The organism is Clostridium sp. MCC344 (assembly GCF_018785365.1).
Taxonomy (GTDB): Bacteria; Bacillota; Clostridia; order Lachnospirales; family Lachnospiraceae; genus Pilosibacter.
Window position 1 is genome coordinate 262 of the sequence record NZ_WQPQ01000086.1, and the last position, 57671, is coordinate 57932.

Genomic DNA, 57671 nt, shown 5'->3' on the forward strand with positions numbered 1-57671 from the left:
ACGAACGTCCCCCGGACGTTCTGCGACGTCTCGTGCTCTCAATAAGATGTGAAAAAGAGGAGATATCCGATGGATACCTCCTCTTTTTTTCGCATGTTCGAGCCCTGCTGGGGTCGAACGGTTCGAAGTCTACGCTCCGCTGCGGTCGTCGTAACAATTTCAAATACTTGTAAAACATAAGATTGCATGGTATGATAAAACATGTTCGGAAATGCTGGTTGATGGCATAAATCCAATTCTGTTAATGACACGCAGGAAGGTTGGATCATTGCTTACGAGCTGATTAAAGGAAAAACAGACATGAAGAATATATTTGAGACGGATCCGGAAAGTCACTATCGATTTTCATGGGATTTCAAGGTGAGTGTCAATGTCTCCTGGCGGCAGTTTGCACAGGAAAAGTTCGTGCAGGATGTGTGTGATATTCTGGAGGAAGAATATTTTTCTGCCTCCAATCTGATCCTGGAATTGACGGAGCATTGTCAGGCGTTGGATGAACAGATCCTGAAATGGCATATTGCGGAATTTCACAAATATGGAGTTGGGATTTCGGCAGATGATTTTGGAAGCGGATATTCTTCTTTCAATCTGATGAAAACTCTGGATTTTGACTGCATCAAGATCGATCAAAGCTTTATCCGAAATATTCTGGTGCAGCCTGCCGATCAGATCATGGTTCAGTCGATCATTAATTGTGCAAAGGCACTTGGCGTATCGGTTTGTGTAGAGGGAATCGAAAGCGAAGAAATTTTTCGGTTTATCCGTGAGGCGGATCCGGGGATGTATCAGGGATATCTGTTTGCGCAGCCGCTGACGATCACAGAACTGGAGAAGTTAAAAAAAAAGAAGCTTTTAATATGAATCATGAGAAAGGGGCATAGCTGTTTTAAGGCAGTTGTAAGCGTATGGGAAAACATAGGGATGGCTTTAAGAGCCGGACAGGATTTGTGCTGGCCTGCATTGGGTCGGCAGTCGGTATGGGGAATATCTGGAGGTTCCCATATATGGTATCGGATTGGGGTGGAATGACATTTTTACTTCCATATGTTCTATTTGTAGTTCTAATTGCGTCTACCGGCGTGATCGAGGAAATGGCGCTTGGCCGCGCGGCAAAGAGCGGACCAATCAGGGCATTTGGCAAATGTACGGAGATCCGCACCGGAAATAAGCGGACGGGTGAGGTGATCGGTGTGATTCCGGTTCTTGGCTCTCTGGCGTTGGCGATCGGATATACGGTGGTCGTAGGATGGATCTTTAAATACGCGTTTCTTGCGATCACTGGCGGGCTGTTCCGGATGGGACAGGATATGGACGCAATCGGCGGACTCTTCGATGGAACGGCATCGTCCTTCGGAAATAACCTTTGGCAGGTGATCGCTATGATCGTGACGGGCGTGATCATGGCTTATGGAATCGCAGGCGGAATCGAAAAAGCGAATAAGGTCATGATGCCCCTACTGTTTGTATTGTTTCTGGGACTTGGCGCCTACATTTTCACACTGCCGGGTTCCGGACATGGATACCGGTATATTTTTACATTGAATCCACAGGGGCTGTTGAATCCGAGATTGTGGATCTATGCTTTCGGACAGGCATTTTTCTCCCTGTCCATCGCCGGAAACGGAACCGTTATCTACGGCTCCTATCTGAGTGACGAGGAAAATGTAGTGAGTTCCGCGAGAAATGTGGCAGTTTTCGATACCCTGGCGGCGCTGCTTGCGGCTCTCGTGATCATTCCGGGAATGGCAGCCGGCGGGGCAGAGCTTTCTTCCGGCGGACCGGGTCTCATGTTTATCTATCTTTTAAATGTATTTAACGGGATGCCGGGCGGACGCATCGTGGAGCTGGTATTTTATATCTGCGTCCTGTTTGCCGGTTTAAGCTCTCTGGTAAACCTCTATGAGGCACCGGTGGAGATGATGCAGGAGCGTTTTGGATTGAACAGAAGAAGTGCCGTGATCGTGATCGCCGTGTTCGGAGGCGCGATCGCGCTCATGATCCAGGGAATCGTTTCCGGCTGGATGGATGCAGTGTCGATCTATATTTGCCCGCTCGGTGCCATGCTGGCGGCGATCATGTTCTTCTGGGTTGCCGGAGAGGACTTTGCGCTTACCGCGGTCAATAAAGGAACCAATAAACCGATCGGCGGCTGGTTTATCCCGTTGGGGAGATTTGTACTGGTGCCGGCGGCTTTTATCGCTCTTGTGGCGGGGGCACTGCTTGGGGGAATTGGCTGATAAGAGATACTTCCGTGTTTCGTCAGGAGAAATCTGAGGACGATACGTGGAAATTTAATTGAGGAGGTAATTTACAAATATGAGCAGATTAAACGAATTGCTCCAACAGGCGGGCAATATTGGGCGGAATGAAGACGGTTCGATCACACGGCTGGGATTTTCAGAAAAATATTTCCAAGTGCTTGAGTTTTTAAAAGGACGCATGCAGGAGCTGGGAATGCAGGTGGAGACTGACCCGGTGGAAAATCTTCATGGCGTATTGCAGGGGAGTGACCCGGAAGCAAAATCCATCGTACTCGGTTCCCACATGGATACAGTTATGCAGGGCGGTGTTTATGATGGAATGCTGGGTGTGACCGGTGCCCTGGAAGTTGCGGCCCGCTTAAAGGAAGAAGGACGTACCCTGCGCCATCCATTGGAGATCTGGGGCTTTAACATGGAAGAATCCAGTATTCTTGGCGGCACATTTGGAAGCAGATGTGTGACAGGGATGCTCGATCCGGACATTCCCGGATATGCGGAAAAATTAGCAAAGTTTGGCTGCAGTCCGGAAAAAGCAAAAGCAGCCAAGAGAGATATCAGCAAGTATGAGTGTTATCTGGAATATCATATCGAACAGGGCGATAAACTCGATCATACGGGAATCGATGTGGGAGTTGTCAGCGGAATCGTCAGCATCATCGACTATAAGGTAACGGCAAAAGGCATGAGCAACCATGCGGGCACAACGATGATGGCTAACAGAAAAGATGCGCTTGTCGGAATGGCAAAGCTGATCGTAGCAGCAGAAGAGCGGGCAAGAGAACTGAACGACACGCTTGTATTTACGGTCGGAAAGATCTCTGTATCACCCGGACAGGAAAATGTAATTCCGGGACAGGCTGTGGCGAACTTTGAGATGCGTCATATGGACAAAGCTGTAACAGATCAGTTCTATGCAGATATTCAGGCACTCGCAAAAGAGATTCCGAACTGTGAGTTTGAATTTGTAAATACCGGTGCCAAATATTCCACACCGTGTGATCCGAGATTGATCAAACTGATCGACGATGTCTGCACGGAAAAGGGAATCAGCCATATCATCATGCCCAGCGGTGCAGGCCATGACGCAAATTCGATGGCCCACGAAGGAGTTCCGATCGGTATGATCTTTGTCCCGAGTGTCAAGGGTATCAGCCATCAGGGTGACGAATATACAAAACCGGAACATATCGATATGGGGGCGGATGTTCTGTATCAGACTGTGTTAAAACTGGATGAAAATGGATTTTAATTTTATAGATGATTGAATGAATGGACAAATTTGGAAAACTATATAAATGAATGCGCTCACAGCTGCAAAAAATAAGCTGGAAGAGGGCGAGAAGATCGTACAGATCATGCAGATTACAGTTTATGTAAACTCTGAGCCGGATTTTACAAAGCAGCCGAAGATCGCGGATTTCGCGTCTGAGTATTTCTGCGAGGAGCTTGGTGAATCTGGTGTTGGAAGCCGTGCGGCTGTCGGTGTTGCGGTTCTTCCGGGAGAAGCGCCGGTGGAGATTGCGGTCATTGCGGGGGTAGGAAGTATAAAATATTAGATTAAGAAGGAAAAGCTGCTGCCAGAAAGTTGTGCAGCAGCTTTTTAACAGAAAATTTATCTCACAATAAATATAGAAAAACACTGTTTACAGGGAACTTCTTGGGAAAGGAAAACTTTCGATCACATTAGCGACACACTGGACAGACCGCATTATTTCGATGTTGGAGAACAGGGAGACAGACATCGGAATTACCCCGCGTGTCTTTTATTCGAAGGTGGTGGAGGCAGTAGCGATCTTTAAGGAACCGTTATTTCTGCTTAGCTCAAAAAGTGTTTCTGATTACCCTGAGGTTGTGCAAGCACAGCAGTTAAAGCGTTTCAATGAAATCTATTTTGATTGGGGAACGGGGTTTGTGGAGTGGCATGAGAAGCAGATGAACCCGTTAGACCTGCCGCTTATGGTGACGGATACAACGGAGCTGATACCGGAACTTTTACGGATTCCTAATTCTTTCAGTATTATTCCTGCATGCATTTTTAAAGAAAAAGGAACTGATTGAGCAGTTTGAAAAGGAATGTAAAGAATATATACGGACGGTTGAGGACGTTATAAGTATTTAGCTGGAAAACATCTCTGCCGCCAGCTTCGTAAATTCTTCCATAGCCTTTGATACATATCTCTTTTTCTTCCACATAACAGCGATGTCACGGCTTACATCATCGGAGTCCAGTTTGTAAAAAACGACGGGTTCATCGTGGTCAGACATGCGGACAACGGTGTCAGACAGGAGTGTGACACCGAGACCGGCACCGCAGGAGCGGTAGGCGGTGGCGAGCTGATCTAACTGCAGGCGGATATTTGGGGCAAAGCCATTTTGGGAACAGAGCTTCACGGCGCGCTCGTAGGCAATGGTCTCCGGGCGTAGCAGCAGGAACGGAGCCTTTGCGAAGGAAGAGAGGGAGACGGAAGGCGCAGCCGGATCTAAATGAATACCGCGGCGGATCTCGTCGGCGGTGAATGCCGCAGGAAGAAAGTCTTTTTTTATTCCCATAGAGGCAAAGAAATTTGGAGCACTTGGGACAGCGAGGAGAAAGTGATCCTCGAAGAGGATGACGGAGTCGAAGGTGTCACCCTGCTGGTCCACCGGATCCACAAGGATATCGAGCGCCTCATTCGCGAGACGCTTTTGTAATTCAAGAGATGGCGCTTCCTGAACGTCCAGAGAGATTCCGGGATAGCGGCGGCTGTATTCGGCAACGACCGGGAGAACGATGCTGGAGAGAAAAAAACTGGAGGCACCGATCCTCAGAGCCCCTGTTTTGAGGTTTGAGAGGTCGTTGCAGTAGACCTTCAGATCCTCTTCAATGCGGTGGAGCTTTTCCACGGCATCGATGTAGGCGCGGCCTGCGTCAGTTAAAAGAAGATGGGAGGAAGAACGCTCAAAGATGGGCTGGCCTAACTCCTGTTCTTCTTTTTTTACTGCGATGCTGATAGCGGGCTGGGTGATGTAGAGGTTTTTGGCCGCGGCGGAGAAGCTGCCGCAGCGGTAGATCTCGTAGATGTAGTCTTTTGACTGGAACATTTTGTTCTCCTTATATAAATATAATTAATGAAAAATATCAATATTATAAATTTGATTATATATGAGATCCATGATATATTCAAGATGATCCTGGGAGAGAATAAAAGGATTTATGTGCCGGGAAGAGAGGTTTTGACGGATCAAAATAACAGCAAATACGAACAGCAGCACAGCGGAGACAGTTTCCCGGAGATGATGAAAGAACGCGGGCTGTGCAAAAAGGGAGAAGGAAATGAGTTACTTAAAAACATTGCTTATCATCTGCCCGATCTTCTTCATTTCGGGTATCATTGATTCCATCGGCGGAGGCGGCGGATTGATTGCACTGCCGACATACTTAATGATCGGATTGCCGGTTCGTTCGGCTTACGGCTGCAATAAGCTGCAGGCGGGTCTCGGAAACCTGGTCTCAGCGATCAAGTATTTTAAAAACAACATGGTCGATCTGAGGATTGCACTGGTCTCAGCCATCACGGCGATGACGGGGGCATGGATCGGAACAAAGATCATCTTTCTCCTTCCGGAGGAGAGCATTCAGAAGGCCATCACGGTGGCACTTCCGGTGATTGCCCTCATTATGGTTCTCAGAAAGACAGACGCGAGAAACGTGATCATGAGAAGCGAGATCTCAAAAAAAACAGTTGTTCAGGCCCTAATCGTCGGCGTGATCATGGGATTTTACAACAGTCTTTTCGGACCGGGGATCGGTACCGTAGCGATCATCGCATTTACGATGATCATGCACTATGATGCGAGATGCGCGTCCGGTAACGGTAAGGTCCTCATTGTACTTACGAACGCCATCGCTCTTGTAAGCTATGTGAAAACGGGAAATGTCGCTTACGAGATCGCGTGTCCGGCAGCACTCTGTGCCATTGCAGGAAACCTCGTCGGTGTCAATCTGGCGATCAGGAAGGGCGAGAAGATCATCAAACCGGTGATGTTAGTCGTAGTAATCCTCACTGTGATCAAATTTGCCTGGCAGAATCATCTGTGGGGTTAAAGGCATAAAATTCAATAAGGTTTACCTGTTTTTGTTTACCCATATAAAAGGGCTGGTCTTACTGTGGACCGGCTCTTTTTATGTAACAGGAAATTCCGGGGAATTCCCTGTTACACAAAAGGCACGAACGTGCCAAGGATGCGCACAGGGTAAGACTGCCGGTATATTTGCAGGGGCCGGATTCCTCAGGGCTTGTTTTTAAGGCAGGAATGAGATAAGATAGTGTTAGAAGAATTCAGGAAAGAAGTGGAAAAACTATGTATGATGAGTTAACAAAAAATGATATAAAGAAGATGGAAGAGGAGATCGAATACCGGAAACTTGTGGTCCGGAAAGAGGCGATCGAGGCGGTAAAAGAGGCGAGAGCCCAGGGCGACTTAAGTGAAAATTTTGAATATTATGCAGCGAAGAAGGACAAGAACAAGAATGAGAGCCGGATCCGGTATCTGGAGAGAATGATCCGGACGGCGAAGGTGGTCTCTGATGAGTCAAAAGACGATGAGGTCGGTCTCTACAACACGGTGGACGTGTATTTTGAGGATGACGATGAGACGGAGACCTATAAGATCGTTACGACGATCCGCGGAAATTCCTTAAAGGGACTGATCAGTTCCGAGTCCCCGCTTGGAAGGGCACTTCTGGGGCATAAGGTCGGCGACCGGGTACATGTGCAGGTAAATGACAGAGCGGGATATGATGTGATCATCAAGCGTCTGGAGAAGACCGTGGATGATGGAAGCGACGCGATCCGGAGCTTTTAAAAAAGACATTTTTAAAGAAGACAGAGAGAGGTTGAGTATGAAGGATTTTAAAGTGGCGGGGTTTCCGCTGCCATTGTATGTCCTCATTCTGGCACTGACGGCGGCATGCATGTTTACGGGCTGTGTCCCGAAGAGTCTGGTCCCGGCGTTTTTAGTGTTGATGGTATTTGGTGAGGGCTTAAATGCGATTGGAAATAACGTGCCGGTGGTGAAGACGTATCTCGGAGGATCTGTGATCTGTATTCTCGGTTCTGCGATCCTCACGGCAGGCGGACTGATTCCCGAGCAGACGATTGAGACGCTCGATTATTTTGTCAATGACAGTGGCTTCCTGATCTTTTATATCGCGGCGCTGATCTGCGGCAGTCTCTTTAATATCGACCGGAATCTTCTGCTCAGGGCTACCGTGAAGCTTCTGCCGGTGGCGGTGATCTCTCTTTCTATGGGAATTCTGCTTTCAGGAATTATGGGGATCATCCTTGGGGAAGGTTTCTGGGGCGGGATCCTCTATATCGGAGTGCCTATGACCAGCGGCGGAATGACAGCGGGTACAGTTCCTCTTTCGGCCATGTACTCCCAGGCGCTCGGAGTGGAAGCGGCGGATGTGCTGACAAAGATGGCACCGGCCACGGTACTTGGAAACTGTGTGGCGATCATTTTTGGCGGCCTTTTGAACAACTTCGGGAAAAAACACCCGGAGATGACCGGAAACGGTGTATTGGTGAATGATGGAAAAACGGTGAAAAAAACACCGCCATTGAAGCCGACATTTGCGTCTTTATGCACCGGGATGATCATTGCGTTTGCCTTTTATCAGCTTGGCGCGATCTTGCACAGGTTTGTTCCTGTGATCCCGACGTATGCGTGGATGATCATTGCGGTCGTGCTTGTGAAGGGAACCGGCATCATGTCCGAAGAGCTGGAGGATGCGGCAAGAGAGTGGGGGCAGTTTGCCATCAAGAGCTGGACGGCGGCGGCACTTGCGGGGATCGGTTTTACTCTGATCGATCTGAATACAATTTTAAAGACTCTGACACCGTTATATCTGATCACGGTGGTACTCATCGTGGGGATCATCACGTTTACGGCGTCAGTTCTTGGAAAGCTGGTTGGCTTTTTCCCACTGGAATCTGCCATCGCAGCGGGGATGTGTACAACAAATATGGGCGGTTCCGGCAATGTAGCTGTTTTGAGCAGTGCGCATAGAATGGAGCTTTTGCCATTTGCGCAGATCGTTACAAGATCCTGCGGAGCGCTGATGCTGACGATTGGAGGAATATTAGTGCAGATGGTGGGGTAGGATCTGGATTCTGTATTGTGAGCAGCAGGCTTTTGCACCTGCTGTGCTTGTTTTAGTAAAGTATGGGATTTTTGCCCGTAACTGTGAGGCACTGAACAGTTACATTATGCATTACAAACGGGGGAGTGACAAAGATGGAAATATATCAGCTTCGATATTTTGTATATGCGGCGAAATATGAAAATATCACGATGGCGGCGCAGGAATTGAATGTATCCCAGCCTTCCATCAGTAAAGCGATCCAATCACTGGAGCGCGAATTAAAAACAGAGTTACTTCGGAAAAACGGAAGATCCTGTGTGCTTACCCATGATGGATATTTATTGCAGGAAAGGGTAGTTCCTTTGCTTGAGGAAATAGAACAGCTTCCGTTGGAATTCCACAATAGACAGAAGAAGAAACTGATCCGTTTGAATGTTTTGACCGGAGGACTGCTTGTTCCGGAACTGATTCGCGAATTCCGGGAGGAAAATCCGGATGTTTTTTTTCAGGTGTTAGATCGCAGAGAGGCAACCAAATGGGATGTCTGCATTCGAAGTACACTGCCGCAGTATGTGTTCAGCAATGCGGTAAAATTGATGGAAGAGCCATTGTGTCTCGCGTTTCATAAAGATTCGTGGTTGAGAAATGTGGAAAAAGTCAGGTTGTCGGATATCAGAAATGAAAAATTTGTTATGTTGAGAAGTGGAGGAAGTATCCGGACGATTTCAGACGCAATATTCGAAAAAGAAGGGATTATTCCGGATATTGCATTTGAATGTGATACTGTTAATATTTTGAGGCGCATGGTGCAGGAGGGGTTAGGAATCGCCATCTGGCCAAGGTATTCCTGGAGAGATCACCTGAGAAGCGAGACAGATTTTGAAAATGTCTGTTACCGGCCGATCGATAACAACGAATTCAAACGATCTCTGTATCTGATCCTGCAGAAAGATCTGAAAATGACAGAAGAATTGGTGAAATTCTGCGAATATACAGAAAAATACTTTAATAATATTAAAGAAGAATGAAAAAATATACCAAATTAATTCGAAATGAGAATGTGAGTTATTCATGAATAATATTTGAACAATAAATATAATTAATATATAATGAACCTATAAAAGAAAGCGCATCTTTTTAAGAATCAGCCATATGAAGCTATGGTGAAGGCCTGAAAGACCTTCTTAAAAAGGAGCGCTTTTGTCGTGTTTATATCATTTTTGTTACCAGTAGTTGTTGATCACAAAAGGAGGATGAAGCATGTATCAGGTATCAGAGCGGGTAAAAAAACAGTTTGAATATACAATGAGTATTCCGTGTGTAAAGGAAGCTATGAAATTTATACAGGAAGATGAGAGGAATACGATTGAAGAGCAGAAAGAACTGGTTCTCATAGAGGCTCCGACTGGGGAGGAAGAAAAACGCGCAGCGGTCATGATGGAAAAATTTAAAGCCCTCGGTCTTGAAAATGTTCACATTGACCGCGGTGGAAATGTTGTTGGCCTTCGAAGAGGAAGCGGCAAAGGACCGAAGGTATTGATCGAGGGTCATCTGGATACAGTCTTTCCATTTGGAACGGTACATGGTGTAGAGGAGAGAGGCGGATTCCTCTACGCACCGGGAATCGGTGATGATACGAGAGCACTGGCAATGCTGCTGGGACTTTTAAGAGCATTGAATCAGAACGAGATCAAGACATTCGGAGACATTGTATTTGTGGCAACTACCCGCGAGGAAGGTATGGGCGGCCTCGGCGGAATGAAAGATTTCCTGAATGATAATGATGACATTGATATTTCACTCACAATTGATAACAATGACATGAGTGTATTGATCTTCGAGGCGACAAGCGGAGAGACCTACGAGGTCAACTTTTATGGTATCGGCGGTCATGCGTTTGGAGCGTTTGGCGAGATGGCACAGCCGATCCATGCAGCAGCCAGAGCAGTTGCGAAGATCGCTGATTTTACAGTTCCATCAGATCCGAAGACAAGCTTCTGTGTCTCAAATTTCCACGGTGGAACTGCGACCGGAGTGCATGCGATCGCATCGCAGGCAACCATCAAATTTAATTTCAGATCAAATTCACCGGAGGAGCTTACAAAGCTTCGCACAAAAATCTTTAACGCGATCGAAGAAGCATGCCGGGAAGAAACAGAAAAATGGGGAAAAGATGAGATCACATGGGATAAAAAACTGATCAGTCAGGTTCCGGGCGGAGTTCAGGATTCCCATACACCACTGGTAGAATCCGCGTGGCTTGGTTTGAAGTCTCTGGATATTGAACCGGTATTCCATAAAGGCGGCTGCACAAATGCGAACGTAGCGGTTTCGAAAGGAATTCCATCGATCTGTCTTGGACGCGCGTTTGCACCGGATGAAAATAGAAAGAATATAATGAATCATAGTGTTCATGAAAAGTTTCCGATCACCGACTCATATAAGGCAGTTCAGCAGGCATTTATGGTATTGATGATGGCAGCAGGAATCGACGGAGAGACTAATTCTGTTGTGGAGGAAAAATAGATTATGAAGAAAATGACACTGATCGCTACAGGAGATGCGTTTATCACAAGAAGATTTCCGGAAGGCGGTTATGAAGGATTTGAGCAGGTCAGAGACGTGATCAGTCAGTATGATGTGAAATTTTCGAATCTGGAGATGACATTCCACAATGAGGAAGGATATCCGGCAGCATTTTCCGGAGGAACCTGGGCAATGGCAGATCCAAGAACCCTTGATGATATGAAATCGTTTGGTTTTAATCTGTTTAATACGGCAAATAATCATTCCTGCGACTACAGTCATGGAGGAGTTCTTGCGACTATCCGGAATCTCAAAGAGAGAGACATGATCTTTGCCGGAACAGGAAAAAATCTTTCCGAGGCATCAAAACCATGCTATCTGGAGACGAAAAACGGACGTGTCGCAATGATTGCGGTCTCTTCAAGCTTCCATGAGTCAGGAATGGCTGGTGGACAGAGCGCGGAATTGATCGGAAGACCTGGATTAAATCCGCTTCGTTATGAAACGATTTACCATGTCACGGAAGAAAACTATAAGAAAGCAGAAGAACTGGCGGTGCTTACAAAGATCAACTCAACGATGGAGCGGTCTGTAAAAAACGGATATAAGAATCCGCCGGCTTCCGGAACACTGCCCTTTGGAACATACAAATTTGTTCTGGATGAAAAAGACTGGATCGAGAGCGTTCCGTTCCCGGCTGATATGGAACGTGTCGAGAAGGAGATCATTGAGGCAAAAAAACAGGCAGATATCGTTCTTGTAAGCTTTCATGGTCATGAGACGGATGGGGAAGACACAACGGTTCCATCCATGTTCCTTGAGACATTTTCAAGAAGATGTGTGGATGCGGGAGCTGATGCGGTAATCGGACACGGACCGCATGAACTTCGTGGAATTGAGATCTATCACGGAGCGCCTATCTTCTACAGTCTGGGAAATTTCCTCTTTGAGACAGAAACTGTGGAAAAGCAGCCTTACGATGCATACATAAATAAAAAAATGCCGCTGGATACCAAGGTTGGTGCTTATATGGATGCCCGTAGTAAAAATGGCACGGCCGGATACGGAGTGCTTCCGGAGATCTGGTTATCCGTGATGGCAGGCTGGACCATGGAAGATGGACATTTAACAGAAATCAAACTGTATCCGATTTCTCTTGGAATGACAGAAAAAAGGCCGCAAAAAGGAGTTCCGGTGTTGACCGGTGATGAGAACGTACTGTCATACCTGGCAGAGCTTTCAAAACCTTATGGAACTGAGATGGAAATTAAAGATGGCGTAGGAACGATCAGACTTTAAAGAAGATAGAGGGTGAGCGGATATGGAAGAGAGAAAGAGTAAAATTCTGAGCGAAATTGACCGGGACAGGGAAGAACTTGAAGAAAACGATCGGAATCGATATAATCAATATAAAGACAGCGCACCTGTGTAAGAATCGGCTCATCATCAGGTGCGCACAGAAAAAAGGAGGGGAGTACCCATGAACAAAATCACAAATGCGTCAAGATTTCTTTTTGAGGAACTTGTATCCAGGATACAGGAACGTTCCAACGCAGTGGGAATCGCGGTTGCGATCGTTGACCGAAATGGAAATACACAGTATGAAAAGTTTTTTGGATACCGGGATCAGGAGAGAAAATTGCCGATCGATGAGGATACGATCTTCGGATTAGCGTCTGTCACGAAATCCTTTGTGGCTTTATCGATCATGCAGTTAGTCGAAGCCGGAAAAGTAGATCTGGATGATCCGGTGAGCAAATATATTCCGGAATTTACAAACCGTAATCAGAAACCGGTAAAGGTATGGCACTTTTTATGTCACACAGCGGGCTTTTATCCGATGCACCGCACAATCATCAATGAGATTGCGCAGAAGGCAGGACTGGATGAGAATGAGACAGGGGATTTTGCGTTCTGTGAGAAGATCGCATTGGAAGGAACAAAGGCAGTCGCTGAGCTGCTGGATGCCCAGACAAAGGAAAACGGCGGTCTGATCGGAGATCCGGGAAACTACATGAGCTATTGCAATGATGGCTTTGGACTTTTGTCAGAGATTGTGCGCCGTGTCGGCGGGGAGAACAGCTTTGCGGAATATGTGAAAAAACATATTCTTGAGCCTCTTCACATGGAGCGGAGCAGCGGAGAGTATGTAAGACCGGCAGCGGATGCGAATGCGGCAATTCTCTACAAAATGAAAAAAGGTGTCATGACCTCCGGCAGAGATTACCATGACAATGCATTTTCCCTTGGCGGAGCCGGTTCCCTGAAATCTACGCTTGCAGACATGAAAAAATACATCTGCATGTATCTGAATTACGGAAAGGGAATCGATGGAACAAGGATCCTCTCCCAGGAGGGTGTACGGACGATGTGCCGCCCAAGAATCGATTATCGCCCGGAGAGCCATTATTGCTTTGGTCTTTCGCAGAAGAAGCTGGATGACCTGACGGTTATGGAGCATGGCGGAAGCCTGCCGGGAGTTTCGTCGAATTTATCCTGGTCGTATGATGCCGGAGTGGGCGTTATGGTACTGTGCAACACGTCGGGCGTGCCGGTTAGCACGATCGCGGATGCAGCAATGCGGATGTATCATGGAAGAAATCCGATCGAGGACCGATTTGTTTATCAGGAGACGGAGTGGGATGCGGAAAAGAGAAAGGCGATGTGCGGTACCTTCCGTTCAGATGAAGATAACAATATCACGATCTTTGAAAAAGATGGAAATCTGGCAGTCAAAGAGGGAGAGACGCTTCTTCGATTTGTGCCGGTGCAGGAATTTTTAGGGATTGTGCGCAACCCGGATAAGGATGGTTACGTGAGATTTTTTGAAAATGAGAATGGTGAGATCTTTGCAATCGGATACGGTGGAAGAATGCTGCCGAGAGTGAAAGACTGATTGGATCAAAGTCTGAGTATGAAAAAATGCCAGGTGATCGGGAAGACCGATCATCCGGCATTTAGTGATTCTGATAGGAATATGTCAGCTTCACTGACCAGAATCACGTGCAAAGTCTCACGGAAGTTTCGACTTGAATTTGACTGCCATGCTGGATCCATACAGTGTGTTTTATATGACGATCAATTAGTGGATAAAGCCTTCTGCCCATTTCTTAAAGTTTGCGAAGTCCTCTTCGTTCGGATGGGAGAGGCCTTCATTGTATGTGTCGCGAAGAAGCTTTGCCTTTGCGTCCTCCGGGTCCTTTTCGAGCATTGCGGCAAATTTATCGGCGACTGCCGGCTGCATTTTCCCCTGGCAGACGAAGCCTGTCAGAACGGTGTTGTTTACGGGAATATTTGCCTCTGCCTGCTTTAAGATCGAGTGGATGTAATCAGGAGCGGCATATCCGGCTGTGCCGAAAAGAGCGATCTTTGTATTCTGAAGGTTTTTTAAGAAGATCCGTGTCCTGTCATCACAGCTTCCTTTATCGGTCCAGAAGCCGGCGAAGATAAGGTCCGCGCCAAGCTCCGGGGAGTAATGGGACGTATCACCGAAATAAACACAGTGCTCATGCGGAAGGATATCATGGAGACGATCTGCGAGTGCTGCAGTATTTCCGGTTTTACTGGAATAAACGATTGCATATTTCATTGGCATTTCCTCCATTTACTGTAATGATGCGGCAATTGCGTCTGCAAGTGCGTCAAGCTCAGCTTCCTGATCATTTTTCAGAGCTGATTTAATGGTTACATCTGCCTCAAGCACATGGATATTTTTCATTGTACCGAGGATTTCACCCATCTGCTTTGAGGTGGTTGCCGCCCAGGTTCCATTCTGGATCAGGGCCGCGGTACGGTTTGTAAGACCGTGGGCTGCAAGCTGGTGGAGAAGTGTGTCCATATTGCAGAAGATACCGCCATTGTAGGTGATAGATGCAAAGACCATCGCGGAGGTACGGAACGCGTCTGCAATGATGTAGGACGGGTGGGTCTTGGAAACGTCAAAGACGGAAATATGGCGGATGCCGCGGTCGGCAAGCTTTCCGGCAAGGATATCGGCAGCCTTTTCCGTATGACCGTAAACAGAGCCGTAGGCGATCGTTACAGATTTCTCTTCCGGCGTATAGGAGCTCCATTTGAGGTATTTATCGATGAGCCATGGGAGATCTTCTCTCCAGATCACGCTGTGGAGCGGGCAGATCATCCGGATCTCGAGCCCGGCAGCCTTCTTTAAGAGACCCTGTACGGACATGCCGAATTTTCCGACGATATTTGTATAATAACGTCTCGCCTCAGAGAGCCAGGCACCCTTATCGTCGATCTCATCAGCAAAGATATTTCCGTCGACAGCGCCGAAGGAACCGAAGGCATCGGCGGAGAACAGGATCTTTTCTGTCTTTTCGTATGTAACCATAACCTCCGGCCAGTGTACCATCGGTGCCATCACGAAGGTAAGCTCGTGGGAGCCGAGAGAGACGGTATCGCCCTCTTTTACCGGAATCGCGCGGCTGTCCACATCAAAATCAAAGAACTGTTTCATCATTCCCACAGCCTTTGCGGTGCATACGATCTTTGCCTCCGGGTAAGCGGCGATCACATCGGCGATGGATGCGCAGTGATCCGGCTCCATGTGGTTTACGATGAGATAGTCCAGAGTGCGGCCCTTTAAGGCAGCGGTCACATTTTCGAGAAAATCATGGGTGAAGGACGCGTCCACGGTATCGAAGAGGGCTGTCTTCTCGTCCAGAAGAACGTAAGAGTTATAGGACATTCCTGTAGGAACCGGATAAACATTTTCAAAGAGAGCAATGCGGCGGTCATTGACGCCGACCCAGAAGAGAGAATCTGTAAGCTTTCTTATGTTATTCATGTTAGAAACCTCCTGATAATAATATTGCTGTGGCGCTTTCGAAATCTGCCAGAACGAGAACGGTAAAATACCGGAAAGGTACTGGCTTTTAAAAGAGTCACAAAAGGTCGAAAAATAAAATTATCTGGCCTTATACATCTTAATTGTTGGCGAATTTTGAAGATATAAAAAATAAATTCAGACAAGACAGAAATATGGGCGCAGATATACTATCATTCTAAATGGAAAGCCTTTGGAAAGCAAGTAAAACCATCCTGTAAAATCTTAAAAAATTATTAAATACCAGTTGACAAGCGGGATATGAAGTCATATAATTCACTTGAAATTGATATTCGTTATCAATACAACTGTTCCCATAAATGGTTTGGTGAGAGGTGATGGAAATGCTTACAGATGTAATTGTTTTGTTGCTGGTTGCCATGGCCGTGATCGGTGTGATAAAGAGTATCCGGAAACAGAAGAAGAGCGGTTCCTGCGGGGGCTGCTGCGGTTCCTGTTCCGGGTGCAGCGGATGCGGCAGTGTCCATTATGATACAGCTCCGAAAGCCCACAAAGCCTGAGCGGATGGGAGTGTAAATAGGAGGAAACATGATGCCAATGACATTTTTACGTGCCGGTGAGACCGGCATGATTCAGCGTGTCGGCGGAGCGGAGGACACAAAGAGATTTCTTGCGAATCTTGGCTTCGTGGATGGCGCAGCAGTGACAGTGATCTCTGAACTCAACGGAAATCTGATCGTAAACATCAAGGATTCCAGAGTTGCGATCAACAAAGAGATGGCAAAGCACGTTATGGTGCAGTAGCTGTGAAAAAAGATGGTAACTGTTCAGCAGTTTGCATTATCCCGCAGAGAAGTGCAGACTGAGAAGAATGGGCAGTTATGGATGATGAAAGTTCAAGTGGGAGTTTTCCCACTTTGCTTTTTCCCCATAGGTTAGCATGCACTAATTAGCAACAACTAATCGGAAACTTTTGGAAAAATTTCACAAAAGGCAGGGGGAATGGATCCGGACCGCAGGAGTGGTTCACAAGGATAGAAAGGAGAAGACATGACATTACGTGAAGTTCCGGTACATACAACGGTTAAAGTTGTAAAGATCAACGGAGAGGGCGCATTCCGCCGCAGAATCATGGACATGGGCATTACCAAAAACAGCGAGATCTACGTTCGTAAAGTAGCGCCGCTCGGTGATCCGGTCGAGATCACGGTCCGTGGATATGAACTGTCTTTGAGAAGAGACGATGCGGAAAGTGTCGAAGTCGTTACAGTCTGATGACGGGATAAATGTTTTACCTGATGTGTATGCAAAACATTGGCAAAACACGGTTGCTGTCCCCGCGGAGTGTGGACAGTGACAACACAAGTGCAGGAAAATAGGAGGATGAAAAATGGCTATTAAAATCGCATTAGCCGGCAACCCGAACTGTGGTAAGACGACCATGTTCAATGCCCTCACAGGCGCGAACCAGTACGTCGGAAACTGGCCGGGTGTAACAGTAGAGAAAAAAGAAGGTAAATTAAAATCTTCAAAGAGCGGTGAAGAGATCATCATCACAGACCTTCCGGGTGTTTACTCCCTTTCCCCGTACACACTGGAGGAAGTCGTAAGCCGTGATTACCTCGTTCACGAGAAACCGCAGGCGATCATCAATCTGGTAGACGCAACAAACATTGAGAGAAACTTATATCTGACGACCCAGATCCTCGAAATCGGTATTCCGGTCGTGATCGCGTTAAACATGGCTGACCTGCTTGCAAAGAGCGGGGATAAGATCGATGTGAAGAAGCTTTCCGAGATCTTCGGCTGTGAAGTTGTTGAGACTTCCGCGTTAAAGGGCACAGGCCTTAAGGAAGTTGTCGAGAAGGCGATCGAGGCAGCGAAGAAGAACGAGTGGAAGAACCCGGCTGGCATCTTCTCCGGAAGCGTAGAAAACGCGATTGAGAAGGTTGAGGAGGCTGTCGGTGACGCTGTGGACGCAGACCAGAAGAGATGGTTCGCGATCAAGCTTCTTGAGAAGGACAGCAAGGTCATCGAGCAGTTACATCTTCCGGCATCCGCTATGGCAGCGGTCAACACGGAGGTTACCCGTCTTGAGAAAGAGACTGATGACGATACAGAGAGCATCATCACAGACGAGCGTTATACATACATCGGAAGCGTGATCGACAAGGCCGTTAAGAAATCCGGCAAGAAGCTCTCCACCTCCGATAAGATCGATAAGATCGTTACAAATCGTATCTTAGGTATCCCGATCTTCGCAGCAGTAATGTGGTTCGTTTACTACATCTGCGTCAGCACACTTGGTACCATGGGTACAGACTGGGCAAATGATACATTCGGCGGCGGCATTCAGGAATGGGCAGGCGCAGCACTCGCGGCAGCAGGCGCAAGCGACTTCATCCAGAGTCTTGTAGTAGACGGTATCCTCGGCGGACTCTTCGCCGTATTCGGATTCCTGCCGCAGATGGCACTCTTATTCTTAATGCTTTCCATCCTTGAGGACTGCGGATACATGGTACGTATCGCATTCGTCATGGACCGTGTGTTCCGTCACTTCGGACTTTCCGGTAAGAGCTTCATTCCGCTCCTTATCGCATCCGGCTGCGGTATCCCGGGTATCATGGCTTCCAAGACCATCGAAAATGATAACGACAGACGTCTTACCATTATGACAGCCACATTTATTCCGTGCGGTGCGAAGCTTCCGGTTATCGCTCTTTTAGGCGGCATCATGGTCGGCTGGACATCCGGAGATTACTCCGATGCGGGAAATACAGCATTCTTAATGTATGCGTTAGGTATCGTCTGCGTTCTTGTAGCAGCGATCATGTTAAAGAAGACAAAACCGTTCTCCGGCGAGGCAGCTCCGTTCGTTATGGAGTTACCGGCATACCACATCCCGTCTGCTAAGACCGTTCTTATGCACACCTGGGAGCGTCTGTGGGGCTTCATTAAGAAAGCCGGAACAATCCTGTTCCTTGCCTGCGTGATCATGTGGATCCTCTCCACATTTGGTTTCGAGAATGGTTCGTTCGGTATGGTAGAAGATACAGAAAACTGCTTGATGGCGATCCTCGGAAGCGCTCTTGCATGGATCTTCACTCCTCTCGGATGGGGCAAATGGCAGTGCGTTGCAGCGGCGATCTCCGGATTCTCCGCAAAAGAGGGTATCGTTTCCACAATGGGTGTCCTTGCAAATGTCAGCGAGGATCTCTCCGAGGAGACAGACGTTGTCGCAGCCGCGATCAGAGACTGGTTCCCGACAATGGCAGCAGCCTTCTCCTTCCTTGTATTCAACCTGTTAAACTCCCCGTGTCTGGCGGCTATTTCCACAATGGCCCAGCAGATGCAGTCCAGAAAGTGGTTCTGGTTTGCAATCATCTTCCAGAACGTATTCGCTTACTGTGTAGCACTGATGTTCTACCAGTTCGGACTTCTTATGGAAGGCGGTTCCTTCGGAATCGGCACAGCAGCAGCTGTTGTTGTTCTTCTCGGATTCCTCTATATGCTGTTCCGTCCGGATCCATATAAGAACCAGAAGAAGGCATCCCGCCGCTCTGTAGCAGCATAATTTTGGCAGTATTACTTCATTATTCTATAGAAACTCTATAAAAGATCCAGGTCAGAGGCGGACGTCGCTTCGTGGCCTGGATCTTTTCAGTTGGAAACCGCATAGCTTATAGAAGGAAGATTGCGAGAGCCGCGCCGGGGTCCGGACGGCCTTCGCGGATCAAAGGAGACAAAAACGATGGAAAATATCGGAAATATTATTCTTGGGATCATGATCCCGTTTGCGGGGACGACACTTGGAGCTGCGTGCGTATATTTTATGAAGAAGGGAATCCGTCAGAATGTGGAAAAAGGTCTTCTGGGCTTTGCGGCCGGTGTCATGGTGGCGGCATCCGTGTGGTCACTTCTGATCCCGTCCATGAATCTTTCCGCGGATCTGGGACGTCTGGCGTTTCTGCCTGCGGTGACCGGATTCTTCTGCGGCATCCTGTTCCTGCTGTTCCTTGACGGGCATGTGCCTCATCTTCACATCGGGTGCGATGAACCGGAAGGTCCGTCCTGCACGTTAAAAAAAAATACGATGCTTGTCCTTGCGGTGACCCTTCATAATATTCCGGAAGGAATGGCGGTTGGTGTCATGTTCGCGGGACTTCTTACGGCAAACAGCGGGATCACCTTAGCCGGTGCGTTTGCCCTGTCCGTCGGGATCGCGATCCAGAACTTCCCGGAGGGCGCGATCATTTCCCTGCCGCTCAAGGGTGAGGGAATGAGCAGCAACCGGGCATTTCTATATGGGACACTTTCAGGCGTGGTAGAGCCAGTGGCGGCAATCCTCACCGTTTTGATGTACAGGGTCCTAGCTCCGGTCCTGCCGTATCTTCTCGCCTTCGCTGCAGGTGCCATGATGTACGTGGTCGTGGAGGAGCTGATCCCGGAGACTGCGGAGGGAGAGCACTCGAATATCGGAACCATCGGGTTTGCGGTCGGGTTTGCATTGATGATGATGCTTGACGTGGCACTTGGATGATACAATAGGGACGATTGAGTGTTATCTGTCTGCCCGCTGTCCGGTGGAAAAAAGACAGAAAAACAAAAAGAAAAGTGGATATCCAGAGTCCATGATGTGACTCTGGGATATCCACTTTTTATTTCCGGCAATCAGATTTTTCAACACGGATCAATCAAATTGTCCAAATTGCATCTGTTATCGGGAATGTTTGCTTAATTAGAATCTCTTCCAGGTACCACGATAGAAAAGCAGCAGCAGCGGGAAGAGCTCCAGACGTCCGGCAAGCATATCAAAGGTCAGAACCAGCTTGGAGAAGTTGGAGAAGAGCCCGAAGTTCTGGGCCGGGCCTACAAGTTCCAATCCCGGTCCGATGTTGTTTAAGGTAGCCGCGACAGCGGTAAAGTTTGTCACAAGATCGTAGTTGTCGATGCCGATGAGCAGCACGGAGATCGCGAAGATCAGGATGTATGCCGCAATGAAGACATTTACGGAGCGGAGAACCACATGCTCCACCGCGCGTCCCTCAAAATGGATCTTGCGGACCTGATTCGGATGGAGACTCTGGGAGAGCTCCTTTGTCAGGGAGCGGAATAACAGCACGATACGGGACACCTTAATGCCGCCGCCGGTACTTCCCGCGCAGGCACCGATAAACATTAAGAGCACCAGGATCGTTTTCGGGATCGTTGGCCAGAGGTTAAAATCCACGGTGGCGAAGCCGGTGGTCGTGATGATGGAAGCAACCTGAAACGCGACATGGTGGAACGCGAGGAACAGGCTGTCGAAGAAATCCCGGACGAAAAACGTGATGACAAGGATCGACGCGGCAATGATCCCGAGGTACCATCGCGCCTCCTCGCAGCGCAGTGCTTCCTTCGGCTTTTTCATATAGAAGAGGAAGTACACGTTAAAGTTGATGCCAAAAAGGATCATAAACACGGTAACTACGCCCTGCAGGTAGGTGGAATAGCTTCCGAAGCTGTCATTCTTGATACCGAAACCTCCGGTTCCCGCGGTGCCGAAAACGGTACACAGGGAATCAAACACCGGCATCTGTCCCACAAGCAGGAGAACAAACTCCAGAACCGTCAGGAACAGATAGAGTCCATAGAGGATCTTTGCGGTGGACTGCACCTTCGGGACCAGCTTTGTGACAGAGGGGCCCGGGCTCTCTGCCTTCATGAGGTTCATATGATAGCCGCTTCCGGTAAGCGGAAGCAGGCAGAGAAGGAACACGAGAACTCCCATACCACCGATCCAGTGTGTAAAGCTCCTCCAGAACAGGATGCCGTGCTGAAGCGGTTCCACGGCGGGAAGAATACTGGCACCGGTCGTCGTAAATCCGGACACAGTCTCAAACAGGGCATCCACCGGATTTGTGATGGATCCGCTTAAGAGGAACGGGATGGAACCCATGATACTCATGACGATCCAGCTTAAGGCAACCGTCACGGAACCTTCCCTTGTGTAGAATACCTTGTTTTTCGGCTGCTTGCGGACAAGGATCACACCTGGGATCAGGCAGAGGACGATCGTGATGAAGAATGCCAGCGCGCAGCTTTCATGGTAGATCAGGGAGACTGCCAGGGATGGCACAAGAAGCGCTGCCTCCACGTCCAGAATCCAGCCGATAATATAAAAGATCATCGAATAATTCATGGAATCGCTCCTTTATGATTTTAAGATATCCCGGATATCACCGAGACCGCGGTTTGTGGTCACGAGAATCACGGTATCCCCGACCTTGATTATATTCTGACCGCGGGGGGTGAGGATCTGACCGTTGCGGTTGATGCAGCAGATCAGAAGGTTGTCCTTTAAGTTTAAGTCCATAAGCGGCACATTCGTGACAGCGGAATCCTCTTTGATGGAGAACTCCAGTGCTTCGGCACGGCCGTCCAGGATCTTATACAGCGTTTCCACGTTGCAGCCGATGGTGTTCTGGCGGGCACGGACGTACTGTAGGATATAATCTGCCGTCAGGTACTTCGGGTAGATGATGCTGTCGATACCGAAGCTGTCGATCACGTCGTCAAAGGCGATCTTATTGACCTTCGCGATGAGCTTTGCGTTGGAGTGGAGCTTTCCGTAGAGGGCGAGGAAGATATTCTCCTCGTCAAGTCCGGTGAGGGCCACAAGGGAATCAGCGTAGGTCAGGCCTTCTTCCAGAAGAAGATCCCGATCACTTCCGTCCCCGTTTATGATGTCAGCGCCGGGAATCACCTCGCTTAAGTAATCACAGCGCTCTTTCCGCTGCTCGATGATCCGGACACGGAACCCGATCTTTAAGAGGTCCTGGGCCAGGTAGTGGGCGATGGTGCCGCCGCCGATGATCAGGGAATTTTTTACGGATTTTGAGCGGAGACCGATCTTTTCAAAAAACTGGGCCGTATTTTCAAGAGATCCCACGATAGAGAGGATATCCGTATCCTGAAGGACAAAGCTTCCGTTCGGGATCACGACCTCGGATCCGCGCTCAACGGCACAGATCAGGACATCGCATTTTAACTGTCGCATGATATCCATGATAGTTTTTCCGCCAAACCCGATCTCCGGCTTTAAGCGGAAGCGGAGAAGCTCGACACGTCCCTTTGCGAAGGTGTCGATCTTGATGGCGGACGGGAATTTTAAGAGCTTTAAGATTTCTCTGGCCGCCGTCAGCTCCGGGTTGATGATCATGGAGAGTCCGAGCTTTTCCTGAATGAAGCGGATCTCCTTATTATAGAGCGGGTTTCTTACGCGGGCAATGGTGTCACAGTGGCCGGTCTTCTTCGCCATCAGGCAGCAGAGGAGGTTTAGTTCGTCCTCGCCTGTGACAGCGATAAAGAGGTCCGCGCTTTCAACTCCGGCCTCCTGCTGGATATTGAAGCTGGCGCCGTTTCCAACGATTCCCAGGGCATCAAACTGGTTGGAAAGATGTTCCACTTTCTGCGGATTCATATCGACCATAACGAGATCGTGGCCCTCGGCGCTTAAGCGCTCCGCAAGGCTCACGCCGACTTTTCCGCAGCCGACAATGATGATCTTCATATGTTTACCGGTCCTTTCAATTAATTACGCTTCCCAGCGTCCGGAAGCGCCGCACGGGAGTACAAGTTTGGAACTTGTAACCGGAAGTCCGATCTCCTCGGAGCTTACAGTTCCGCCGAACTGCGGAACAACGGCTGTTCCGAGCATATAAGTCAGAACGGCCGGGGCGAGACCGGTGGTGTAGGAGTTGATCAGGTAGAATAACGGCTTGTCGGAGAGGAGCTTTGCACACAGCTTTACTAACGGGTAGATTGCGTCCTCGATCTTCCAGATCTCGCCCTTCGGGCCTCTTCCATAGGAAGGCGGATCCATGATGATCGCGTCGTAGTGGTTTCCACGGCGGATCTCACGCTCTACGAATTTTACGCAGTCATCCACGATCCAGCGGATCGGTGCGTCCTCAAGGCCGCTGGACTTCGCGTTTTCCTTTGCCCAGGCGACCATGCCCTTGGAGGCGTCAACATGGGTCACGGAAGCTCCGGCTTTCGCAGCTGCCAGTGTTGCTCCGCCGGTGTAGGCGAAGAGGTTTAAGACTTTGACCGGGCGTCCCGCGTTTTTGATCTTTTCGCCAAACCAGTCCCAGTTTGCCGCCTGTTCCGGGAAAAGACCGGTATGCTTAAAGCTGAAGGGCTTTAACTGGAAGGTCAGGCCTTTGTAGTTGATGCTCCACTGCTCCGGGAGACTGAAGAATTCCCACTCGCCGCCGCCTTTTGAGCTTCTGTGGTAGTGGCCGTTCATCTTTCTCCACTGTGGTGCCTTTTTATCGGTATCCCAGATAACCTGGGGATCCGGACGGACCAGAATATATTTTCCCCAACGCTCCAGCTTTTCACCGCCGGAACAGTCGATGACTTCATAGTCCTTCCATCCATCTGCTATCCACATAATTGTATTCCATCTCTTTCTTTAGACTTTTTTGCGTAAAAACGGATCAGGGGCATAAAATGCCTATGATATATTAGTATAATAGATTCGGGGGATACTGTCAAATAGGAGTGGGGATGGAATGCGGGATGTTGGCGGAAATATGGGGAACATGAACGGAAAATGTGTCTTTCTGTGGCGGGAATGCGGCAGAACTGTGGTGGGGACTTAAGAGAATTGACAGGTATTTTCTGTTGAATAATCAGGGAGTTACTGGTAAAATAAAATCAGATGTATTGCGAAATGAAAAATACGGCCGGAAGGCAGAAATCCCATCGGCGAAGCTGATCCGGAATGGATGTTGGCGATAGTTATGCGCCTTTTGGGGTACAGGAAGGAGACGGAGCGAGTGAAGAAAAAAGGGTTAAGAATACTGGCAGCAGCGGCGGTCCTGACTTTCGGATGTCTGACGATGAACGCCTACGCAGCGGAAGGCTGGGCGCTTTCCAATAATATATGGACGTATCTTGATAAAAATGGAAACCGCGTGACGAATGAGTGGAAAAAGGGCGCGGACAATCTCTGGAGATATTTAAACAACAGCGGTGAAATGGCGGTCAACAGCTGGGCCGACAACGATTACTATGTGGATGCTAACGGAATCATGGTGGCGGATAAGTGGATGCAGATCGTGTCCCCGTACAGCAGAGACAGTCAGACCTACTGGTTTTACTTCGGTTCCAGCGGAAAAGTCACAAAGGACACCTGGAAGAAGATCGATGGAAAAAGTTATTACTTTGACGCTGACGGAATCATGCAGACCGGCTGGACCGAAGATGGGGATTACTATTTAAGCTCCAGCGGAGCGATGGTGACAGGATGGCGATATCTGGAGCCGAAGGACGAGGACAGCAGCCTTTACGGACCGGAAAGCGATGATGGAAAGTACTGGTTCTATTTTTCCGCAAGCGGAAAGAAGCAGAGCCCGTCGACCAGTGATGACGGCGGAGATTATAAGGTAACAAAGATCGATGGAAAATACTATTGTTTTGACGCAGACGGACGGATGCGCACCGGCTGGGTGTATTTAGACGGTGATCCGGAAAATTCGAGTAAGAATTCGATCGCGGACTGGAGATATTTCGCGGAGAGCGGGATCCAGAACGCTACGGTCGGCGCGGCGATCCCCGGCTGGCTTTCCTTAAACCCGCCGGAACAGCTTCAGGACAATGTGGATGAGCCGGTGGTATGGTATTATTTTGATAAAAACGGCGAGCCAAAGACCGGACCGGAAGACGGAAAAGCGTCCACGAGCGATTTTGTCCGCATCAATGGAAAGACGTATCTCTTCGACCAGAAAGGAAATCCGGTCAAAGGATTAAAGAAGGTACGGATCGGATCGACCAGCGAATATACGTCCTACTACTTTGATAAGTCATCCAGAACCTCAGTAAAAGGAAAAATGACCGTCGAGGAAGGCGATGGAAATAAGACCACGTTTTATTTCAATGAAGGGACCTATGCAGGCCGCGGAACAAACGGCGTGAAGAACGGATACCTTTATTATATGGGAAAACTTCAGCAGGCAGACAGCTCCAGCCGCTATGCGCTGATCAGCATTCCGAATGGAAACGGCAGTTATCAGACGTATGTGGTAAACAGCTCCGGACGTATCTCCAAGAATACGACGGTAAAGGACCGCGATGGAAACAAATATAAAGTGAATTCCAGCGGGATTCTGACGCATATCAATGACGAGGCAGCAAGCTCCACGGAAGATTACGGTGAGCCGACTGAGCCGGTATTTGAGAATGATTGATGTGGATCCAGGATAAATGATAAAGGATTTTTTGAAGGACCAGGGGCAGAGATGTTCCTGGTCTTTTCTTTTGCATTTCGTGCAGAATTTTGACATCTTGTGTCAAACCGATTGACACGCCTTGTTTTCTAATGATATTCTGGCGACAGAGACTTGAAGATAAGAGGGAGGCGGATCGCATGAGATATAATTTTAGAAGATGGATGGCAGGATTATTGACGGCAGTGATGGTGGGATCCACGATCATATCACCAGTGTATGCGGAATCAGCTATGATTCGACCGGATACTGATTTTGAAGTATATACGGCGAGTGATGCAGTGAAGGAGAAAGCGACACAGTCAGACACGGTGAGAAAACCGCAGAGGGCGAAAAAAGATGAATTATCGAAGCTTAAGGCATCGGACTCCAATGCGCTTCTCAGGACATTGAGTGTCGCAGAGGAGTATGATCTGAAGAATGGGGAAGTGATCATTGATAAGAACGGCGATTACACGATCAGCGGCACATATAAAAAGATGACTGGAACGGCCCATATAACGGATCATGTGATCACGGTGAAGAAGGATGTTTCTGCGACGATCACTTTAAAGGGTGTGTCAATTAAAACCGCAAATGGGGATACAGTTAAAATGTCCTGCATTGAACTTGAAAAGGGAGCGGATGTGACGCTGGTTCTCTCCGGAATGAACAACCTGTATACAGTCAGCAATTCCGGCGCGGCGATCCATGTGCCGAAAGGAAGCAGCCTGACGATCCGGGCAGGAACTGATAAGGATGTCCTGTATTCGGTTGCGCGCGCTTATGGAGCGGGAATCGGAGGAAACAGCGGAGAGGGACATGGCAAGATCACGATCGAAAGCGGAACGGTGGCAGCTTGTTCTGGAATGAGGCTGACAGATAAAGGACTGGAAAGGGGAACGGAATCGGACAGTGGAGCCGGAATCGGATCTGGTTCGGCAGGAATTGGCGGTGATATGATTACAATCGCTGGTGGATCTGTTTATGCAGCAGCATCCGTTGGAGCTGGAATCGGTGGTGGATATAAGGGAACATCGGGAACTGTTGTGATTTCCGGCGGAGATGTAGAGGCACGGGGCGGAGAGTATAACCGTAGCGTGAATGCTGTTGCAATCGGTCCAGAGATGGTCGATGGTAAGAATAATAGATTTACATTGAAAGCCAGTGAAAAAGAAAAAGCAACGGCAGAATTCCGTGGAGTTGATCAAACCAAAACATACACGGTCGATATTGGAAAGGAGCAGACCATCAACTATCCGGGAAGCCGTGTGGTGATCAAGTATGGAGAACAGACACGAAATGGGAAGCTTACCGTTACTCCGAAAGAAGGTGTTACCTATTCTGGAAGCGGAAGAGTTGAGATCGCCGGAACTGGTCCATATACAGTTACAATGGCAGATTCTGGGACAGCGACAAGGGAATTTATTAAGATCAAGAGCAGCTGTACCGTTACTTTGAAACAGCTCAATATTTATCCGAAGGCACAGAAGGTTCCTGCAATTGATATCGATGCAGGACTTGAAAAGGTGACCTTAAAGCTGGAAGGCAGTAATATTCTTAAGGGCGCTGAGCTTGCGGCGGCGATCGATAATCATGGGACTCCGTTGGAGATAACAGGAAGCGGAAGTCTGGATGCCACAGCCGGATCCGGGTCTGCGGCGATCGGCGGCAGCTGCTATGTAAATTCTGTGCCAGTAGGAAAAAATATTACGATCTCCGGCGGTGATCTGACCCTTCGGTCAAATGGAGATGGAACCTGTCTGGGAGCTGGTGCTGCCGGCAGCGCAAGTACAGGGAGTGCAGATAATCTGGTCATTTCCGGCGGAAATGTAAATCTGATCAAGAGCGGGGGCGGTTATTGTATTGGATCGACAGACCTTTCTCTTAGTTCGAAACCGAATATCCGGATCACAGGAGGAAATGTCACAGCGACGGTGTCCGGAGACACAGGAAAAATCTGTCAGAGTCCTATCACGATAGCGCCTGAAAATGAAAAAACAGCGACACTGTATACAGGAAACTCAGCTCCGGGAAGCGCGGCTCTCGGGCTGCGCGGGGAAGGAAAATATGAGCCCGCGTCAGAGACGTATATGCGTGTAAAGTTTGGAACACCGCATAATCTTACTGTTACGGGAGGAACGATCGTTTCAACAGAGTCCAAATTTGCGGAGGGTGAGAAAGTGCCGGTCAGTGCGAGTGCCGAGATCGCGGATGGAGACGGAGGAACCTTGTATTTTGCAGGATGGACGGTTAAAAAAGGAAGCGGAACGTTTGCTGATCCTCTGTCTTCCGGAACAACATTTACGATGTCCGATGTGGATACAGAGATCAAGGCGAACTATACAGGTGGATATTCTGTTACAGTTGCTGACGGAACCATCACCCCGGGACGGGAAAACTATGCGCCGGGCAGCACTGTCACGATCACAGCGAAAGATAAATCCTCGGAAAAATTATGTTTCGATCGCTGGGAGATCACGAACGGAAACGGAGAATTCTTAAACGGAACGGCCCGTCAGAAAACGGCACAGCTTAAAGTAAACAGCAGCCTGTCCGTAAAGGCGGTCTATGTTTCCGGGCACAGTCTCACGGTAAATAATGGAACTGGAAGCGGAGCTTATAGGACTGGAGATGTAATCGAGATCACGGCATTTCTACCGGCGGGATCAGAATTTTCGTCATGGACGCTGGATTCTGGCTCAGGAACCTTTGAAAACTTCTACAGCAGCACGACAAGATTTACGATCGGATCAGAAGATGCCGTGGTCACAGCCCAGTATAAGGGCGAAGGACTCACCGGTGACTTCATCGTGAGCGGCGGAATCCTGGGAACAGATTATAAATATGAGAACGAAACACTGACCATAACGGGCAGCGGAAGATACGAGATCTCCCTGAAAGAGGGCATTGAGACGACTGGAAATCAGATCACGGTTCAGGGAGGAACACCTGTAATTACGCTCCATAGCGTAAAAGTGAATGGAAACAAAGCGCTCAGGATCGAGAATAAAGCAAAGGTGACGTTGATTCTGGATGGGGAAAACTCCATGTGTTCCAAACAATCGAACTGTGTGTATGTGCAGGATAATTCTCATCTCACGATCACGAGCATTCAGGGCGATGGAAGCTCTGCGGGAACACTGCGTGCGGAATCTGGCGTGATCAATCATGCCGGAATCAGAGGCGGTTCCATTACTGTAAAAGGCGGAACAGTTATCGCTAAAGGTGAATATGGAGCGGCAGGAATCGGCGGAAACGCATGGGGAAAAATTGATAATTTCTCCATTTCGATCGAAGGAGGTACCGTGGAAGCTAGCGGCGGCTGGGGAGGTGCCGGCATCGGAAGCGCAAACCGGATAGGCGGAAATGTCAATATCAATATTTCCGGTGGAACCGTAAAGGCTGTCGGAGGCCAGGGCTCTGCCGGTATCGGAATCGGATATGAAAGCGGGGCGAAGAGCAGGATAACGATTACCGGAGGAAGGACAGAAGGAAAGGGAGGAGACAGGTACGCTGGAGAAAATACGACCAGCGGTGTCGGCACAGGATCAAAATATGATAATGTGGAGTTTGATATTAACGAGAGAGCGCTGATCATGCACGGACTGCGTTCTGCAAATGAGAAGGTTACAGCGGAGGAGATCAATCAGAAGACCACAAGAATGGGGCGCTGCGCGGTCATTTATTTTCCAACTGATGAGAGCGGAGAGGACGCTTCGATCTCACTGACACCGGAGACGGAGGTAATGTATCCTGGAAGTTCAAAACAGTTTACCGCAGCTGTTAAAGAAGCAAAGGATCCGACGGTGGACTGGCGGGTATCCGGAAATACCAGCAGCGATACAAAGATCAGCTCCCTGGGAATCCTGACGGTGGGTGCGGACGAGAAAGCGGAAGCACTCAGCGTGACAGCGAGCTTAAGGTCATATAATAAAACTGCATCCGCCGAGGTAACAGTGAATCAGATCCAGACAGGTCTTGCGGTTGGTTCAAAAGAAATTGAAATTGGAAATTCTGTTTTGGCTGTGATGACGGTTCCGAAAGGGATGAGTGGACAGATCCGGTTTTATGTAGATAAAGCCGCAGTGGGAAGTCCGATCACATCAACGGGAGGCGAAACATCGTTTACGATCGGAAAAGAACTTCTCCCACTGGGAACACATGAGATCTATGCGGAATATTACGGAAATGGATTCCGGGTCAAGAGTGGACAGATCTCAGTGACTGTAAAAAAACGTAATCCACAGATCGTAAGCTGGCCGGAAGCTAAAATGGAGATCCATTATGGTCAACAGGCATATTATGCCGGACTGCAGGGCGGAGAATATGGAGCTATACCTGGCGACTTTGCGTTTGATGTCGCATGGCCGGAGGTGGGAACAGACGAAGCTCTGTGCCACTTTACGCCAAGGCCAGAGTACCGCGATACGTATGAGACGATCTACCATAAAGTTAAGATTAAAGTTTTACCGGCAACTCCGAAAGTCGAGGAGAATCCTGCAGTAAATATTCAGTATGGACAGTCTCTGAAAGATGCGGTGATCTCTGGAGGAAAGGTGATCAATCCAAATTATGTATTAGGGCAGAAGCAGATGATCGTGGATGGAAAATGGAGCTTTAAGGATCCAGAGTCCGTACTTCATCCGGGGGGGGTATCCTGCACAGTAGTATTTACCCCGGAGGATACGAAAAACTACACGGGAGCGATTGAAAAAGAGGTTTCGGTTACTGTTTTGGCGTCAAAACCAGACCTCACTGTGGAGCTTGACCGGGAGACGCAGGTTGCAGGAAAGAAGATAACTGTTTCAGCAAAAGCGAAAAATGCGTTTTCTCCTGCACTTGAGGATGTACCGGAGATCCAGATTTCTTATCAGATCGGGAATGGAGCTGAGCAGACTGCTTCAGGAAATGAGATCCAGATCCCGATTGGGACCGCTGTCGGGACGCTTATCAAGATCACGGCGAAAACAGCTGCTGTTGATGGCAGATATATTGAAACTTCCGAGACAAGAACGGTGACAGTGGCAGATAAAACGATCGTGGATAAGCAGATATCTGTGACGGTACCTGATGTGGAATATGGCAGCTCACCGGTTCCGGAGGGAACATTTGCGGGAAATGTGGATGGAGATGAGTCCTGGGCTTACACGTACAGTGTGGATGGCGGAAATACATGGAGTACGGAAGCGCCGAAAACAGTGGGAAGTTACCTTGTAAAAGCTTTTTATGAGGATGACTCACAGAAAGGAGAGAATATTTCTTCCTGGAATATTATTCCCAAAACGGTGATTGTGGAGGGCGTTGTACTGGAGAAAAAAATCTATGACGGAAGAACTGACGTGAATGTGAGATCAGTAAGCTTTGGCGGTCTTGCAAACGGAGATACTCTGGAGTCAAAGGATTATTCTGCAGCAGCAAAATTTAAAGATGCAAATGCGGGAACAGATAAAAAAGCTTTTGTAGAGGTTTCCCTATCCGATACGGAAAATGCAAAGAATTACGTTCTGGATCAAGCAGGAAAGTTCATTCTTGATGGACAGAGCATCAAAAAAGCCGAAGCGCCCTCTGTTCCGGAGATCTCTGAGGCGTACAGCTATGGAATAAGCGGAGAGCAGGAGATCGTTCTTTCCGGATTCCCGGAAGACTGTGGAGAGATTTCCGACGGAAATGCCGATATCATATCGGATAAGTCCGGCATTCTGGAAGAGAAAATTGCCGTAGAGGGGACGCAGTTAAAATTCGCGCTGAAGAAGAATGACAGATCACAGATCGGCGCATCAGCAGTGATCCGGGTCAGTGGCATTCTTACGGAAAACTATAAGATACCGGATATTCAGGTCGTAATCTCTCTGAATGACAAGAATGAGCAACATCCGATTGCGGGAACGATTACGTTCCAGCTGAATGGTGATGAAAAAACATTCACAGCTGAGATCGGGGCTGTTGAGGGCGCAGAGTACAGTTTTGACGGTACCACCTGGTCAGACAACAACCGGAAAGATGACTGCCAGCCGGATACCCTGTATCACGGATGGATCCGTCTGAAGGAGACGGAGACAGAAAATGCGGGACCTGCGGCGAAGGTTTCCGGAAGAACTCCGAAACTGGCAGAAAAGCCTCCTGTGGTCGGACCGGAGAAGCCCGGAGATGGCGGGAATACCGGAGGAGACAATGGCACAAAGCCCGGAGATGGCGGAAATGCTGGAGAAGATAACGGCACAAAGCCTGGAGATGGTGGAAATTCCGAAGAAAACAATGGCTCAAGACCAGGAAGTGGAACTGGTTCATCCAGTTCAGACTCTTCCAAACCGGAGATCAGTGAAAGAAAGCCGGATATCAGCCGTGACAGTAAAAAGGGATATATTGATCCTGTAAAGGGAATTATCCCGGGCGCTGCGAACAAAGCGGTAAACGATGGACACAGCCATTGGATGAAGGATAAGAATGGCTGGTGGCTGAGATACAGCGATGGCAGTTATGCGGCAGGAAAGATGATCGTGGGAGAGCACGATAATATGCAGACGGTTGAGCATCAGTGGGAACTGATCAACGGAAGCTGGTATGCATTTGATGATCAGGGATATCTGCGTGTTGGACTTGTCTATGATGCCGGTTATAGGGGCTGGTTCTATATGGACGAAAATTCCGGAATGCAGACTGGCTGGGTACTCATCAATGAAAGATGGTATTTCTTCAATCCGGTTTCTGATGGAACAAGAGGAATGATGTTTATCGGAAGAAAAACGCCGGATGAGTATTTTGTGACGGAAGATGGCAGCTGGGACGGAAAGACAAAATAATAAATAAGAGAACAGCCAGGTGAAGTGAGAAAACTCCCTCTTTGCAGTTTATGGGATAAACGCGCAGAGAGGGAGTTTTTATCATTTATGAACCTAAAAATTCAGAGAAATAATCAATGAAAGGCAGTCTCATTAAACTTCTTTACCATTGATCAAAACGTGCTGGATCACACCTGTCACATCAAACGGACAGCCGTCAACAATGACAACATCGGCGTCTTTTCCTTCTTCCAGAGAACCGACGCGGTCAGCGATGCCGATATGCTCGGCCGGGTTGATGGTTACGGCGCGGAGTGCCTCATACTCGTCCATACCGGCTTTGATAGCGAGCCCTGCGCAGAGCGGCAGGTAGTGGAGCGGAGTTACCGGCGCATCTGTGATGATGGAAACATGACATCCGGCTTTCGCGAGAATGCCAGGTGTCTCCCAGGTCTTATTCTGGAGCTCAAATTTGGAGGCATGTCCGAAGGTCGGACCTACCGCGAGCGGGAGATTTTCCTTAGCGAGTTCATCTACGATCATATGGCCCTCTGTCACGTGCTCCAGAGTCAGGCCGACACCGAATTCTTTCGCGATACGGATCGCAGTGAAGATATCGTTTGCCTGATGGGCATGAGCTTTTAACGGGATCTCATGGTTTAATACCGGAATCAGAGCTTCGGACTTCTGGTCGTAAGCCGGAAGCTTGGAAGCGTCATCACCGGCCGCCTCGATCTTTGCCTTGTAAACCTTCGCTTTATTTAAAGCCTCGCGGATCTTTGCGGCATTTGTCATACGGCTGGAGATTCCCTGTTTCTGGTAGCAGCGTTTCGGGTTTTCACCGAAAGCGCATTTCATAGCGATCGGGAATTTTACGATCATATTGTCAACACGGGTTCCAACCGGTTTGATAGCAGCGAAGGTTCCGCCAATGGAGTTGGAGCTGCCTGGACCGGTTGCGAAGCAGGTAACGCCGGCTTTCGCTGCCATCTTCATACACGGGTCAAACGGGTTGATTCCGTCAATCGCCTGTACCTGTGGAGTTACCGGGTCGTTCAGTTCGTTGTAGTCATGTCCCTCGTAGCCGATCCCGTAGCCGTCAAGACCGATATGGCAGTGGGCCTCAACAAATCCCGGATAAACCTGAAGTCCGGTAGCGTCGATAACCTCAGCGCCGTCAGCAGAGAGACCTTTTCCGATCTTCACGATCTTTCCGCCGTCGATCAGGATGTCAGCGATAAAAGTTTCCTTTGATACCGCTGTGTGAAGTGTTCCGTTCTTGATACAAATCATGGGAATTCCTCCTCTTTTCAAATCATAACTCCATCATACATGAATTGCGAGAATATTTCAAGGATTCTTTCTGTACAGTAGTTAAAAAAAGGTTACGATTCACGCTTTGCGCAAACAGTAACAAAAAAAGGAACTATATCATCTAAAAAGATGAAAAGTTCCTTATATTTGAGTTATGAAACTACATTCACCGGTTTCCCTTCAAGGAATCCCTTTACATTTCCGGCAAGGATGGAAACGAGGCGCTGTCTTGTCTCAAGTCCCTTCCAGCCCATATGCGGGGTGAGGATCACGTTGTCAAGGGTGTAGAGCGGGTTGTCGGCTTTCGGCGGCTCAGTTTCCTGAACGTCGAGGCCTGCGCCTGCGATCTGGTGCTTTTCAAGCGCTTCGATCAGAGCCGGCTCATCGATGAGAGCACCGCGGGAGGTGTTGATCAGGAAGGCGGTCGGCTTCATCAGCGCAAGAGTCTCTTTATTGATCATATGCTTTGTCTGTGGAGTTAACGGGCAGTGCAGGGAAACATAGTCACTGTTCTTTAAGACTGTCTCAAGATCCACATAGCGGATGCCGTCCTCGTCGGCTCTCGGTGTTCTTGTATACACGAGAATGTTCATATCAAGAGCTTTTGCAATCTTCATTACAGTCTTTCCGATATGTCCGGCACCGATGATTCCTAAAGTCTTTCCGTTTACCTCAACGTGCGGAACCTGGAGATTTTTCGTAAAGTTATCATGGTTTCCGTTTGCCAGCATTTTCATCTGGACCTGCATGGTGGAGCTTAAATTTAAGATCATCATGACCGCTGTGTGGGCTACGCGCTCGGAGCTGTATGCCGGGATATTGCAGACGGTGATCCCCTTCTCCCTTGCGGCATCAAGATCCAGATTGTTGTATCCGGTACCGGCCTCACAGATCAGCTTTACGGAAGCTGGAAATTTGCGGATCAGGTCACCGTTTACCGGCATCTCCTTTGTGACGATAATATCAGCTCCCTCAATGCGCTCTAAGAGCTGTTCCGGTGTGGTATCATCGTAGACGGTCACGTCGGAAGAGAGAACAGAAAAGTCGAGATTTCCGTCAAAGTTCATTTTTTTTGCGTTTAATACAACGGTCTTGTCGCTCATGGGTAAATCCTCCTGAGAATAGTAATAGTTCGTGATTAGCGGACATGTTTATTATAGCGCTCTTGAAACAAAGTAACAATAGAGATTTTGACCATCGTTTTAGTATTGTCGTGGCCTGATGGGGATTCCGACGGCTTTATCCGTCTGAAACTTGTGTGCTCAAGAGCGATACTTCCAGAAGAACTTAAACGGGCCTGTGAGACAGTGAGTGGGAAATATGCCACTGCCTAAGTGCTGGAAATTGGCGGGAAGCTACTTGCGTTGTCCTAATTTCGGAAGTATACTTATGCCATAATATTTGAAATGGATGGAATCATATGCTTGGATTAAAACCGGTAAAACTGATGCCTGCGAGGGAGCGGGTTGCTTCGGCGCTCAGAAAGGCAATTATATCGAGACAGATTAAGGAAGGCGAGACGCTGGCGCTCGAGGCGACGGCTCAGGAACTTGGGGTGTCGATCACTCCGGTGCGGGAGGCGTTTCAGATCCTCGCGAGGGATGGGCTTTTAGAGCTGAAACAGAATAAAGGAGCCACCGTTTTAGGGGTTACGGAAAAGACGCTGCGGGATCACTATCAGATCCGGGCAGTGCTTGAAGGGTACGCCTGTGTGCTCTGCGTGGAAACCGGGGCAGATCTCTCTGCCCTGCAAAACTGTCTGAAGGCATCGCAGGAGATGCTCGCTTCCGGAGACAGCAGCAGATATTCGGATATGAACCAGTCGTTCCATTACGAGATCTGGAATGCGTCGGGGAATGAGAAGCTTGTGACAATGCTCTCAGAACTCTGGAATGGACTTTCCATGGGAGTCCAGACGACGGAGAGGGAGTACGCGAAGAAATCGTTTGCGGAACATAAGGAAATTTATGAGGCGATTGCGGCGAAGGACGCGGAGACCGCGAGAGCGCAGATGGAGAAACATATCAGGAGAAGCCTAGAGGATATGCTGACACGGTACAGAGAATAAATACAATTTATCTATAATGCACAAAAACATAAGCTACAAATTAGACAGTATGATGAAAAAGTAAAATTGGTATTGACTTTTTCATCATACTGTTTTATTTTAAATGCATAAATTGTATACATGATAAAAAATAAAATATCAAATACAAGAAATCAACATGCAGACGAAAAGCAAATGGCTGCCGGAAGTCAAAATTAAAGCACGGACAGTCAAAAATTTTAAGGAGGTTATATGATGAACAGAGAGGAGCAGGTGGAGAAACTTACCACATATATCGCCCATTTTACGGACTATATCGGAAAGCATCTCCCGGACGATGTAAAGGCAAAAATTTCAGAATTAGCAGAGGCGGAGACAAACCCGCTTGCAAAGTCCATCTATGAGACAATGAACTTAAACCAGAGATTAGCCTCTGAGTTAAACAGACCGAGCTGCCAGGATACCGGTGTGATCCAGTTCTGGGTAAAATGCGGAACAAAGTTCCCGCTGATCGATGATCTGGAAGTTCTTTTAAAGGAAGCGGTTGTCCGTGCGACTGTGGATGCCCCGCTCCGCCACAACAGTGTCGAGACTTTTGATGAGTACAACACCGGAAAGAACGTCGGAAAAGGAACACCGACCGTATTCTGGGATATCGTCCCGAACAGCGACCAGTGTGAGATCTATGTCTACATGGCAGGCGGCGGATGCACACTTCCTGGAAAGGCGATGGTTTTAATGCCAGGTGCCGGATATGAGGGCGTCGCGAAATTCGTCCTTGACGTTATGACAAGCTATGGCTTAAACGTATGTCCTCCGCTTCTTGTTGGCGTCGGCGTCGCAACATCTGTCGAGACCGCAGCACTTCTTTCCAAGAAAGCACTGATGCGTCCGATCGGAAGCCACAATGAGAATGAGCGCGCCGCAAAGATGGAAGCACTTCTTGAAAAAGGTATCAATGATATCGGTCTCGGACCGCAGGGAATGGGCGGAAAAGCATCTGTTATGGGTGTTAATATCGAGAATACCGCAAGACATCCATCTGCCATCGGTGTAGCAGTAAATGTTGGATGCTGGTCCCACCGCCGCGGACACATTATCTTTGATAAAGACTTAAATTACACGATCACAACACATTCGGAGGTGACTTTATAATGGTTGAGGTAAAGAACGGAAAAAAAATTCTGACAACACCGATCAGCGCTGAGGATCTGGAAGGAATCCATGTCGGTGATATCGTATATTTAAACGGAAGCATGACGACCTGTCGTGATGTGGCACACCGCCGTCTCGTGGAAGAGCACAGGGAACTCCCGGTCGATGTAAAGGATGCAGCGATCTTCCATGCCGGACCGATCATCCGGCCGCTTGAAAATGACCAGTTTGAGATGGTTTCCATCGGACCGACGACAAGTATGAGAATGGAAAAGTTTGAAAAAGAGTTTGTGGAACAGACCGGGGTCCGCGTGATCATCGGAAAAGGCGGAATGGGACCGAATACGGAATGTGCATGTAAGAATTTCAAAGCGATCCACTGTGTATTCCCGGCCGGATGCGCGGTTGTGGCTGCGACTCATGTAGAGAGGATCGTGGAGGCACAGTGGAGGGATCTCGGAATGCCGGAAACGCTGTGGCACTGTGAGGTAAACGAACTGGGACCGCTCATCGTTTCGATCGATCCGGACGGAAGAAATCTCTTCGAGGAAAATAAGGTTACATTTAATGAGAAAAAAGACAAGGCGTTAGAGGAAATCTATCCGCAGGTAAGTTTCATCAAATAACTGGAAGAAAGCAGCAGATCAAAGAGATGCTTCCATAGATCGCTACAGGTTCAGATAATACGGGGGAGTACAAGATGGATAACAAACTGGTCATCTGTATGGTCATTTTTGCTCTGACACTTTTGAGCTATATCATCAACAAGATCCCGATGTGGGTCACGGCACTTTTATCACTCAGCGCACTTTACATTACCGGGTGTGTGGATGCGAACGGAGCACTTGGGGGATTCGCAAATGTCAACACGATCCTGATGGGAGCCTGTTTCATGGTGGCGTCGGGATTCCGCCGCACATCTCTTGTAAAACTGATGTGTGACTGGCTCCTGAAGCTGACAAATGGTTCTTTTATGAAGGTATATTTCGGATATCTCCTGCTGGGAGTGCTCCTGACAAACTTTATGAACAGCCCGATGGTGGTCTACGCGATCATTGGTCCGCTCCTCTGCGCATTATGTGACAGGACGGGATACAGCCGTTCAAAATACATTTTCCCGCTGATGGTGATCGTGGTTGCCTGCTGTTTTGCACTTCCGCTTCCGACTTCGATCCAGAAAGCGGGAGAGTTTAACGGATATCTCGAGACATATCAGTTCACCGGGCTGGAATTTACCCCGATCAGCTTTTTCTTCGCGAGATTCCCGGTGATCATCCTCTGCCTGATCTGGGCGATGACGATCGGACCGAAGATGTGTCCGCAGCAGGCGGTCTCCGATCTGGCCGAGATCGAGGAGCAGAAAGATATCTCCAGCAAATTATCGCCGACCGTTGACAGGATCGGAATCGTGATCTTCATCGTCACCATGCTCGGTCTGATCTTCTCCACACAGCTTCACATTGCGTCCTGGTGGATCGCACTCGCGGGAAGCATCCTCATGGCAATGTTCGGAGTTGTAGATCAGAAAAAAGCACTGTCAGAGATCCCGTGGGAAATGCTGATCCTCTACGCAGGAGCGCTCGCCCTGGGAAATGGTCTTGTGAACACCGGAGCAGGCGAGGCGATCGGGGGATGGCTTGCTGCAGCAGTCGGAGGAACCCACAACAATTACCTTCTCGGAGCACTGTTCTTTGTAATTCCGTTCCTGATGACCCAGTTTATGTTAAACCGTTCTGTCCAGGCAGTATTTATCCCGATCTGTCTTCTGACCTGCCAGTCCCTGGGGGCTGCGCCGATGGGACTCGTCATGTGCGTGGCATCCGCTTGTCAGACTGCTTTCATGACTCCGATGGCGACTCCGGCTGTTGCCATGTGCATGGGAGAAGGCGGATATGACCTGAAGGCACTCTTTAAGAGCGGCTGGCTGATCTGTATTTTGCTCGCAGTCGTGAACATTTTCTACACAATGACGGTATATCCGGCGTTCTAAGTCTGTCAGGAGGAAAAACAATGAAGATCACAGATGTGAAACTGATTTTTGCGAAGCATTATCTTTTCGTCCAGGTTTACACGGATGAAGGGATCGTCGGGCTCGGTGAGGCGGGCAACTGGGGTTACCTGATGGCGACAGCTGCGGCGATCGAAAAGTTCAAAGAATATTTAATAGGAAAAGATCCATTCCGGATCGAAGATTTCAATCAGAATTTTTACCGGTCTGTTTATTTCCGGGGATCTGTCGTGATGAGTGCGATCTCAGCGATCGATATCGCGCTGTGGGATATCAAAGGAAAGGCACTCGGCGTTCCGGTCTATGAGCTGCTTGGCGGTCTCACAAGAGACAAGGTCCGCGTCTATGCATCCCCGATGGTGCGGGACAAAGATCCGAAGGAGCTTGCAAAGTGGTATATCGACCTGAAAAAACAGGGATTTACAGCTGCGAAGATCTTTGTAAACGGAAACGACAAGTCATTAAGAGACGGTCATGATGAGTATTTCTCCGGCCGGATCGGGATGGAGCTTGAAAAAGTAAAGATCTGCAGGGAAGCAGTGGGATATGATTTCGACTTTATCCTGGAAGCACACCGCGGAATGACACTTCCGGAGGCAGTTGCATTCGGACGCGCTGTGGAGCCGTACCGCCCGATGGTATTGGAGGATCCGGTGACGCCGGATAATTACGATACAATGGCAGAAGTCGCAGCGAAGATCGGTGTGCCGATCGCAACAGGGGAACGCTTCACGAGTCTCAGGGAATTTGAGGTCCTGATGAGCCGCCATGCAGCACAGTATGTCCGACCGGATGTATGCGCGATCGGCGGGATCACCACTGCAAAGAAGGTGGCGGCGATCGCGGAGGCGCATGATGTTCTCGTGATCCCGCACAATCCGCTGGGACCGGTATCCACGGCAGCCTGCCTGCAGATCTGCGCGAGCATCCCAAACCTTGGGATCCAGGAACTTCCGGGATTCTGCCTAAACGGACAGGAAGACGCGATGGTGAAAGAACCGTTAAAATTCAGGGACGGTTACATGGAAATTCCGTCCGGACCTGGAATCGGTGTGGAACTCGCGGAAAATGCGTCAGAGCTCTATCCGCTTCATGAGCGCGGAAGCAATGCCGCAAAACGGTATTTTGACGGATCCGTCAAAGACATGTAAGATTCAAAACAGCCCTCCCATTATACATTTTCATATACCCCTTATTATAGAAAAAAGCTGCCCGCAATGGACAGCTTTTTTCTGTGTGATGGGTTTCTATATAAAATAAGGATTGTTGAGGGCGTTTTTACTGTGCTTTCCGCTGCATTTTTGCAACGAGGGCGCTGGTCCTCTGACGGTAGTCGTCGAGTTCGGTGACGATTCCCATGAAAGAGGAGATGAGATCTAAGGAGGCGCGCAGAGAACTCTGCTCACCCTGTACGACTGCGCGTTTTGTGAGGCGCATAGCCTGCTGCGGCGCTGCCAGAAGTTTTTCCATATACTGATCCACAAACGCGTCAAGCTCTGCATCCGGGACACAGTGGGTAACGAGTCCCATATCCGCGGCTTCTTTTCCCTTTAATGTGCGGGCTGTCCAGAACAGGTCTAAAGCTTTGTCCCGGCCGACGAGACGGGGCAGGAAATATGCTCCGCCGTCACCAGGTACAATTCCGGCATTAAAATAGCTTTCCGACATGGAAGCACTCTCCCCGGCGATCCGCACATCGCACATGAGAGCCATGTCAAGACCGGCACCGACTGCGGCACCATGGATCTTGGCAACCACCGGTTTATCGATTTCTTCTAAAAGAAGCGGAATTCTTTGGATTCCCTTCCAGAGTGAATTCTTTCTTGCGAGGGCTGTGGAGGAGATATCTTCATGACTTTCGAAGAATCCGTCACCGGCTGCCATTGCCTTGACGTCACCGCCTGCGCAGAACGCTTTTCCGTTTCCGGAAAGCAGAAGTGCATATACATCATCGTTGTCACGGACATCTTCCAACGCTTCTGTCCAGAGACGGATCATCTCCTCGCTGAAACAGTTGAGCTGCTTCGGACGGTTTAATGTAATGTGTGCCAGGTGGTCATGTACTTCGTAGATCAAGTCTGCCATAGGATATCTCCTCCCTATTTACTCTCTTTATATACCATATTGTGGAACTGATTTCATTATATGGAATTTTGTACAGAATGTCAAGCCCTTGAAACTGGTTTTAACGTAAAATTTGCAAAAAAATATTGTCCAGAATCGAAAAATCCTGGACAATATCACAAAGCGAAAAAGTATTGCATTCTATATCACAATATGAAATTCTGTTACAGATGTAATGATTTAACCATCTGCACACTTGATTTACAGAGAGAGCAGCATCCACCCCGCCGCGCACATAATTATGAGAAATATGAGATTGTAAAGGGTGAATACCATCATGTACGTTCCGGACTTTGATTCCGGAATCTCAGCGTAGGCCCGGTAGGAGATCACGCTTGCCATGGATGCGATCAGGGTCCCAAGACCGCCGACATTCACACCAAAAAGCAGAGGACGCACTGCACCGGTAAAGCCGGAGAGCAGGATTGCCGCGGGGACATTGCTGATGCACTGGCTTAAGAGAACACCTGCCGGAAATTCATGACCGGAGATCAGCTTCGTGAGGAGTCCGGAGATCGCAGGGATCCGTTCCATATTGCCGATAAAGATAAAGAAGCAGACGAATGTCAGGAGCAGAAAGTAGTCGACCCGGATAAACAGCGAGCGGTCCTTTATGAGAACAGCAGCCAGGATGATGAAAAACATGACCGGCCAGGAATAGATCCGAACGACGCATCCCAGACAGACGAGAAAAAGTGCCAGATAGAAGATCAGAGAAGTCTTCGTGGGACAGCCGTCCTGGTGAAGGGAGGTCCGGCTGAGGGTGATGGCTTTATTTTTCAGCAGAAAAACGGCAGCTGTGAGCAGCAGGGCAGAGAGTATCGTTAACGGCAGCATGTATCCCACAAGCTCACCGGCAGAGAGGCCAAAGGAAGAGTAGAGATACAGGTTCTGTGGATTCCCGATGGGTGTTGCCATACTGCCGAGGTTCGCGGCGATAGTCTGCAGGACGATCACAGGGATCATGAGTTCCGGAAGTCCAGCCATATTGAGGATCAGGATGGAAAACGGGACAAATGTGATCAGGGACACGTCGTTCGTGATCAGCATGCTGGAGAAAAAGCAGAGTGCTGTCAGGGTGAAGGCAAGCTGGCGAGTGGAATGCATTCCGGCGAGCAGGGATGATCCGAGATAACGGAACAGACCGATCTCCTTCAGCCCGGCGACCACCGTCATCAGGGAGAAGAGGAGTGCCAGAGTGCGGAAGTCAATGTAAGACAGATACTCCGGTGACGGAGCGACAAAAAACATGGAGAGGACCGCCAGAACCGCTGCCGCGGAAAGGACTGGTTCTTTTTTTATGAATGACATGGATCGATTACCTTCCTTATATAAGTATCATGCATGCGGCAGAAGACAGAAAAAACTGTATACAAAGTGCCGCTCTGCAATTCAAGTCGAACCTCCGAGAGACTTGGTGCGTGATTCTGGTCAGCGAAGCTGACAAATCCTATCAGAGTCACTGCCTATCCTGCGGGATGGGAACAACTGCAAAACTTCTGTAATTATTATAAACAGTGGCTTTACGAATGTAAAGAAGAAGAGTATACTGTATATGTTTGGTCATTGCACACAGGTAGGAATTTTCTGACCTGAAAATTCCGTAAAATACAGTGGTGGCAGTGGATTTTGCCGATTTGGAATGCGAAGCATCGGCAAAATCAGTTACTGTTTGGGCTTCTTTCATGCCCGTATAGACAATGATGTCAGAATAATGGAAAGCGGCAGCTCTGGATGAAAATTCCTGGGTGCCGCTAATTTACGCGGAATGGCAGCGCATAAACAGGACAGGATGTCTGCTGTTTCTGTTTGAGGGAGGAATATTATGGGGAACAACAAGTTTTCAATCGCCAGTGTTGGAAACCGGCGGGCATTCCGGGATGGAGCCCGGGACGGGGTGCCGATTGCGCTCGGGTATTTTGCGGTATCTTTTTCACTGGGAATCGTGGCGCGGAATGTCGGGATGACACCGATTCAGGGAATGATCACAAGCGCACTCTGCAACGCGTCCGCAGGGGAATACGCGGGCTTTACGATGATCGCTGCGGGGGCTGCGTATATCGAGATGGCGATCGTGACACTGATCGCGAATGCGAGATATTTACTGATGAGCTGTGCCATGAGCCAGAGAATGGATCCGGATATGCCGTTTTTCCACAGGCTTCTCATGGCTTTTGATATTACCGATGAGCTGTTTGGAATTACGATCGCAAGACCGGGCTACTTAAATCCATGGTATATGTACGGGGCAATCGCATTAGCGCTTCCCGGCTGGGCTGTCGGAACAGCCCTCGGTGCGCTTGCGGGAAATCTGATGCCGTGGCGTCTTGTGAGCGCATTCAGTGTTGCACTCTATGGAATGTTCCTCGCGATCATCATTCCGCCGGCGAGAAAGAGCCGGATCCTTGCAGGACTCATCGCGATCAGCTTTGCGGCGAGTTATCTTGCGGAGAATCTTCCGGTGATCTCATCGATCTCCAGCGGTACGAGAACGATCATCCTGACTGTTGTGCTCTCATCCGCAGCAGCGATTCTCTTCCCGCATCCGGCAGAGGACAGTGAGATCGAGGTTCAAGAAGAAAACCAGGAAGGAAAAAATAATTCTTCTGCAGGTGCAGCAAAACAGGGAGCTTAACTGTATATATAGTAGAAAGCAGTTCTACTTGTAAGAAAAAGAAGTATTTACGAAAACTGTATCGTTAAATTAAGAGGAAATACATAAAAAACATGGAAAAGAATATTTATCTCTATATTGCGGTGATGGCGGGCGTTTCATATCTGATCCGTGTCCTGCCGCTCACATTGATCCGGAAACCGATTAAAAATCAGTTTATCCAGTCATTCTTATATTACGTCCCATATGTGACGTTAGCTGTTATGACGTTCCCGGCGATCCTCTCCGCCACAAACAGTACGGTGTCGGCGGCGCTGGCGCTGGTCATCGGAATCATCGCGGCGTGGTGCGGAAGAAGTCTCCTGTCCGTTGCGGTGATCTGCTGCGCGATGGTATTCATTACGGAATTTTTCTTAGTGTAGTAAAAATACATAAAACACATATATTTAATAAAACAAAAGCAGTTTCGGTACCTGATCATCCATCAAAGAACCGTGCTGCTTTTTTTTGGAATGCCATTTACGGCATTCTTGCAGGGCGTGAAAACCCGCGAAAAAAGCAGTACATGGCGCAGAATAACGGAATGCGGCGATCTGCCAGGCCAATGCTTTAACGTTGTAAAATAAATGAGATAAAATCCCATTGTCTGAAATTTCACAATACGAAACATATTCCATTTTAGCAAAAATGCTGATTTTCTAAGCGGAAATTTGGCAATTATTTGGAAGAATCGTACTTGTATTTGTGCGGGAAAGTTGTTATAATCAGTAGCCGTGTTGAGCGAAAAAAAGAGTAATGGCTCATAAAAGCTGATTACATGGAGGTTTACCCATGAAGAAATTATTTGCATTCTGCGCAGGACTTCTGGCGGTCTTAAACCAGACTGCAGTTACAGCGCTTGCGGCAGAACCAGAGGCTGCCGGGGCGGCAGCACAGACGCCGTTATGGCTTTGTATTCCATTTGCAGGACTCCTGCTCTGCATTGCGGTCTTTCCGCTTGTGAAAGCAGAGTGGTGGGAGGCGCACCAGCCGCACGCGGTCGTGTTCTGGTCCCTGCTGTTCCTGATCCCGTTCGCCATGAAGTACGGTGTGCCGAAGGCGGCGGAGACGACACTGGAATGTATCATAAACGACTACCTGACATTCATCGTCCTTCTTTTCGGATTGTTCTGTGTGTCCGGTAATATTACCCTGTCCGGTGATCTCGCTGGTTCCCCGAGGATCAATGTGGGACTTCTGGCACTCGGAACCCTGTTATCCAGCTGGATCGGAACCACCGGAGCCAGTATGTTAATGATCCGTCCGATCATCAAGATGAACGCGTGGAGAAAGAGAAGACGCCACATCGTGATCTTCTTTATCTTTATGGTGTCAAATATGGGCGGCTGCCTGACTCCGATCGGAGATCCGCCTCTGCTCATGGGATTCATGCGGGGTGTCCCGTTTTTCTGGAGCTTAAAGCTTTTACCGATCCTGATCTTCAATATGATCATCTTGCTGTTCATCTTCTATCATTTTGATATGAAGGCATACAGAAAAGATATCGCGGCAGGCTTAAAACCGGATATCAGCAAACCTGGTACCGAGGTTAAGATCCGCGGCGGACATAACCTGATTTTCATTGTTATGATCGTAATCGCCGTAATCTTAAGCGGAACACTTCCGTCCATGCCGATGTTCCAGGATGCGGCGGGAAATGTCCTTGGAATCCACATTTTCGGTGAAGTGACACTGACTTATCCGGCAATCATCGAGTGCGTGATCATCCTGTTATCCGCATTCCTGTCCTTTAAGACGACGAATGTTTCCATCCGCCGTGAGAACCACTTTACCTGGGGAGCGATCCATGAGGTTGCTGTTCTGTTCGTTGGTATCTTTATCACGATGCAGCCGGCTCTTATGATCTTAAAAGCAAACGGTGCGGAGCTCGGAATCACGAAAACGTTTGAAATGTTCTGGGCAACCGGTCTGTTATCGAGCTTCCTCGACAATACACCGACTTACCTGGTATTCCTCACGACAGCCGGTGCTCTGGGACTTACACAGGGTATGGTGACGGCCCTCGGAACCGTTCCGGTCAAGATGCTGGAAGCGATCTCCTGCGGTGCCGTATTTATGGGCGCGAATACATATATCGGCAACGCGCCGAACTTTATGGTCAAATCCATTGCGGATGAGAACGGTATCCGGATGCCTTCGTTCTTCGGATATCTGATCTGGTCCTTTGGAATTCTTGTTCCGGTATTCATTGTGGATACTCTGGTATTCTTTTTATAGGAAGGGGGAGGAAATATGGCTGCAACGAAAGAAGAAATCAAAGAACTGGCAGAACATATATACGATCTGGACGCGGAGGTCTATGTCCACCTTGGCTCCTCCCTGGGACGTGTATTCAACCGTGACAGAGAGCGCTGTGTAAACGAACTCACCGAGCTTCTTACAACAAGACCGCAGGGACATTTGGTCCGCAGCGAGCTTGGACTGATCGCGAACATGGCCCGCACCATCGAGGATAAAGAAGAACGTGCGATGTGTATGACCGAGTACAACCGCATCCTCAATGAGGTCATGAGTCTTCCGACAAGCTTCGCCAGCGGCGATGTGATCGACCCGATCCTCGCGAAGTTAAACAGCTTCAACGTAGCGAACCGTTTCTCCAACGACGACCACCTGATCATCTGCATCAGCTGGACATACGGAAGCGGTGGAATCGATGTCGGCTTCAAACTTGCGGATAAGCTTCATATTAACTATTACGATGCCGATATTTTCGAGGCAGTATTAAAACGCCTCGACGCGGAGAAGGATAAGACGATCCGTGACGCGGCGGGATATGCCCACGTCTCTGAGGAACTGCAGCAGAGCCCGGCGAGCGAGTTTGAGGCAGTGACCCATATGTCCCTGAAGGATCATATCAAATATTTCAGCCGTTACCACGGCCTGAACCGTCAGGATGCCGTCTTCTTCAACCAGAGCGACCTGATCTGTGATATGGCGAAAAAGGAAGACTTTATTATCATGGGCCGCTGTGCCGATGCGATCTTAACGAACAACGGCATTCCGCATATCAGTATCTATATCACTGCACCGATCGAACAGAGGATCCACCGAGCGATCGAGGTAAACTCCGGATTAGACCGGAAAAAAGCGCGCCATTTACTGAAAAAACTTGACAAAAAACACGCGCATTATTACAATTTCTATACTGGAAGAAGCTGGGGAAACGCGAACAACTACGATCTCTGTATCAACAGCGCAAGCTATGGAATCGACGGTACCGTTGATTTCATTCTGCGAATGATCGGGCGTGACCATGAAAAAAAGAACGATAAGAAATCAGAATAGTGACCTGAACAAAACACCGCCGGTGAATCGACCGGAGGCGGAAAATACAGGTTCCATGCCTGGCTTTCACAGAGCCAGGCATATTCTTTTTACGCGAACAACGAGCCAAAGTCCGCGCTTACGCGAGAACTTGGCGACTGTCGCCTGCAGAAATTTCCCACTGTATGCGTAGGCATGATCTGGCGGAAATAGTATCAGATAAAACCGGAAATGTAACTATGATTAAGAGGAAAGGACCAACAACCATGCAGCTTGATATGACAAAGGGAAGACCATTGCCGGTGATCCTGCGGTTTACGATCCCGCTGGTCATCGGAAATGTTTTCCAGCAGCTTTACAATATGGCGGACACGATCATCGTGGGCAGATATGTCGGCGCGGGAGCGCTGGCGGCGGTCGGCTCAACCGGAACGATCATGTTCCTGACAACGGGATTTGCACAGGGGATCACGGCAGGATTCTCGATCCTGACTGCGCAGAGATATGGTGCCAATGATGCCAGAGGCGTGAAACGCAGTGTGGCAAACGGAATTCTCCTGTCTGTGATCGCAGCGATCATCATGACGGTGTTCTGCGTGTGCATTATGAATCCGCTGCTCCATCTGATGAACACACCGGCAGATATTTTTCGTGATGCCTATACCTATATTATGGGGATCAGCATTGGACTTACGGCGAATATTTTCTATAACCTGTTTTCTTCGTACCTGCGTGCGGTCGGAAACAGTCAGGTCCCGCTGTTTTTCCTGATATTTTCCGCCTGTCTGAACGTGGGACTGGATCTGCTTTTTATCATCCGAGGCGGTATGGGCGTAGCGGGGGCTGCCTGGGCGACGAATCTGTCCCAGGCGATCTCGGCGGTGCTCTGCGTGGGATATATCTGGGTTAAGGTTCCATCCTTAAAGCCTGATAGGGAACACTGGAAGATTCACGGAAATGACACGAGAAACCAGCTTGCGGCCGGGATCCCGATGGCGTTCCAGTTCGCGATCACTGCATCGGGGACTATGATCATGCAGTCCGCCATCAACCTCTTCGGCTCCGTGGCGGTTGCGGCCTATACGGCTGCGGCGAAGCTCCAGAGTCTTGTGATCCAGGGCATGATCGCCATGGGACAGACGATGGCGACCTACGGTGGTCAGAATTATGGAAGCGGAGATGTCAAGCGGATCAAGTCAGGCGTGCGATCTGCGCTCCTCGCGGAATTTGTCTACTCCGTTGCCGCAGCGGCACTGATGTGCGCACTCTTAAAGCCGTGTCTCGGGCTCTTCTTTACAGGAGACGTAGACCTTGGGGCTATGATGCCGTGGGCAAAAACATACTGCTACATGACGGCGGTCTTTTTCCTGCCGCTCTGCACGATCTTTATTTTCCGCAACATTATGCAGGGCTGCGGTTACGGATTTCTCCCGATGATGGGCGGTGTGTCGGAACTGATCGCGAGACTGCTGGTCTCAATGGCGGCGATCCAGCTTCTGAGTTATCCGCTGGCGTGCTTCGCAGATCCGGCGGCATGGATCGCAGCAGCTTTATTTACAGGAATTTCTTATTTATTTGTTATAAAGAAGATCGAAAAAGAACTTTCGTGACAGCTACAGTTTTGAAGAAATTAAGAAGACCGGATCCGGATGCTCCAAAGACGGGAGATGAAACACACCGGAATTTCTGGTTCCTGATGATGGGGATCTCGGCTGCGGGAATCCTCTTTATGACCAGGAAAAAAGAACAGGAGTGAGGAGTCTGCAGGGCCGTGGATATCCAGGACTGCAGGCGGATCAGAACATGGGGAGCTAAGAAATGAAAAGAAAGAAAAATCCGTTGTGGTATCGGATTGGAGTCCTTATTTTCGGCGGGATCTTCTGTTTCTCCGCCTATATGGCAGGTCGTGATATCTTCGAGGCACGAAAGGAGGCGGCGGCATTCAGAAAACTGAGTGAAGCCGCTTCTGACTATATGGAGACTGCGGAACAGAAGGACTCTATCGTGGATCCGGCGGATGATCACACGACAGAAGTGGAAAATACGGCGGAGGCAGAAGAAAAACAGGAACTCCTGAGGGAGGCTGCCGGTTATGCGTCTCTGGCGGAGCAGAACCCGGACTATGTCGGATGGCTGAAAATCCCGGGAACGCGGATCGATTATCCGGTAATGAGCAGAGCATCCGATCCGGAATATTACCTGCATAGAGCGTTTGACGGATCCCGCTCGTCGGGTGGAACCCCGTTCCTTGGGCAGTTGTCGGATAAGGACAGCACCTGTATGATCGTGTATGGACACAACATGAAAAATGGTTCCATGTTTGGGACCCTGGATGACTACAAGTCGGAGAACTGGCAGACGGAACATCCGGTCATTGAGTTTTTTGTGGATGGTGAAGTGCGGGAGTATGAGGTGTTTGCAGCTGCGGAGAGCAGAGTCCTCTACGAAGATGAGGAAGGATTCCGCTATTACCGGTCCGGAGGGGATCTTTCAGAGGAGGAATACGGGAAGCTGATCACATGGCTTCAGGAAAATTCTGACTATGAAACGGGGATCATCCCGGAATACGGGGAGCAGATCCTGATGTTGTCCACATGCAGTTATCACACGAAGGATGGTCGGTTTGTGGTGGCAGCCAGGAGAATCAGTGAACCGTGAGAAATCTCCATAATAGTAGATTGGAAGAAAGAAAATGCTTTTTGGGAGAATGCCCGGAAAGCATTTTTTGATCAGGGGATCGTCGGGAGAAAATGGCTTGACATGCCGGGTGATCTGGGGTATCCTCGGAATCAGATAGATCCGGATTCGGAGAAAGGAAAGGGAGTTATGGCAGAAAAAATTTTGATCGTTGTGGACATGCAGAAGGATTTTGTGAATGGAAGTCTCGGCAGTAAGGATGCGGAGGCAATCGTTCCGGCTGTTGTCAAAAAGGCGGAAACGTTTGACGGGGAAGTGATCTTTACGAAGGACACACATTTCGAGAACTATATGGATACTCAGGAGGGACATTTTCTTCCGGTTCCTCACTGTATTAAGGGGACAGACGGCTGGGACCTGATCCCGGAGCTTGAGAAGATCGCCATAGAGCGTGACGCGGCGACTTACGAGAAAATTACCTTCGGATGTCCGGAGCTGGCGGAAGATCTTCTTGAGAGAAATAAGAAGACACCGATCGAGTCCATCGAGCTTGTGGGACTCTGCACGGATATCTGTGTGGTTTCAAACGCGCTCCTGATCAAAGCGTTCCTTCCGGAGACACCGGTCTTTGTGGATTCCGCATGTGCGGCAGGCGTTACGAGGGAAAGACATGAGGCGGCTCTGGAGACTATGAGAAGCTGCCAGATCGTTGTGAAGTAAGAAGAAAGAATAATACAGACGGAAAAGGTATGTGCAGATCTGAGTTCTTTACGGAAAGTTCTCAGGTCTGCACTTTTGTTGTTTATCCTGTATTTCTCGCTGCCCGCGTATAAATTTTCACATCAGGTAATAAGATGGTAAAAATATCATCGAGGGGCAACCCCTATGAAGGAATATATTGAAGAGCGGGCGATTCAGATCGCGAACTATATTATTGATGAGAATGCGACGGTGAGACAGACAGCAAAACGGTTTGGAATTTCGAAAAGTACGGTGCATACAGAAGTGATAAAATAGAACGGTTAATATGGGCGATAGAATAAGAAGCCCATGTAGGCAAATAAGCGGTATAGAGCAGCACCGGGAACGGGCTGGCCTATGCCGCTTATTTTGCATTTTGGAGGAAGTGTGGCTACACACTCCGACAAAATAGGGTTTCCAAAGGGGTACCCTTTGGCACACGACTTTGCTTGCAAAGTGTAGTGTGTTATACCTGCTGTCACGGCTGATGGGTAAAATGAGGGTTTTGCCGGATGGAAACGCTCGCTTTGCCCGGCAGAAAAACGGGCAGGTTTTTGCGGATGGGAATGAGCAAAACACTGGACGGTTTCGAGAGTGACAGCAGGTATATAAAATCTTTATTTTTTTAAATACGCTGGATCTAATACTGTTTCTATCAGCGAAATGAATTTACAAGCCTTACGGTATTTATTGTAAATTTCCTCTACAGTAATATTCACATCAAATTCCGCAAAATTTTCATGAACTAACAAGTTTCTTTGGCGACCAAGATCGATGAAGCTTCGTTCAGCTACTTTCATATCTTCATCGCCATCTATATGTTGTCGAACGCTATCTTTGGTTGATTCACCAAAAAGCTTCCAAAAAGTATTAGTATTATTTGCTTTCCAGTCAAATAAAGTATGATATTGACGTTCGATAACTTTCGACTCGATAAGATTTACAATTCTTTTGTCTGAGCCACTAGCTTTTGTAGCATATTTGGAAATTAGTTCTGAAATTTTACTTTCAAAATAGCTTGCTGCGGATAGAACCAATACTTTTTTGTAAACGCTATCTATGTATGTAGCAAAGGAAATCTCTCCTTTGCCAAGTAAATAATTATAAAGTTCTTGGGAATCTTGATATTGTCTTTCTATTCGTTCGCTTTCCATCTTTAATCCTCATCGTTGGGTAGTTCTATCCCGTACAGATATTTGCGTGCAAGGCGTAGTCTTGTTTTTACACTCTCAACATGGGAGGTGCTGTGAGTAATTGCAGTTTTAAAGTCCTCGTCATCCTTTAACTCATTAAAGGCGGCCTGTGTGATTGAAGCATTCTCAATACCATCAGATAATATCCTTTCTGCAATAGTTACAAACACTGCATCAAACAGGGATACATTAAAACTTCCTGTTTTTGTTAAGAAATCTTTTTTGTCAATATCTTCACAAATACGCATAAAGTCAAAGAATATATTCTTACTCTGCTCAATTTTTTCTTCATCGAATGCTTGTGCTTCCTTTGAAAAACGATTTAGGAAACGAATCATTGAACCCGAATATAATGCTTCATCATACAACAAAGCATAGGAACGCAATAAAACTTCGACATCACGAAATTTGTCATCTTCCTCTTTTTTACCGACCATATTTCGCCAACAGGCTTCTGAATTTAAAGCGTAAATCATTTTGTAAAAGTCAGAGCGATATAAACAACCTCGAATTTCTTGTGGCGAAAGATTGAGTCCGCCGGTGTTGAGTCTACTGAAAATTTCATATATCGAACCATTATCTTCGGGTTTATTTTGCCTTATTGACATGCATCGAATAGGCATAAGATCAAACGAACTTTTTTGTGCTACATCTAGTGTATGGTACTTTTTGTTGTTCAAAGGATGAGGCTCACCGTTTTCTTGCTTAGCAAATTGTAATTTAAAATCTTGAAAAAGTTCATTGTCAGATAAAATGTTATCAGGAATTTTCCCATTTTCATCAAAAATCTTTCGCAAAACCGTACGCTTTCCACTTCTTGGGAAACGTTGCTTGGCAAAAAAATAAATTGTCAAAAGACGCTGTTGTCCATCGATAATACTATACTTGTTCCGTTCTATTTGATATAAAAAGATTTGTGGTATAGGAAGCCCTAAAATTAGGGACTCTATAAATCTGGATGCACGTTTTCTATCCCACACATAATTACGCTGGAAAGTAGGCATTGATATTATCCCAGATTCAATAAGACTATTGATTGTCATAACATTGAAGTCATTTGGAATGACACTAATATCATATGAGATAACTGATGTTTCCTCGTCTTGCATTTCATAATGATCAGGCATTACTGTTTTCCTCCTTCTATAACACATTGAACTACGTCCATAACATCCATAGCTATTCCTTGCGATAATAAAACAGGTACTCCGTTACCTACCATTTTAAATTTTAATGATAGAGGTAAGTCTGTAGGAAGAACAAAATCGGCAGGGACTGATTGTAATGCTAAAGCTTCCGATACACTAATCCTTCGCATTTTATATGGATGAAGATGCACTTCGTTGTTTCCATAGGCAGCAGTTGGAGCATATCTCCATCGATGTAATCGCTTAAATGATTTTCCAGCCGTTGCTCCTTCGCTAATTTTTTCATATTTATTATATGCCTTTATACTGAATATATCTTTGCCGTTTGGATGGAATTCAACATTGTTTTTGTTAAACCAAAATTCAACAGTAAGATCTTTTATAATCCCGTCAGGGCAGTCTAATTTACTATCAGCTACAAACGGTGAAAGTGTTGGCCATGGCATAGCCATAATGCGGTCTATATGGTATTTTTTGTGTGCACCAATATTGCATTTTAACTTTTTACCAAATACTTTAGTAGAAAAACCGATTAGGAACAAACGATCTCTATACTGAGGAACACCATATTCCAATGCGTTTTCGATTGAATCAAATAGTGTATATCCTGCTCTCCTAAATCGCCTTTTTATTGCATCATAGAACTCACGATGCTTTTTGGTTTGATATAATCCTTTGACATTTTCAAAGACAAAAAAATCAGGCTTTCTTTTAATAATCAAATCGGCATACGTTAAAGTCAATTGGCCATTTATGCCATTTTTTCCATCATTCTTTCCTGCTATAGAAAAATCCGGGCATGGTGGCCCTCCAATGAAGCCGATTATTTTTTCTTCTCGTTTGTCATAGGCTGGAAATGAGTGATACCAAATATCATCTATTAAATATTCCCTAATATCCTTGTCGCTATACCCATAACTTGGGATATGTTCGTTATTTCTCCTTGCATATTGATATGCGTTTAAAAAGCGTTTATTATATTCGTTTACAAAGACGATATTGAAGCCGGTATTTTCAAATCCTAAATCTAAAAGGCCTAATCCCGAGAAAAAAGAAAACACTTCAACATTCATCTTTTCTCTCCTAATAATCACTTTAATTTCCAGAATTAAATTCGACAAGCTTCTCCCAATCAATACTACCATCCTCAAAGCAAAACTCTTGAGTAAACTCACGAACGAGCCGATTTGAAGCTTTTTGATAGGAAGCATCGAATTCTTCCACATATTTCTCAGGGAGCTTATCCATGAAGCGGATTAGTTTTATATAGAATTCTTCATCACCAGTCAATTCTGTCCAGAAATCTTTGCCTGCCAATTCCATATAAAACTTAGGAAGCCCACGGCTGGATGTTTTTTTCTTTCCGTAGCCATAGCCTACAATCGGGACAAAGCGTTTCTTAGCTTGTTGAGCCAGTTTACTTGCCGCCATAAAGTTCTGCTCCTGTTTCTTGCGGCTGTCCGCATTGAAAACGCTTGTGCCAGATTTTACAGCAATAGCATAGATAGTGTTGTCCCGCTCTACCATAATGTCAACGCCTTCTGCCAATGCCTTTTGTCCTTGTGCAGCAGCAGTAGCAATAGGTTCAAAGAAAACATTTCCAAATATTGTTTCCTCGGACGAGGATACAAAGGCAGCAAGGATTGCATCAATAATCTGTGCGGCCCCATTCATAGCCTTCGCCCGAAACAGGTACGGGTTCTTGCGCTTCATAACCTTTTTGATGTTGAGCTTGTCAATATTGCTGATTAAGTTAGTGTAAAAATTATCCAATGCAGTCGCAATTGCTTCTACAATAGCTTCTTCATTGTAATTACTATTTATTGGCATAACAGCTTCCTCCTATTTCGATAGCTTGTTTCAGCTTTTGATGGATGTCTGTCCCTCTGAATCGTTTTGTGCGGATTTCAGCAGATTGATCCGCAACAGAGAGTACGGCATTTCCCAATGCTAATGCCAACCCAACCGGTACAGCGTTGCCAATCTGCCTATATTTTGCAACACTTGTCCCCATGAAATGCCAATCATCAGGAAACTGCTGAATACGGGCATATTCCCTGATACTTAAAGGTCGATCTTGGGTCGGATGGCACATCATAGTTGCTTTTTGTACCGGGGAAGTCACTAAAGTTGGTGAAGGTTGGCTATAAGATAATCTCCGATAAAATCCAACTTTTCCACCGCCAGAGCCATAGGCACCACCCATAGCTTCTTTCCGAATATCTTCCGGTAGGTCACGCCAATTTCCACCCTCTGGGACAAGGCGGAGATATGCAAGGCGGTCTTTACTAAAGGCAGCACATTCCCCACAATTATTTTCCAAATCCCGGATAGTATCGTTCAAGGTACGCCAGCGGTATTGCGAGTCTTGGTGCATCTGGAAGTGTGTTGGGAATGGTAAGAAAATATTTTCATTGTCCCGGCTTCCGATTAACACGAACCGTTCCCGGAATTGAGGTACACCATAATTGACGGCATCCAAAATCCCATACACCGTTTTATATCCTAATTTATCAAATTCCGAGAGGATAACATCTAATACAGTTCCCAAATGCTGTTCAGGATCGTTTTTATCACGCTCCGCAAGGGGCATATGCTTTAATGGAGCAGATATAATCCCCTTTACATTTTCCATAATAAAAAAACGGGGACGGATATAGTCAATCATACGGATAAAATCCATGAATAAGCTGCCTCGTGGATCGTTAATCCCCAGCCTCTTACCGGCAGTAGAAAACGGCTGACAGGGTGGACCACCGCAAATTAGGAAAGGTTCTCCCTGTGCTAATCCAGTCTGTTCCAACAAAGCTGCTTCATTGATTTCACGGATGTCACCGCCCAGAACCTTATGTCCATTTGCACGCATAGTTGCGACACAAGCAGGGTCAAAGTCTTGTCCAATTACGATGTTGAGGCCAGCTTTTGAAAGGCCAATATCCAGCCCCATTGCCCCTGAAAATAGGGAAATTACATCCCGATTTGAGGCATTATCTTTAAAGTGCAATAAATTCATGTATATCCTCCCATTAAATCTTTTCTCCATCTGGAAGGACAAAATAGCGTTCAAAAGAACACCCCAATGTTTCTGCCAGATATTCTAAATCAGAGATTGTAAAGCTTTCCCGTTTCATTTTTGAATTGAAATTCTGAGGGGTAGTCCCCATACGCCTTGCCAGTTCCGCAACACTGATATTGCAGCGTACACAAAGCACCTTAATCTGTTCTGATATTGTCATAAGGGTACTCCTTTTATTTTATCAACATAACAACTGAAAATATAAAATTATAGTTTTATATCTTCAATATAGTCCCTTGTTCCGCTTATCATAACATCAAATTGGCTCATCTGCAATTCAAAAATCAAATCTTCGACGGCTTGTACACATTCCCCTGTGTGTTTTTGTATCTCTTGCCCCCAAAAATGCATGGGAATCCAATCCATAGCAATTAGCTTGAAATCATTTTCCCGGTCACGGGCCATATTGCGTTCGATTTTTTTGATCCAATATTCCCGGTTATGACCAAGCTTTTGTTTCTTGATCTCCCAATTATAGCCGTGGAAGAACTCGCTGTCGCAAAAGATAGCAATCCTGTATTTTGTTATAGCTATATCGGGCGTACCCGGCAGCTTTTTATAATTTTTCCGATACCGGATGCCTTTGTGCCAGAGTGCTTTCCGTAGTATAACCTCAATACTGGTATCTTTTCCCTTAATATGGCTCATAGCTCGGCTCCGCTGCTCCGGGGTCATTACATCACTCATGGTTCTTCCTCTTTTTGAGCATCGCCTGCTTGTTCCATCATCTTTTTTGCCAGTACTTGAAACTGCTTGGTGGTTTCCTCGTCCATAGGAAGAAGCTGCCCAATCTGTCCGGCAATCATAGCAGCTACATCGTCCATAGAAAGCGGTTCCTGCTGATGGCCTTTCATGGTTTCCTGCATGGTTTGGAACATAGCGGCGGTCACAGCTTCTCCTGGCTGTTCTCCGTTGTCCATATCTTTCTTAATATCCCGTAGGATAGCAAGAAATACATTCTTTATTTTTTCAATCTCTGCTTCGTGTTCGCCCATCTTCTGTGCGTTCAGAAGTTGCAAATCCTGTCTTGCTTCTGCCCGATGTTCCGGGTGTTCTTTCATCAGATCGGACAGGGAAGCTGTTGCCAGTTCAATCAGCTGGTTTCTTGCCATGATACCCTTTGCAGCTGTGTCTTGAAAATAAATCCGTATCAAATCCATCAGTTTCGGGAGGTTCCTGTGTTCCAACAGACGGTTGAGGATTTGCACATCGACTGTACCTGTCACAAGCCCTCTCACAGCTCCCTCGGACAATCCTAATTCAGAAATATCATAGCTTTTACGGACACTCAAAGTGGACAAACCCAATATGTAGTCCGTTGATACCTTAAATTCCTTTGCCATGCCTATGAGAATATCACTGCTGACCGTCTTTGTTTCACCGCTGACAATGCGGCTCAACTGGGAAGCAGATACGCCTATCTTCTCCGCAAGCTGCTTTTGAGAAATATGATTGCCGTTGCACAAATCAGAAATCCTCTGTCCGGGTGTTCCGGGTAAAGCCATACACAGCACCTCCTTTTCCTATTTCCCAT

The 57671-nt window shown here is 47.8% G+C and carries 50 protein-coding genes and 1 pseudogene; 33 read left to right on the forward strand and 18 right to left on the reverse strand.

What is annotated here, in order from left to right:
• Window positions 1–300: 300 nt before the first annotated feature.
• From GPK90_RS16830 to GPK90_RS16850, 5 genes are all read left to right on the forward strand, one after another.
• Entirely contained in the window at window positions 301–861 is a 561-nt protein-coding gene (locus GPK90_RS16830; protein ID WP_215703495.1) for an EAL domain-containing protein, read from the forward strand.
• A 44-nt stretch (window positions 862–905) separates the two neighbouring features.
• On the forward strand, window positions 906–2237 hold the full coding sequence (locus GPK90_RS16835; protein ID WP_118532417.1) for a sodium-dependent transporter: 1332 nt from the start codon (window positions 906–908) through the stop codon (window positions 2235–2237).
• 79 nt (window positions 2238–2316) lie between these two features.
• Window positions 2317–3510: a Zn-dependent hydrolase gene (locus tag GPK90_RS16840; RefSeq protein WP_215703496.1), complete on the forward strand. Its 1194-nt coding sequence runs from the start codon at window positions 2317–2319 to the stop codon at window positions 3508–3510.
• Window positions 3511–3556: 46 nt separating this feature from the next.
• Window positions 3557–3817, forward strand: coding sequence for a RidA family protein (locus tag GPK90_RS16845; protein WP_243022331.1), 261 nt, complete (start codon window positions 3557–3559; stop codon window positions 3815–3817).
• A gap of 121 nt (window positions 3818–3938) precedes the next feature.
• Window positions 3939–4319 (forward strand): hypothetical protein, encoded by a 381-nt coding sequence (locus GPK90_RS16850; protein ID WP_346011298.1) that lies wholly within the window; start codon window positions 3939–3941, stop codon window positions 4317–4319.
• A 57-nt stretch (window positions 4320–4376) separates the two neighbouring features.
• Here GPK90_RS16850 and GPK90_RS16855 read toward each other — a convergent pair whose 3' ends face one another.
• The gene (locus GPK90_RS16855) at window positions 4377–5342 is read right to left on the reverse strand and encodes a LysR family transcriptional regulator (RefSeq protein WP_215703498.1); all 966 of its coding nucleotides are present in this window, start codon (window positions 5340–5342) and stop codon (window positions 4377–4379) included.
• A gap of 232 nt (window positions 5343–5574) precedes the next feature.
• On the opposite strand from GPK90_RS16855, the gene GPK90_RS16860 reads away from it, so the two are divergent.
• The 7 genes from GPK90_RS16860 (at window position 5575) to GPK90_RS16890 (ending at window position 13810) form a co-directional block, all read left to right on the forward strand.
• Window positions 5575–6345, forward strand: a complete 771-nt coding sequence (locus tag GPK90_RS16860; protein WP_021905198.1) for a sulfite exporter TauE/SafE family protein — start codon at window positions 5575–5577, stop codon at window positions 6343–6345.
• Window positions 6346–6602: 257 nt separating this feature from the next.
• Complete coding sequence (gene greA / locus GPK90_RS16865) at window positions 6603–7106, forward strand: transcription elongation factor GreA (protein WP_015552730.1); 504 nt, start codon at window positions 6603–6605, stop codon at window positions 7104–7106.
• Window positions 7107–7143: 37 nt separating this feature from the next.
• Complete coding sequence (locus GPK90_RS16870; RefSeq protein WP_215703499.1) at window positions 7144–8406, forward strand: 2-hydroxycarboxylate transporter family protein; 1263 nt, start codon at window positions 7144–7146, stop codon at window positions 8404–8406.
• A gap of 134 nt (window positions 8407–8540) precedes the next feature.
• Window positions 8541–9416, forward strand: a complete 876-nt coding sequence (locus GPK90_RS16875) for a LysR family transcriptional regulator (RefSeq protein ID WP_215703500.1) — start codon at window positions 8541–8543, stop codon at window positions 9414–9416.
• 232 nt (window positions 9417–9648) lie between these two features.
• Entirely contained in the window at window positions 9649–10914 is a 1266-nt protein-coding gene (locus tag GPK90_RS16880; protein WP_215703501.1) for a M20/M25/M40 family metallo-hydrolase, read from the forward strand.
• Window positions 10915–10917: 3 nt separating this feature from the next.
• Entirely contained in the window at window positions 10918–12213 is a 1296-nt protein-coding gene (locus GPK90_RS16885) for a CapA family protein (RefSeq protein WP_215703502.1), read from the forward strand.
• A 181-nt stretch (window positions 12214–12394) separates the two neighbouring features.
• The gene (locus GPK90_RS16890) at window positions 12395–13810 is read left to right on the forward strand and encodes a serine hydrolase domain-containing protein (protein ID WP_215703503.1); all 1416 of its coding nucleotides are present in this window, start codon (window positions 12395–12397) and stop codon (window positions 13808–13810) included.
• Window positions 13811–13996: 186 nt separating this feature from the next.
• Here GPK90_RS16890 and bilS read toward each other — a convergent pair whose 3' ends face one another.
• Both bilS and GPK90_RS16900 read right to left on the reverse strand, forming a co-directional pair.
• Window positions 13997–14503 (reverse strand): flavodoxin family protein BilS, encoded by a 507-nt coding sequence (bilS, locus tag GPK90_RS16895; protein ID WP_182426591.1) that lies wholly within the window; start codon window positions 14501–14503, stop codon window positions 13997–13999.
• Between the two features lie 15 nt (window positions 14504–14518).
• Complete coding sequence (locus GPK90_RS16900; RefSeq protein ID WP_215703504.1) at window positions 14519–15721, reverse strand: FprA family A-type flavoprotein; 1203 nt, start codon at window positions 15719–15721, stop codon at window positions 14519–14521.
• A gap of 383 nt (window positions 15722–16104) precedes the next feature.
• Between GPK90_RS16900 and GPK90_RS16905 the strand changes: the two genes are divergently transcribed.
• The 5 genes from GPK90_RS16905 (at window position 16105) to GPK90_RS16925 (ending at window position 20261) form a co-directional block, all read left to right on the forward strand.
• Window positions 16105–16281 carry a FeoB-associated Cys-rich membrane protein gene (locus tag GPK90_RS16905; RefSeq protein WP_015552721.1) on the forward strand — a complete coding sequence of 59 codons (177 nt, stop codon included), beginning with the start codon at window positions 16105–16107 and terminating at the stop codon, window positions 16279–16281.
• Between the two features lie 28 nt (window positions 16282–16309).
• Window positions 16310–16525, forward strand: a complete 216-nt coding sequence (locus tag GPK90_RS16910) for a FeoA family protein (protein WP_117470097.1) — start codon at window positions 16310–16312, stop codon at window positions 16523–16525.
• A 246-nt stretch (window positions 16526–16771) separates the two neighbouring features.
• Window positions 16772–16996 (forward strand): FeoA family protein, encoded by a 225-nt coding sequence (locus tag GPK90_RS16915; protein ID WP_015552719.1) that lies wholly within the window; start codon window positions 16772–16774, stop codon window positions 16994–16996.
• A 115-nt stretch (window positions 16997–17111) separates the two neighbouring features.
• Window positions 17112–19295 carry a ferrous iron transport protein B gene (gene feoB, locus GPK90_RS16920; protein ID WP_215703505.1) on the forward strand — a complete coding sequence of 728 codons (2184 nt, stop codon included), beginning with the start codon at window positions 17112–17114 and terminating at the stop codon, window positions 19293–19295.
• 177 nt (window positions 19296–19472) lie between these two features.
• On the forward strand, window positions 19473–20261 hold the full coding sequence (locus GPK90_RS16925; RefSeq protein WP_215703506.1) for a ZIP family metal transporter: 789 nt from the start codon (window positions 19473–19475) through the stop codon (window positions 20259–20261).
• Window positions 20262–20459: 198 nt separating this feature from the next.
• Here GPK90_RS16925 and GPK90_RS16930 read toward each other — a convergent pair whose 3' ends face one another.
• Genes GPK90_RS16930 through GPK90_RS16940 form a run of 3 tightly spaced genes read right to left on the reverse strand, consistent with a single transcriptional unit; the run spans window position 20460 to window position 24158 of the window.
• Window positions 20460–21902: a TrkH family potassium uptake protein gene (locus GPK90_RS16930; protein ID WP_215703507.1), complete on the reverse strand. Its 1443-nt coding sequence runs from the start codon at window positions 21900–21902 to the stop codon at window positions 20460–20462.
• Between the two features lie 12 nt (window positions 21903–21914).
• On the reverse strand, window positions 21915–23273 hold the full coding sequence (gene trkA / locus GPK90_RS16935; RefSeq protein WP_021905211.1) for a Trk system potassium transporter TrkA: 1359 nt from the start codon (window positions 23271–23273) through the stop codon (window positions 21915–21917).
• 24 nt (window positions 23274–23297) lie between these two features.
• On the reverse strand, window positions 23298–24158 hold the full coding sequence (locus tag GPK90_RS16940) for a class I SAM-dependent methyltransferase (protein WP_015552713.1): 861 nt from the start codon (window positions 24156–24158) through the stop codon (window positions 23298–23300).
• Window positions 24159–24546: 388 nt separating this feature from the next.
• On the opposite strand from GPK90_RS16940, the gene GPK90_RS16945 reads away from it, so the two are divergent.
• Window positions 24547–25956, forward strand: coding sequence for a cell wall-binding protein (locus tag GPK90_RS16945; RefSeq protein WP_215703508.1), 1410 nt, complete (start codon window positions 24547–24549; stop codon window positions 25954–25956).
• 179 nt (window positions 25957–26135) lie between these two features.
• Window positions 26136–32777, forward strand: a complete 6642-nt coding sequence (locus GPK90_RS16950) for an InlB B-repeat-containing protein (protein WP_215703509.1) — start codon at window positions 26136–26138, stop codon at window positions 32775–32777.
• A 132-nt stretch (window positions 32778–32909) separates the two neighbouring features.
• Here the strand turns inward: GPK90_RS16950 and GPK90_RS16955 are convergent, their stop codons facing one another.
• Both GPK90_RS16955 and GPK90_RS16960 read right to left on the reverse strand, forming a co-directional pair.
• A complete protein-coding gene (locus GPK90_RS16955) occupies window positions 32910–34049 on the reverse strand; it encodes an amidohydrolase (RefSeq protein WP_215703510.1) in 1140 nt (379 codons plus the stop codon).
• Between the two features lie 173 nt (window positions 34050–34222).
• On the reverse strand, window positions 34223–35173 hold the full coding sequence (locus tag GPK90_RS16960) for a 2-hydroxyacid dehydrogenase (RefSeq protein WP_118736448.1): 951 nt from the start codon (window positions 35171–35173) through the stop codon (window positions 34223–34225).
• A gap of 317 nt (window positions 35174–35490) precedes the next feature.
• Here GPK90_RS16960 and GPK90_RS16965 point away from each other — a divergent pair, with 317 nt between their 5' ends.
• The 5 genes from GPK90_RS16965 (at window position 35491) to GPK90_RS16985 (ending at window position 40431) form a co-directional block, all read left to right on the forward strand.
• A complete protein-coding gene (locus GPK90_RS16965; RefSeq protein ID WP_215703511.1) occupies window positions 35491–36138 on the forward strand; it encodes a GntR family transcriptional regulator in 648 nt (215 codons plus the stop codon).
• 231 nt (window positions 36139–36369) lie between these two features.
• Window positions 36370–37272 carry a L(+)-tartrate dehydratase subunit alpha gene (gene ttdA, locus GPK90_RS16970; protein ID WP_346011292.1) on the forward strand — a complete coding sequence of 301 codons (903 nt, stop codon included), beginning with the start codon at window positions 36370–36372 and terminating at the stop codon, window positions 37270–37272.
• Complete coding sequence (gene ttdB, locus GPK90_RS16975) at window positions 37272–37898, forward strand: L(+)-tartrate dehydratase subunit beta (RefSeq protein ID WP_118532379.1); 627 nt, start codon at window positions 37272–37274, stop codon at window positions 37896–37898. Before ttdA ends, ttdB begins: the two co-directional genes overlap by 1 nt.
• Before the next feature lie 74 nt (window positions 37899–37972).
• On the forward strand, window positions 37973–39262 hold the full coding sequence (locus tag GPK90_RS16980; protein WP_118532377.1) for an SLC13 family permease: 1290 nt from the start codon (window positions 37973–37975) through the stop codon (window positions 39260–39262).
• Window positions 39263–39282: 20 nt separating this feature from the next.
• Window positions 39283–40431, forward strand: a complete 1149-nt coding sequence (locus GPK90_RS16985) for a mandelate racemase/muconate lactonizing enzyme family protein (protein ID WP_215703512.1) — start codon at window positions 39283–39285, stop codon at window positions 40429–40431.
• A gap of 127 nt (window positions 40432–40558) precedes the next feature.
• Here GPK90_RS16985 and GPK90_RS16990 read toward each other — a convergent pair whose 3' ends face one another.
• A complete protein-coding gene (locus GPK90_RS16990; protein WP_215703513.1) occupies window positions 40559–41365 on the reverse strand; it encodes an enoyl-CoA hydratase/isomerase family protein in 807 nt (268 codons plus the stop codon).
• Between the two features lie 240 nt (window positions 41366–41605).
• Window positions 41606–42715 (reverse strand): SLC13 family permease, encoded by a 1110-nt coding sequence (locus GPK90_RS16995; protein WP_215703514.1) that lies wholly within the window; start codon window positions 42713–42715, stop codon window positions 41606–41608.
• Window positions 42716–43229: 514 nt separating this feature from the next.
• On the opposite strand from GPK90_RS16995, the gene GPK90_RS17000 reads away from it, so the two are divergent.
• From GPK90_RS17000 to GPK90_RS17040, 9 genes and pseudogenes are all read left to right on the forward strand, one after another.
• Window positions 43230–44039: an AzlC family ABC transporter permease gene (locus GPK90_RS17000; RefSeq protein WP_215703515.1), complete on the forward strand. Its 810-nt coding sequence runs from the start codon at window positions 43230–43232 to the stop codon at window positions 44037–44039.
• A 92-nt stretch (window positions 44040–44131) separates the two neighbouring features.
• Window positions 44132–44440 carry an AzlD domain-containing protein gene (locus GPK90_RS17005; RefSeq protein WP_015552658.1) on the forward strand — a complete coding sequence of 103 codons (309 nt, stop codon included), beginning with the start codon at window positions 44132–44134 and terminating at the stop codon, window positions 44438–44440.
• A gap of 409 nt (window positions 44441–44849) precedes the next feature.
• Window positions 44850–46295, forward strand: coding sequence for a sodium:proton antiporter (locus tag GPK90_RS17010; protein ID WP_215703516.1), 1446 nt, complete (start codon window positions 44850–44852; stop codon window positions 46293–46295).
• A 15-nt stretch (window positions 46296–46310) separates the two neighbouring features.
• A complete protein-coding gene (locus tag GPK90_RS17015; RefSeq protein ID WP_215703517.1) occupies window positions 46311–47363 on the forward strand; it encodes a cytidylate kinase-like family protein in 1053 nt (350 codons plus the stop codon).
• A 218-nt stretch (window positions 47364–47581) separates the two neighbouring features.
• Complete coding sequence (locus GPK90_RS17020) at window positions 47582–48952, forward strand: MATE family efflux transporter (protein WP_346011293.1); 1371 nt, start codon at window positions 47582–47584, stop codon at window positions 48950–48952.
• The gene (locus tag GPK90_RS17025; RefSeq protein ID WP_118532355.1) at window positions 48949–49098 is read left to right on the forward strand and encodes an LPXTG cell wall anchor domain-containing protein; all 150 of its coding nucleotides are present in this window, start codon (window positions 48949–48951) and stop codon (window positions 49096–49098) included. The genes GPK90_RS17020 and GPK90_RS17025 overlap by 4 nt, the downstream gene beginning before the upstream one ends.
• A 62-nt stretch (window positions 49099–49160) precedes the next feature.
• Window positions 49161–50000 carry a class B sortase gene (locus GPK90_RS17030; protein ID WP_215703518.1) on the forward strand — a complete coding sequence of 280 codons (840 nt, stop codon included), beginning with the start codon at window positions 49161–49163 and terminating at the stop codon, window positions 49998–50000.
• A gap of 168 nt (window positions 50001–50168) precedes the next feature.
• Window positions 50169–50699: a cysteine hydrolase family protein gene (locus GPK90_RS17035; RefSeq protein WP_142412440.1), complete on the forward strand. Its 531-nt coding sequence runs from the start codon at window positions 50169–50171 to the stop codon at window positions 50697–50699.
• Window positions 50700–50864: 165 nt separating this feature from the next.
• Window positions 50865–50987: pseudogene (locus tag GPK90_RS17040) on the forward strand (sporulation transcriptional regulator SpoIIID); the annotation flags it as partial.
• A 350-nt stretch (window positions 50988–51337) separates the two neighbouring features.
• On the opposite strand, the gene GPK90_RS17045 reads toward GPK90_RS17040, so the two are convergent.
• The 8 genes from GPK90_RS17045 to GPK90_RS17080 are packed head-to-tail and all read right to left on the reverse strand — an operon-like array spanning window position 51338 to window position 57642.
• A complete protein-coding gene (locus GPK90_RS17045) occupies window positions 51338–51874 on the reverse strand; it encodes a HEPN domain-containing protein (protein WP_195277071.1) in 537 nt (178 codons plus the stop codon).
• A 2-nt stretch (window positions 51875–51876) separates the two neighbouring features.
• Window positions 51877–53040 carry a DUF262 domain-containing protein gene (locus GPK90_RS17050; RefSeq protein ID WP_195277070.1) on the reverse strand — a complete coding sequence of 388 codons (1164 nt, stop codon included), beginning with the start codon at window positions 53038–53040 and terminating at the stop codon, window positions 51877–51879.
• Window positions 53040–54134: a DNA cytosine methyltransferase gene (locus GPK90_RS17055; protein ID WP_195277069.1), complete on the reverse strand. Its 1095-nt coding sequence runs from the start codon at window positions 54132–54134 to the stop codon at window positions 53040–53042. Before GPK90_RS17055 ends, GPK90_RS17050 begins: the two co-directional genes overlap by 1 nt.
• A gap of 22 nt (window positions 54135–54156) precedes the next feature.
• The gene (locus GPK90_RS17060; protein ID WP_195277068.1) at window positions 54157–54891 is read right to left on the reverse strand and encodes a PmeII family type II restriction endonuclease; all 735 of its coding nucleotides are present in this window, start codon (window positions 54889–54891) and stop codon (window positions 54157–54159) included.
• Window positions 54878–56074 (reverse strand): DNA cytosine methyltransferase, encoded by a 1197-nt coding sequence (locus tag GPK90_RS17065; RefSeq protein ID WP_215703520.1) that lies wholly within the window; start codon window positions 56072–56074, stop codon window positions 54878–54880. The genes GPK90_RS17060 and GPK90_RS17065 overlap by 14 nt, the downstream gene beginning before the upstream one ends.
• Window positions 56075–56087: 13 nt before the next feature.
• The gene (locus tag GPK90_RS17070) at window positions 56088–56297 is read right to left on the reverse strand and encodes a helix-turn-helix domain-containing protein (RefSeq protein WP_021966360.1); all 210 of its coding nucleotides are present in this window, start codon (window positions 56295–56297) and stop codon (window positions 56088–56090) included.
• Between the two features lie 47 nt (window positions 56298–56344).
• Window positions 56345–56824 (reverse strand): very short patch repair endonuclease, encoded by a 480-nt coding sequence (locus GPK90_RS17075; protein ID WP_215703521.1) that lies wholly within the window; start codon window positions 56822–56824, stop codon window positions 56345–56347.
• Window positions 56821–57642 carry a helix-turn-helix domain-containing protein gene (locus tag GPK90_RS17080; RefSeq protein ID WP_215703522.1) on the reverse strand — a complete coding sequence of 274 codons (822 nt, stop codon included), beginning with the start codon at window positions 57640–57642 and terminating at the stop codon, window positions 56821–56823. Before GPK90_RS17080 ends, GPK90_RS17075 begins: the two co-directional genes overlap by 4 nt.
• Window positions 57643–57671: the final 29 nt, after the last annotated feature.

Excerpts from the sequence above, each read along its gene's own strand:
- GPK90_RS16830 (WP_215703495.1), top strand. The coding sequence starts at position 301 with ATGAAGAATATATTTGAGACGGATCCGGAAAGTCACTATCGATTTTCA.
- GPK90_RS16835 (WP_118532417.1), top strand. The coding sequence starts at position 906 with ATGGGAAAACATAGGGATGGCTTTAAGAGCCGGACAGGATTTGTGCTG.
- GPK90_RS16840 (WP_215703496.1), top strand. The coding sequence starts at position 2,317 with ATGAGCAGATTAAACGAATTGCTCCAACAGGCGGGCAATATTGGGCGG.
- GPK90_RS16845 (WP_243022331.1), top strand. The coding sequence starts at position 3,557 with ATGAATGCGCTCACAGCTGCAAAAAATAAGCTGGAAGAGGGCGAGAAG.
- GPK90_RS16855 (WP_215703498.1), bottom strand. The coding sequence starts at position 5,342 with ATGTTCCAGTCAAAAGACTACATCTACGAGATCTACCGCTGCGGCAGC.
- GPK90_RS16860 (WP_021905198.1), top strand. The coding sequence starts at position 5,575 with ATGAGTTACTTAAAAACATTGCTTATCATCTGCCCGATCTTCTTCATT.
- greA (WP_015552730.1), top strand. The coding sequence starts at position 6,603 with ATGTATGATGAGTTAACAAAAAATGATATAAAGAAGATGGAAGAGGAG.
- GPK90_RS16870 (WP_215703499.1), top strand. The coding sequence starts at position 7,144 with ATGAAGGATTTTAAAGTGGCGGGGTTTCCGCTGCCATTGTATGTCCTC.
- GPK90_RS16875 (WP_215703500.1), top strand. The coding sequence starts at position 8,541 with ATGGAAATATATCAGCTTCGATATTTTGTATATGCGGCGAAATATGAA.
- GPK90_RS16880 (WP_215703501.1), top strand. The coding sequence starts at position 9,649 with ATGTATCAGGTATCAGAGCGGGTAAAAAAACAGTTTGAATATACAATG.
- GPK90_RS16885 (WP_215703502.1), top strand. The coding sequence starts at position 10,918 with ATGAAGAAAATGACACTGATCGCTACAGGAGATGCGTTTATCACAAGA.
- GPK90_RS16890 (WP_215703503.1), top strand. The coding sequence starts at position 12,395 with ATGAACAAAATCACAAATGCGTCAAGATTTCTTTTTGAGGAACTTGTA.
- bilS (WP_182426591.1), bottom strand. The coding sequence starts at position 14,503 with ATGAAATATGCAATCGTTTATTCCAGTAAAACCGGAAATACTGCAGCA.
- GPK90_RS16900 (WP_215703504.1), bottom strand. The coding sequence starts at position 15,721 with ATGAATAACATAAGAAAGCTTACAGATTCTCTCTTCTGGGTCGGCGTC.
- GPK90_RS16905 (WP_015552721.1), top strand. The coding sequence starts at position 16,105 with ATGCTTACAGATGTAATTGTTTTGTTGCTGGTTGCCATGGCCGTGATC.
- GPK90_RS16910 (WP_117470097.1), top strand. The coding sequence starts at position 16,310 with ATGATGCCAATGACATTTTTACGTGCCGGTGAGACCGGCATGATTCAG.
- GPK90_RS16915 (WP_015552719.1), top strand. The coding sequence starts at position 16,772 with ATGACATTACGTGAAGTTCCGGTACATACAACGGTTAAAGTTGTAAAG.
- feoB (WP_215703505.1), top strand. The coding sequence starts at position 17,112 with ATGGCTATTAAAATCGCATTAGCCGGCAACCCGAACTGTGGTAAGACG.
- GPK90_RS16925 (WP_215703506.1), top strand. The coding sequence starts at position 19,473 with ATGGAAAATATCGGAAATATTATTCTTGGGATCATGATCCCGTTTGCG.
- GPK90_RS16930 (WP_215703507.1), bottom strand. The coding sequence starts at position 21,902 with ATGAATTATTCGATGATCTTTTATATTATCGGCTGGATTCTGGACGTG.
- trkA (WP_021905211.1), bottom strand. The coding sequence starts at position 23,273 with ATGAAGATCATCATTGTCGGCTGCGGAAAAGTCGGCGTGAGCCTTGCG.
- GPK90_RS16940 (WP_015552713.1), bottom strand. The coding sequence starts at position 24,158 with ATGTGGATAGCAGATGGATGGAAGGACTATGAAGTCATCGACTGTTCC.
- GPK90_RS16950 (WP_215703509.1), top strand. The coding sequence starts at position 26,136 with ATGAGATATAATTTTAGAAGATGGATGGCAGGATTATTGACGGCAGTG.
- GPK90_RS16955 (WP_215703510.1), bottom strand. The coding sequence starts at position 34,049 with ATGATTTGTATCAAGAACGGAACACTTCACACAGCGGTATCAAAGGAA.
- GPK90_RS16960 (WP_118736448.1), bottom strand. The coding sequence starts at position 35,173 with ATGAGCGACAAGACCGTTGTATTAAACGCAAAAAAAATGAACTTTGAC.
- GPK90_RS16965 (WP_215703511.1), top strand. The coding sequence starts at position 35,491 with ATGCTTGGATTAAAACCGGTAAAACTGATGCCTGCGAGGGAGCGGGTT.
- ttdA (WP_346011292.1), top strand. The coding sequence starts at position 36,370 with ATGATGAACAGAGAGGAGCAGGTGGAGAAACTTACCACATATATCGCC.
- ttdB (WP_118532379.1), top strand. The coding sequence starts at position 37,272 with ATGGTTGAGGTAAAGAACGGAAAAAAAATTCTGACAACACCGATCAGC.
- GPK90_RS16980 (WP_118532377.1), top strand. The coding sequence starts at position 37,973 with ATGGATAACAAACTGGTCATCTGTATGGTCATTTTTGCTCTGACACTT.
- GPK90_RS16985 (WP_215703512.1), top strand. The coding sequence starts at position 39,283 with ATGAAGATCACAGATGTGAAACTGATTTTTGCGAAGCATTATCTTTTC.
- GPK90_RS16990 (WP_215703513.1), bottom strand. The coding sequence starts at position 41,365 with ATGGCAGACTTGATCTACGAAGTACATGACCACCTGGCACACATTACA.
- GPK90_RS16995 (WP_215703514.1), bottom strand. The coding sequence starts at position 42,715 with ATGTCATTCATAAAAAAAGAACCAGTCCTTTCCGCGGCAGCGGTTCTG.
- GPK90_RS17000 (WP_215703515.1), top strand. The coding sequence starts at position 43,230 with ATGGGGAACAACAAGTTTTCAATCGCCAGTGTTGGAAACCGGCGGGCA.
- GPK90_RS17005 (WP_015552658.1), top strand. The coding sequence starts at position 44,132 with ATGGAAAAGAATATTTATCTCTATATTGCGGTGATGGCGGGCGTTTCA.
- GPK90_RS17010 (WP_215703516.1), top strand. The coding sequence starts at position 44,850 with ATGAAGAAATTATTTGCATTCTGCGCAGGACTTCTGGCGGTCTTAAAC.
- GPK90_RS17015 (WP_215703517.1), top strand. The coding sequence starts at position 46,311 with ATGGCTGCAACGAAAGAAGAAATCAAAGAACTGGCAGAACATATATAC.
- GPK90_RS17020 (WP_346011293.1), top strand. The coding sequence starts at position 47,582 with ATGATTAAGAGGAAAGGACCAACAACCATGCAGCTTGATATGACAAAG.
- GPK90_RS17030 (WP_215703518.1), top strand. The coding sequence starts at position 49,161 with ATGAAAAGAAAGAAAAATCCGTTGTGGTATCGGATTGGAGTCCTTATT.
- GPK90_RS17035 (WP_142412440.1), top strand. The coding sequence starts at position 50,169 with ATGGCAGAAAAAATTTTGATCGTTGTGGACATGCAGAAGGATTTTGTG.
- GPK90_RS17045 (WP_195277071.1), bottom strand. The coding sequence starts at position 51,874 with ATGGAAAGCGAACGAATAGAAAGACAATATCAAGATTCCCAAGAACTT.
- GPK90_RS17050 (WP_195277070.1), bottom strand. The coding sequence starts at position 53,040 with ATGCCTGATCATTATGAAATGCAAGACGAGGAAACATCAGTTATCTCA.
- GPK90_RS17055 (WP_195277069.1), bottom strand. The coding sequence starts at position 54,134 with ATGAATGTTGAAGTGTTTTCTTTTTTCTCGGGATTAGGCCTTTTAGAT.
- GPK90_RS17060 (WP_195277068.1), bottom strand. The coding sequence starts at position 54,891 with ATGCCAATAAATAGTAATTACAATGAAGAAGCTATTGTAGAAGCAATT.
- GPK90_RS17065 (WP_215703520.1), bottom strand. The coding sequence starts at position 56,074 with ATGAATTTATTGCACTTTAAAGATAATGCCTCAAATCGGGATGTAATT.
- GPK90_RS17070 (WP_021966360.1), bottom strand. The coding sequence starts at position 56,297 with ATGACAATATCAGAACAGATTAAGGTGCTTTGTGTACGCTGCAATATC.
- GPK90_RS17075 (WP_215703521.1), bottom strand. The coding sequence starts at position 56,824 with ATGAGTGATGTAATGACCCCGGAGCAGCGGAGCCGAGCTATGAGCCAT.
- GPK90_RS17080 (WP_215703522.1), bottom strand. The coding sequence starts at position 57,642 with ATGGCTTTACCCGGAACACCCGGACAGAGGATTTCTGATTTGTGCAAC.